The following is a 55,865-nucleotide window of genomic DNA, read 5'->3' on the forward strand; positions in this document are numbered from 1 at the left end:
CTGGCGTGGGCCACCCCCTCCACGACACTGGCGGTCATGGACGCCTTCTATCGCGCCGGTGCACTGGTGTTCGGCGGTGGGCATGTGGTGCTGCCGCTTCTCGAGGCCGAGGTAGTGCAATCCGGGTGGGTCGGTGCGGACGAGTTCCTTGCCGGCTATGGCGCTGCCCAGGCCGTACCGGGGCCGCTATTCACCTTTGCCTCCTATCTGGGGGCAGTGATGGGACCGCTCGGCGGCAGCGTCTTCGGCGCCACCCTGGCCCTGGTGATGATCTTCCTGCCGGAATGCTGCTGTTGGTGGCAGTGTTGCCGCATTGGAACCGCTTTCGTCGCTGGGACAGCGCCCAGGCGCTGATGCGCGGCGCCAATGCGGCAGTCGTGGGCATCCTGGGTGCTGCCCTCTACCAGCCGGTCTGGACTAGCGCCATTCTCGGTCCCCGGGAGTTCGCCCTGGCGCTGACCGGTTTTCTTCTGCTCAGCGTCTGGAAACTGCCCGCCTGGGCGGTGGTCATCCTCCTCGCCAGCGGCGGCATACTCATCACCATATAGCGGGCGTCCCCACCGGTCGGCGCGAGGCGATAGCCGGTCCCCGGCCGCGTCGGATCAGGGCTAGACGGGACGGGACATCGCGCGACGGCTACCACGACGCAGCCATAGCGTGGCCAGGGCCACCGCCAAAATCGCCGGCAGCATGGCCAGATTGAGGGTCTCCCAGCCCAGGCGGTGCAGCAGCGCCCCCGACATCAGCGACCCCATGGCCACCAGCGCGAAGATGATGAGGTCATTGATGCCCTGCACCTTGCCGCGTTCGGCCTCGCTATGTACCGAAGACAGCAGCGCGCTGCCCCCACGAAGAGGAAATTCCAGCCGATGCCGAGGAGCACGAGGGCCACCCAGAAGTGCCCGAGACTGGCACCGAGGTTGGCGACCAGGACCGCGGCGGCCAGCAAGGCGGTACCGGCCAGCAGAATGGCCGACACACCGAAACGGGCGATCAGGCTACCCGTCACGAATGAGGGGGCGAACATGCCCAGCACATGCCACTGCATGATAAAGGCGACCTGGGCCATCTCGAAGCCGCGGGCCCGCATGGCCAGCGGCGTGGCGGTCATCACCAGCACCATGATGGCGTAGCCCACCGCCCCGGCCAGTACCGCCACCAGGAAGCCGGGCCGGGCGGCGATGGTGGCCATGGAGCGTGACGTCTCGCCGGGCTGGGGCTCGCCGCTGGGCGGTACCCGCAGCTGCGTCAGCAGGCCAATGGCCAGCAGGGCGAGAAGGGCGATGACCAGATAGGGGCCACCGCCGGGCACGCCAGCCACCAGGTCGGTGGCCACGCTGGCATTCCAGGGGCCGAGGAAGGCGGCGACCACCCCGCCGGCCATCACGAAGGAGATCGCCCGGCTGCGAAAGGCGGCACTGGCCACGTCGGCAGCCGCGAAGCGATAGTACATGGCGAACCCCTGATAGAGGCCCAGCAGCAGGTTGCCGGCACAGAACAACCAGAAGGTGCCCCCGCAACGGCGCCGAAGCTGATCAGCCCCCCGAGCACGCCGCCCAGGCTCGCTCCCGTGATGAACCCGCGGCGCCGCCCCACCCGCTTCATGTACAGCGAGGCCGGCAGGGTCGAGATCACCGTGCCCAGCATCATCATGGCAATCGGCAGCGTCGCCAGGCTCGGGTCGGGGCTGAGCTGCTGACCGATGACCCCGCTCAGCGTCATCACGGTGATCGAAGCCACCATGAATAGCGTCTGGCTGATGACCAGAATGGCCACGTTGCATTTTTCCAAGCGTGCGGGGGTCATGTGAGCCTCTCTCCTTCGCGGCTGAATCCGTTCACAGGGTGCCTAAGGACTGCACCCAGCAGTACGCGTCAAAAAATCAACACCTTGTCGGCCTGCTCGGTGGCCTCGGCCAGGGCTTCCATGGTGCTGCGCTGCGCGCCCGACACCAGCTCGTCGACGGCGATTCCCCGAGCATCCATGCAGGTGCCGCACAGCAACACGCGGCCCTTGGCGGTGACGCGCTTGATCATGCGCTCGGCGTTGTAGAAGCCGTCCGGAGTTTGCTGGCCGCGCTTGGCGCCCGACACGGCATCGCCCATCAGAAACACGGTCACCTCGCTCTCGCGCTTGAGCAGCGCATGGGCGAGGCGCAGGCCATTGTAGAGTCGTTCAGTGCCGTAGGGAGGATCGTTGATGACGATGAGGGTCTGCATGGCGTCGCTCCTTTTTCATCATTCCATGAATCGATAGAATGATGGTTCTATGCATGACCCTCTGTCAACCGGCACAATGGGGGTATCCGCTTTCCATCGAGAGATGCAACGATGACGTCGCAACAGCAACTGCTCGACACCCTGGCCCTGGTTGCCCGCGCCCTGGGCAACGGTCACCGCCTGGCCCTGCTGGAGCGCCTGGCCCAGGGCGAGGCGCCGGTTGAGACGCTCGCGAGCACCGCCGATCTCACGGTAGGGAACGCCTCCCAGCATCTTCAGCAGCTGCGGCGAGCGGGCCTGGTGACTGCCAGGCGCGCCGGCAAGCAGATGATCTATCGCCTGACCGATGAGCGCGTCGTCACCCTGATGGGCCTGCTGCGCCAGGTGGCCGAGACCAACCTGGCCGAAATGGAGCGCCTGGTCGGCCGGCTATTTGCCGACGACGATGCCCAGGGGGCTCTGGAAGCGGTCTCCCGAGGTGAGCTGCTGGCCAAGCTGGAAAGCGGGCAGGTGGCACTGCTGGATGTTCGACCCGAGGAGGAGTACGAGGCCGGGCATCTGCCCGAGGCGATCAACATCCCCCTGGCCCAGCTCGAGGTGATGCTGGAGAGGCTGCCCCGGGACAAGGAGATCGTCGCCTACTGCCGGGGGCCGTATTGCGCCCTCTCCCACGAGGCCGTGCAGCGCCTGCGCCAGCTCGGCTATCGCGTCCGGCGCTTCGAGGAGGGCTATCCGGAGTGGAAGGCCGCCGGACTGCCGGTGGCCTGAGTCCTGGCAGCCTGTCGGATTTGACCAATGACAGGCTGCTAGGCCAGCCGCTCGGCCAGGGCGTCCAGGTCGGGCACCGTCATATCGGGTTCGACGCCCCAGGGGTCGAAGGGGGCCTCGGGGGTGCGGCGCACCCAGGCGGCGTGCAGGCCGGCGTGACGGGCGCCGATCACGTCGAAGGGGTTGCTGGAGATCAGCCAGGTATCGCCGGGGGCAACATCGAGGCGGTGGCGCAGGTGGGCGTAGACCGCCGGATCGGGCTTGAAGCGCTTGACCTCGTCGACGCTGACCACGGTCTCGAAGTGCTCGCCGAGGCCCGCCCGGTCGAGCAGCGCCTCCACCGCCTCCCGGGTGCCGTTGGAGAAGGCCGCGCAGCGCACGCCGGCCCGGGTCAGCCGCGCCAGGGTTTCGGCCGCCTCGGCAAAGGCCGGCAGCTCGCCGTAGACGCCCATCAGGTGGGCCTTGTCGCTGTCCGAAAGCGCCGTCTGCAAGGCGCGATCGGTGAAGGCCAGCGCCTCCTCGGTGCATTGGGAAAACGGCACATAGGCGCCCATCAGGCCGCGGCGGAAGCTGTACTCCAGCTGCTTGTCCCGCCAGCGTCGTGAGAACTCGGCGGCCAGCCCCTGCCTGCCCGACTTGCCAAGCCGGGTTTCCAGCTCCGCCACCACGCCGTGGGTATCGATCAGGGTGCCGTAGACATCGAAGGCCAGTACCGTTGCCATCGTCGCGCTCCTCGGTTGGGTCTCGATGACAGAGCATGAGGCCACGGGGTGGCAGGCTCAAGCCCCGGCTACTCAAGCCAAGCACATGAGAGCGCCGCGGGGTCTCCCCGCGGCGCTCTCATCGGCTGACTGGTGGCGCTGGGGCGCCGTCAGGCGCGCACCGCCTGGAGGGCGCCCTCGCGCACCAGGGCATCGGTGACCCCATCCACCGCGCGGCGGACCCGGGCAACGATCTCGTCGACCTCGGCACGAGTGGTGACCAGCGGCGGCGCAAAACCCAGGATGTCGCCCTGGGGCATGGCGCGGGCGATCAGGTTCTCGTCGAGCGCCGCGGCGGCGATACGCGGGCCCACCTTGAGGGCCGGGTCGAAGGCCGCCCGCTGCTCGGGGGCGACCGAAAACTCCAGCGCCGCCAGCATGCCCACGCCGCGCACGTTGCCGACGATGGGATGGTCGCCGAAGGCGGCCTGCATCTGCTGCTGCAGGTAGGCGCCGGTCTCGGCGGCGTTGGCGGTGAGGCCCTCGCGCTCGATGATCGCCAGGTTGGCCAGGCCGGCGGCGCAGCCCAGGGCGTGGCCGGAGTAGGTCCAGCCGTGGCCGATGGGGCCGTACTCGCCGGTGCCGGCTTCCAGCACCTGCCAGACACGGTCGCCGACGATGACGCCGGATAGCGGCTGGTAGGCGCTGGTCAGCCCCTTGGCGACGGTGATCAGGTCGGGCTTGATGCCGTAGTAATGACTGCCGAAGTCGGCGCCGATCCGCCCGAAGCCGCACACCACTTCGTCGGCGATCAGCAGCACGTCATACTTCGCCAGCACCGCCTGGATGGCTTCCCAGTAGCCCTCCGGCGGCGGCACGATGCCGCCGGTGCCGAGCACCGGCTCGCCGATGAAGGCGGCCACGGTGTCGGGCCCTTCGGCCAGGATCATCTCCTCGAGCTTGCCGGCGCAATGCTGCGAGAACTCGCGCTCGGTCATGCCCTCCAGCTCGGCGGCGCGCTGGTAGTAGAACGGCGCCTCGGTGTGCAGGATGCCGGCCATGGGCAGGTCGAACTGGTCGTGGAACGCCTTGAGCCCGGTGAGCGAGCCGGTGGCGAGCCCCGAGCCGTGGTAGCCGCGCATGCGCGAGATGACCTTCTTCTTCTGCGGCAGGCCGCGCACGTTGTTGTAGTAGCGCACGATCTTGAGCTGGGTCTCGTTGGCATCAGAGCCGCCCAGGCCGTAGTAGACCTTGGACATGCCGGGGCCGGCGAGTTCGAGGATCTTCTCGGACAGCGCGATCTGGGGCTCGTTGGCGTGGCCCACGTAGGTGTGATAGTAGGAGAGCTCCAGGGCCTGCTGATAGATCGCCTCGGCCACCTCGGTGCGCCCGTAGCCGATATTGACGCAGTAGAGGCCCGCGAAGGCGTCGATGAACTCGCGGCCGTCCTTGTCGCGGATATGGATGCCCTTGCCGCCGGTGATCACCCGGCCCGGCGCATCGCCATGGGCGAAGTCGCGCAGGTGGGTGGAGGCGTGAAAGGTCACCTTGCGGTCGCGGTCGATCAGTTCCCTGTGCTGCTGGTTCATTTCGCTCTCTCTTTCTCAAGGCTCCCCGGCGTCCCGCCGGGGAGGTTTCAGTAAAGTTACTCGGGGGCACCAATCGTCCGGCAGAACCGGCCTCCCACAATTGGTTTCCCTACCTTCGGTGGCCCATCCGGTGGGAGGGCGATTTATCGCGCGAAGCAGTGCGCAGCACTGCCGGAAGGAACCCGGGCGCCTGCGGCGCCGATCGCCCGGCAGAGCCGGCCTCCCACCTTGGTTTCCCTACCTTCGGAGGCCCATCCGGTGGGAGGGCGATTTATCGCGCGAAGCAGTGCGCAGCACTGCCGGAAGGCACCCGGGCGCCTGCGGCGACGATCGCCCGGCAGAGCCGGCCTCCCACAATTGGTTCCCTACCTTCGGCGGCCCATCCGGTGGGAGGACGCTTCAGCGCGCGAAGCAGTGCGCAGCACTGCCGGAAGGCACCCGGGCGCCTGCGGCGCCAATCGCCCGGCAGAGCCGGCCTCCCACAGGGACAGGAATCAACTACCAGAGACGGAGCCCAGGCCGCCCAGACAGTAATACTTCGTCTCCAGATACTCATCGATGCCGGTGATGCCGCCCTCGCGGCCCAGGCCCGACTGCTTGACGCCGCCGAAGGGCACGGGGGACCGGTCATCTTCACCGAGTTGACGCTGACCATGCCGTACTCCAGCGCCCGCAGCAGCTTCCAGATGCGGCGGATGTCGTGGGTGTAGACGTAGGCGGCGAGACCATACTCGGTATCGTTGGCCATGGCGATCACTTCCTCGTCGTCCCGGTAGGGGGTCACCCCCGCCACCGGCGCGAAGTTCTCCTCGCGCCACACCTTCATCTCCGCCGTCACCCCGGTGAGCAGCACCGGCATGAAGAAGTTCTCGCCGGGTGCCGCGCTCTGGTCGCCGGCCACCAGGGTCGCCCCGCGGGAGAGGGCGTCGTCGACGATGGCCGCGGCCTTCTCCACCGCCTGGCGGTGAATCAGCGGCCCCAGGTCGACCTCGCCTTCCAGGCCGTTGCCCACGGTCAGCGCCGCCATGCGCTCGGCGAAGTGGGCGACGAAGTCGTCATGGATCGACTCGTGCACGAGGATGCGGTTGGCGGCCAGGCAGTCCTGCCCCGCGGTCTGGAACTGGCGGCCACCGCCGCATAGGCGGCCTCCTTGGGGTCCATGTCCGGGCCGACGATAAAGGGGCGTTGCCGCCCAGTTCCAGGGAGACGCGCTTCACCGTCTGGGCGCTCTGCTCCAGCAGCAGCCGTCCGACCCGGGTGGAGCCGGTGAACGACAGCGCCTTGACCCGCTCTTCCGCACACAGCAGCTTGGAGACTTCCGCGGGCTCGCCCAGCACCACGTTGAAGACCCCGGCGGGAATGCCCGCGCGCTCGGCCAGCTCCGCCAGCGCCAGCGCCGAGAAGGGGGTCTCGCCGGCCGGCTTGACGATCACCGAGCAGCCAGCGGCCAAGGCCGCGGCGGCCTTGCGGGTGATCATCGCCAGCGGGAAGTTCCAGGGCGTGATCAGCGCCGCGATTCCCAGCGGCTCCTTGATCGTGCCCAGCGCCGCGCTGGGAATGTGGCTGGGAATGGTCTCGCCGAAGGTGCGCTTGCCCTCCTCGGCGAACCAGCGCACGAAGCTGGCGCCATACTCCACCTCACCGCGGGCGTCCGGCAGTGGCTTGCCCTGCTCCAGGGTCATGATGATGGCCAGGTCCTCGCGGTTGGCGAGGATCAGGTCGTGCCAGGCCAGCAGCCGCTCGCAGCGCTCGTCGGCGCGCAGCGCCCGCCAGTGCACGAAGGCGGCATCGGCGGCGTCCACGGCAGCCTGGATCTGGTGTGCCTCGAGCCAGGGGATATGGCCCAGCGCCTCGCCGGTGGCCGGATCGAAGACGGCCTCTTCGCGACCGCCCTCGCCGTGGGTCCACTTGCCGTCGACATAGGCGTACTGACGGAAAAGACGCGGATCGTCGAGCATGGTGGACAGCGTCCTGGCCAGCTTCATGTTCATGCGGCACCTCCCCTGAATGCACCGGCCCGCGGATCGTGGAGATGGCCGGTGATGGTCAAAATGGTCGAGCGGCCGTCTGGCCGCTCGATGACCATAGGGTAAAGGCTTTGAAGGGGAAGGACTTTTCGATCGAGCGCCTGGCGAGTTGCGATATTTTTCGTCCTGACGCGTTAAGTCGTCGATTTCTTCTGCGGCCTGGCCGCGCCCCTTGGGCGCGACCGCAGCGGCCGACTCAGCCCGCCGGTGGATCGGCCAGGGCCGCCTCGGTGAACACGATCAGGCCGAGCTCGGGGCGGTAGCCGTGGATCTCGGTGACGTCCAGGGCCTGCAGGAAATAGAGGATCTCCTCGCTGATCACCTGGCCCGGCACCAGTACCGGGAACCCCGGCGGATAGGGAATCACGAAGCTCGCCGAGACCACGTCGCGCCCGGCCCGCATCTCGCCCTGCAGCTCGCCGTTGTCGAAGCGCAGGTACTCGGTGTTCTCCTCGTCATAGCTCAGGAAATAGGCGCGCCGGATATCGCCCTCGGGGGTGTCGCCGGCGGGATTGGGCCGGAAGGCGTCATGGAAGCGACTGAAGTCGGGCAGCGGCGGCAGCTCCTGGGTCAGCGAGCGCACGTGATGCTCGATGATCTTGCGCTCGGGGCGGCTGCTCTCCTCCCAGCGGTACTCGAACTCCTTGGCCAGCTTGATCAGCACGTCGAGCAGGTAGGCGATAGAGCCCCGGGTGGTACCGATGTTGGTCATGAACAGCACGGTGTTGCGCGAGGTCTTGTTGATCTGGATACCGTACTTGTTCATCAGGTAGTCGTTCTTGAAGGCATCGCCGTCGACGCCGGTGGCGCCGATGGCGATGGTCACCCGGCTGGGGTCGACCACGAACTCGTCCCGGGCCCAGGCCTCCTCCATGGCGTTCCAGCCGGTGACCGGGTCGTAGTAGGACTCGACCCCGGACTCGCGATACTCCGCCGGCACCAGGTCGGCGTTCTTGAGCACCCGGAAATACTTCTGCAGCAGCGGGTGGCTGTAGAGCTGCTCGCGCAGTGAGAGCGCCGCCTCCACCTGGGCGTGGACCAGCTCGAAGCCCTCCATCTCGGCCTGCATGCGCCCCACGTCCAGCGAGGCGAGGATCTGGTAGTTGGGCGAGGTGGAGGTGTGGGTCATGTAGGCCTCGTGGAACGGCGCCTCGACCTTCTGGCGGAAGTCCTGGTCCCATACATGGATCATCGAGCCCTGGCGCAGCGAGGTCAGGGTCTTGTGGGTGGAGTGGGTGGCGTAGGCACGGATGCGCACCGCCTCGGGGTCGGGCAGCAGGCGGTTGTCGAGCCAGGTGGCGTCATCGTCCGGGTCGAGGGCATCGAACTCGGCCTTCCAGGCCGCGTACTCCTCCCGATAGCTGTCGCTGCGGTAGCGGTAGCGCAGGGTGCGGGCGGTGTGCATGGCGGTGCGGGGGCGATAGGTGGGGTTGAAGCCGGCGAAGGCGAACCACGCCTCGTCCCACAGGAACACCAGGTCGGGCTTGATCGCCAGGCACTCCTCCATGACCCGGCGCACGTTGTAGACCACGCCGTCGAAGGTGCAGTTGGTGAGCAGCAGCATCTTCACCTTGTCGAGCTGCCCGGCGCGCTTGTACTTGAGCAGGGTCTTCTTGATCTCCCGCAGCGGCACCGCCCCGTACATGGAGTAGTCGTGAAGCGGATAGGAGTCCAGGTAGCTGACGTGGGCGCCGGCCAGCACCATGCCGTAGTGGTGCGACTTGTGGCAGTCGCGGTCGATCAGCACGATGTCGCGGGGTTTGATCAGCGCCTGAACGACGATCTTGTTGGCCGTCGAGGTGCCGTTGGTGACGAAGAAGCTCTGGCGGGCGCCGAAGGCCCTAGCGGCATACTCCTGGGCCTTCTTGATCGGCCCGTAGGGCTGCAGCAGCGAATCGAGCCCGCCGGAGGTGGCCGAGGTCTCGGCCAGGAAGATATTGATGCCGTAGAAGTCGATCATCTGCCCCGCCCAGTGAGAGCGGGTCACCGACTTGCCCCGGGAGATGGGCATGGCGTGGAAGACGCCGGTGGGCTTGCGACTGTACTCGCGCAGGGCATCGAAGAAGGGGGTGCGGTAGCGGCTGTCGATGGCGCGCAGGATGGTGTGATGCTGCTCGATGTAGTCGGTTTCGCGATAGAAGATGCGATTGAAATAGCGGATGTCGCGGCTCGCGGTGGCCTCCACGTCGCCGCTGGTGACCAGGAACTGGTCGATCTCCGGGCGCAGCTCGTGGATCATCGAGCTGAGCAGGATGCTGCGCTCGGCCTCGGTCTGGCTCTCCAGTGCCTTCTCGGAGAGCCCCTCCAGGTAGTTGCGCAGGGCGCTGAGGTTGTACTTGGACTTGTAGGGAAACTCGTAGCGGATCAGGCAGGCCTGGATATTGGGATTGACCAGCACCGCGATCAGCGCGTCCTCGAAGCTTCTCACCGTGACCACGTCGTAGACGAAGCGGTCCTCGGGGCGGCGCATGTTGCGGAAGGCCTCGCGGACCACCTCCTCTTCCTGGGCGGAGAGGTTGTCGACGACCAGCAGCTCGAAGTAGGGCTGCGCCGAGCTGTTGGAGGCCGGGTGGCCGTGGCGCAGCTGGGCCAGGGCGTCCAGGGTCTCGAGATCCTCGGCATCGGCATCGGTCTCGGAGAGGTCCACGTGGCGGCGCCGGTAGGACTCGCTGATCAGCGCTCGCACCAGCCGCTTGACCACCTTCTCCAGCAGCGTGTACTCCTCGCGGTCGAACAGCGACCAGAGATGGCGAAAGTCCTCCTTGGAGGGAAAGGCGTGGTAGTCCTCGATGATCTCGAGCCGCGTCAGCTTGACGTCGATGGCCTTGATCAGGTTCTTGGCGCGGCTCTCGTCGTCGAGCCGCACCAGGATGCCAAGATCGCGCTTCAGTGCATTCCAGGTGTCGGCACGCAGGTGGGAGATCTTGTGATAGAAGCCCAGCGCCGAGTAGGACGTATCGGAATGGTTGGTCTCTTGCATGACGCCACCTTCGTATGTTGATTATTGTCGGCCGCTGTCGTCGACGCTCCGGAAACGCCTAGCCGGCGGTAAGATTGCGCGCGCCATAGCGCACCGTCAGTCGCTCCTCCGGAAAGTCGTCGAACGTGAGATCCCACCAGCGACCGGGCCAGTGGAACTGGGCGCGCCCCTCCCCGGGGCGGTAGACGGCGGTGTACACCGTGCCCAGGCCGCGGGCGTAGTCGTGGCGAAACAGCGGCGGTGAGAAGAAGGCCGAGATCAGCCGCTCCTCGGTGGTGGCCTCATCGTCCACCAGGATGAGAGCTGGCGCTCGCGGATCAGGGTCTCGGAGGCCAGCGCATGGGCGTACCACTCGATCTTCTTCTGATGGTTGGTGGCCACCGGCACGCGGCGGATGCTGGCCCGGCGATCGGGGCCGATCATCGCCGTGACGTAGCGCCCGGCGCTGTCGGCCACGGTGATGTTGTAGGCCATATGGGTCGGCACTCGTGCCAGCACCTCGGCCGCCTCGGGCACGCTGTGGCAGAACTCCAGGATATAGCGCAGGATGATCGGCGCCCCGAAGCCCTCCCCCACCGCCTTGCGCCCGCCGAAGGCCAGCGAGACGGCGAGCCCCCGGTCGTTCATGCCGTCGAGCACTCCCCACAGGCAGTCGGTCATGGCGATCACGCCGCGCCCGTTCCAGCGGGTGTAGAGCACGCTCCCTTCGCAGAGCTCCGGCGGATAGTCGTAGTTGCGCGCCAGCAGGGTGGCACCGGGACGCGCCAGCACCGCCTGGGAGCAGCCGGTGATATAGGGCGGCGGCTGGTAGAGACTCAGGAAGCGCGCCGCCAGATCGCCGCCCCGGCCAGCTCGCAGAGCGCCCGGTAGCTCGGCAACAGCTCCGGCATGTGCCGGCGCAGCGCGTTGAGGCAGGCCAGATAGCCCGGCCGCTCGCGCTCGCCCTCGCTGAGGTACCAGGCCTCGTAGGCCGGCCAGTGGGTGTCGAACAGCCCACGCCACTTGGGCCCCGGCATCGCCTCATGCACACTCTGGAACACCAGCGTCTTGTCCATATCGGCCGGCGGCGCGCCGCGAGAGGCAGCGCCGCGCTCCCCGCTCACAGGATCTTGAAGTTGCCGCCACCCACGGCGTGGTTGACCGCGACCTGCTCCACCACCGGGTCCTGCAGCGACTGGCCCAGGTACTGGTCGCGAATGCCGTCGATCCACGCCTTGGCGCGCTCGGTGAGCTGGAAATCGTCGTCCATCAGGCGCCCGCGGGTGATCAGGATGCCCAGGTCCGCCCCCTCGTAGCGGAAATCGCCGGCCCCGCTGATGCGCAGGAAGAAGCCTTCCTGCTCGTTCTCGGCGGCGTGGGGGTGGTAGCTGTAGTGGTCATAGGCGATGCTGCCGTCCTCGGCCATCTTCCACACCCCGGTGCGCGGGGCGGAAGTGAGCAGGTCGACGCTCTCGTCGGTATGCTTGATCACCAGCTGGCTCCAGCTGTCGACGCTGTCGGGGTGGGACCAGCGCTCGTTGATCTCCTCGATGTCGAGCTCGAAGTCGAGATCGGAGAACTCCAGCAGGTGGAAGAGGAACAGCGGGATATCGGAGTGGGCGAAGGCCGCCACGTTGGTGAGCGAGCTGGCGCCGGTCACCCGCGGATTGAGCTCGCCGAGATAGACGTCGCCGCTGTCCATGTCGATCAGGAAGTCGAGCTCGAAGTAGCCGCGGTAGCCCTCCTCGCGCAGCGCCTCGCCGAACTGGAAGGTGTACTCCCGGGCCTTGTCGCGGATCTCCTGGGAGAAGGCCCCGGCGAACATCTCGTTGCCGCACCAGCCGCCCTTGTAGGGGGTCAGGGTCTTGAAGCCGACCAGCTCGGTCATCAGCGGGCCCACCACCGTGCCGCAGCGGGTGGCACAGGCCTCGATGGCCGAGCCGCGGCAGTTGATGCGCTTCATGATCTTGACCTCGGGCTCGGCCTCGATCTCCTCGGCGTGCTTGTCGTAGTCGTCCTCGCTGGCAATGAAGAAGGTGGTGTGGCCGGAGTCGCCGAAGGCGGTCTGCACCACCAGGTCGGTGCCCAGCTCCTGGCTCACCTCGCAGAGCTCCTGGTAGCTGCCCACCCTGGCCAGCACGTTGGGCACGCTGGGCACGCCGGCCTTGTTGCCGATGCGCACCGTCTCGATCTTGTTGTCCATGCGCGAGCGCAGCGCCGCCGGCGGGAAGGCCACCTTGAGCCCCAGCTGCTGGCACACCTCCTCGGTGTGCTCGTCGAACATCAGGAAGGCGGCGGTGCCGGCATTCTCACCGTCGGCCCGCGACTGGATGAAGTCGATGACCTCCTTGTGCTCGAGCAGGTAGTTGTTGATGTCCTCGATGCTCTCGAAGTCGCGGGGAAACTTCTCCTTGGGGACGAAGACGTTGCGCTGCTGACCGTCGAAGCAGTCGATGTAGTTGATGTGGCGAAAATTCCCACCCAGTCGCCGATCCCCAGCAGGTTGAAGTTGGTGGCGGAGATAAAGTAGATGGGCTCCTTGTTGTTGCGGAAGTGGCGGCGAACATCGGCAATGCTTGTTATTTTGCTCATCGTTGTCGCTCCATCGGTGGCGGGAGAGCTCCCGGTGTCCGGCCCGCCGGACGACGCCGGGCCGGGGAAGACGGGTCCTCGGCAGCGCTATCGGACGCCGAGGCGCGACCCAGCAGGCGACGCAGCGCTCGAATCAGGTTTTCCAGCATGTGGGGTGCCTCCTTTATCGCGCTTGGTATCGCATCGCTGGACCGCCCGGTGCTCAGTACTCCTCGATATCGGCGCGCAGGGGCTTGGCCAGCGGGCCCAGGGTATCGAGGAACGCCGACGAGCCGGTCTCGCTGCGGTAGAGCGAGAAGTCGACCCGACGGTCGCGGAAGCTCTTCAACGGCTGGCCAAGCCCGCGCAGGCCGGTCTCCCGCTCGCGGCGCACCCGGTTCATGTCCACCTCGATGGGCATGACCTCCTCGCCGGTGCCCGCCTGGTGAATGACGTCGCCGGAGGGCCCCACCACGATGGAGCGGCCGTTGCCGATGGCCCCGGCGCCGTTGATGTCGAAGAAGTAGCACTGGTTGACCGCGGCGTTGGTGCGGGCGATGGAAAGCTCGATGTCGCGGTCGATGGTGTCGGTCATGGTGGGATGCAGGATCACCTCGGCACCCATGGCGGCCAGGGTCCGGGTGGTCTCGGGGAACCACATGTCATAGCAGATCGACACCCCGAAGCGCCCCACGTTGGGCACGTCGAAGGTGACGAACTCACTGCCGCTCTCCACCCCGGCCTCGTAGGGACGGAAGGGAAACTGCTTGCGGTAGCGCGCCACCACCTGGCCGTGGGGGTTGATGACCGACAGGGTGTTGTAGACCTGGCCCTCGGCCTGCTCGAACATCGAGCCGGGAATCAGCCAGATGCGATGCTGCTCGGCAAGCTGGCAGAACAGCCCCTCGGTGGAACTGGGCAGCGGCTGGGCGTGGTGCGGCGATGCGCCCATGGGCATCAGCTCGCTGAACAGCACCATCTGCACCTGGGGAAAACGGCTCATCAGCACGTCGACCCGGTGGCGCATGGCCTCGGTATTGTCGCCGTGGTGCAGGGCATGCATCTGCACCCCGGCAATGGTGAAATAGGTCATGATGGTTCTCTCTGCCTCAGGCGATCTCGAAACATTCGGCTACGCGGGTCTGGCACTGCCCGGTTGCCTTCGCAATTTCATGAAAATAGGCACCAGCGGGATCGCCCGTCACGGGTGAGCAGTGGCTCACCTGCTCCCTGAAGCTTAAGTCAATTGGCGACGACATGACATCAACGCTGAATTAGCGTTAGCCATCGAGGGCCTGCCCCGGGCCTCAGGCCGGCTCCCGGGGCAGCTGATCCGGCCGGGTCTGCTTGACCGTCTTGGTGACGATATAGGTGAAGTAGCGCTCGATGCCGGCCTCACCGGTGAGCCAGGCGTCGATGAGCCGCTGGTAGGCGTCGATGGAGTCGGTCTCCACCTTGATCAGGTAGTCCATGCCGCCGCCCACCGCCACGCACTCGGTGACCTCGGGGGTGGCGTGAACCAGCGCCTCGAAGCGGGCAAAGCTCTCGGCATTATGGGCCTTGAGCTCGATCTGCACCCACACCGGCGTGCGCTTGACCAGCGCCGCGGCATTGATCCGCGCGCTGTAGCCCTCGATGATGCCGGCCCGCTCCAGGCGCCGAACCCGCTCCCAGCAGGGGCTGACCGAGAGATTGATCGCCTCGGCCAGCTTGGACTTGGTGATCCGCCCGTCTCGGGAGAGGATCTCGAGGATCTTCAGGTCGTAACGATCCAGTTTCATGGCGATTCCGGCACCCTCAGCCCAGGGAGTCGACGACATCGGCGATCACCGCGACGGTATCGCCCATGTTGACCAGCGCCGGGTGACGCCGCGCTGCCAGCACGCCGCTGCGGCTGGCGCGGTACTCCACGGGGGCGCTGCCGCTGCGGGTCATGTCGTAGACCCGGGCCACCACCTCGCCTTTTTCGACCCGCTCGCCCAGGGCGTGGCAGAGTTCCAGCACGCCCGAGTGTTCACTCTGCACGTAGCAGCTGGCGTCGGGCATATCGAGGTAGACCTGGGGCTCGCTCGGCATGGCCACTTCGCCGGCCATCAGGCCGTAGTGGATGAGGAAATTGCGCACGCCGCGCTCGGTGATCGCCATGCTCTCGGGGGTGGAGGTGCCGCCCCCGCCGAGCTCGGTGGCCACGAAGACCTTGCCCTGGCTCTCCACGGCGGTGTCGAAGAGAGCCGCGGCGTCGAGTTCGAACATCATCATGGCGTAGGGGGCGCCGAAGGCCTTGGCGCCCTCGAGCGCCTGGCGCTGCTGCTCGGGGTCGTCCAGCACATGGGAGGCGCCGAAGGGGATGATGTCCAGGGTGCGCCCGCCGGAGTGCAGGTCGAGCACCACGTCGCATATGGGCACCATCACCCGGGTGAAGTAGTCGGCGATCTTCTCGGTAACGTTGCCGTCCGGGTCGCCGGGAAAGCTGCGGTTGAGATTGCCGCCGTCGAGGCCTGAGGTGCGCTTGCCGGCCGTCACCGCCGGGGTGTTCATGCAGGGCACGATGATCACCCGGCCGCTGACCTCCTCGGCCTTGAGCTGGCTCGATAGCTTGAGCAGCGAGGTGATGCCCTCGTACTCGTCGCCGTGGTTGCCGCCGGTGAGCAGCGCGGTGGGGCCCTCGCCGTTCTTGACCACGGTGATCGGAATCATCACCGCCCCCCAGGCCGACTCGTCGGTGGAGCTCGGCAGCTTGAGGAAGCCGTGCTGGACGCCGTCGGCATCGAAATCGACGGTGGCGCTGATGGGGCTGGGACGCTTGGTCATAGTCAGGGTCTCCTTGTAAGCTCTTCGCAAACTAGCGTGAAATGCCTGTGTGGGAGGGACGGCTCGACGCCTCGACTTCAGCTCCGGTTCGACGCTTCGTTTCCCTACCTTCGGTGGCCCATCCGGTGGGAGGGCGCTTCAGCGCGCGAAGCAGTGCGCAGCACTGCCGGAAGGAACCCAGGCGCCTACTTCGCAGCATCGAACCGCCGACCTCCCACCATACAGCCTGCAGATTAGATTCACGCCAAAGTGAAAAGCAGCCTCCTTTAGCGCACAAAAAGCTGGCGCGGGAAGTTGGCCAGGGTCTCGCAGCCGGTCTCGGTGATCAGGATGCTCTCGGTGATCTCGAGCCCCCAGTCGTCCTGCCACATGCCGGGCATGAAGTGAAACGTCATGCCCGGCTGCAGGACCGTCTCGTCGGAGGGGCGCAGGCTCATGGTGCGCTCGCCCCAGTCCGGCGGATAGCTGATGCCGATGGGGTAGCCGCAGCGCGCACCGCCGCGGTCGAAGCCGTACTTGTCCATGGCCGTCCCCAGCGCCATGGCAATGTCCGCCGTGCGATTGCCGGGTTTGGCCACCGCGAGGCCGAGCTCGATGCCCTCCAGCAGCGCCGACTCGGCGCGCACGAAGTCCTGGGGCGGCTTGCCCAGGTAGACGGTGCGCGACATCGGCGCATGGTAGCGCTTGAACACCCCGGCGATCTCGAAGAAGGTCCCCTCGCCCTCGCGAAAGGGGGTGTCGTCCCAGGTGAGATGGGGCGCGGCGGCGTCCTTGCCGGTGGGCAGCATCGGCACGATGGCCGGGTAGTCGCCGCCGAAGACCTTGCCGCTGTCGTCCACCCAGCCTTCGATCCCCACCCGGTAGATCTCCGAGACCAGCTTGCTCTTGGGCAGGCCGGGCTCGATCACCTCGAGGATGCGCGAGTGCATGCCCTCGACGATCTTGCCGGCCACGCGCATGTAGTCGATCTCCTGGGCGACTTGATCGCCCGGCACCAGTTGACCAGCGAGTTGGCGTCCAGGAAGCGGGCGTGGGGCAGCTCCCTCAGCAGGCTCTGGTAGGCCTTCGCCGAGAAGTAGTAGTTGTCCATCTCCAGCCCCACCACGCCCTGGTGCCAGCCGCGATCGGGCATGATCGACTGGGCCAGATAGTCCATGGGGTGCATGTCCGGGTTCTGGACGTAGTAGTCCGGGTAGTAGGTGATGTTCTCCGGATCGATCCAGCAGGTGCGCAGTGCCCCGTTGGCGTCCATGCGCCGGCCGTACCACACCGGCTGCCCCTCGAGCCCCACCAGCACGCACTGATGCACGTAGAAGGACCAGCCGTCATAGCCGGTGAGCCAGGCCATGTTGGAGGGGTCGCTGATGACCAGCACATCGATGCCTCGACCGGCCATCTCGGCACGCACCTTCCACAGGCGGCTGGCATACTCCTCGCGGGTGAAGGGCAGGGTTACCTCAGTCATAGGGCCACTCGCCATCGCAGCATCAAGAAAATCGGCCCTCTCGCGGTGGGGAGAAGGCCGGGCCAGGGTGACGACTCACTGACGAAGTGCCGGACCGGGGAGCCACACCGGTCAATGCGCCAGGCAGTGGGGCAAGCCCCCTTGGGTGGAGGTTACTGCCAACCCCTGGTAGCCGGTCAAGCATTTCCTGATGTCCCGATTCACCGGGCCCGGGGCTTGCTCCCGGCCCCCGCCTTCCAAGATGAAGCGGGCCAGTTCCAAGGAGATCGTTATGAAAGTGGTAGTCCACATCGACGACGCCGACCAGTGGCGCGATGCCCTGGCCAGCCGGCTGCCGGAAGCCGAGGTGGTAACCAGCGAGGCGCCCGAGGCCCAGCGCCGCGACGCCGACTACCTGGCGGTCTGGAAGCCGCCGGCGGCGCTGCTGCGCGAGCCGCGCCGGCTCAAGGGCATCGTCAACCTGGGGGCCGGGGTCGACGCCCTGCTGGGCAACCCGGGGCTGCCCGCGGGGGTCCCCATCGTCAAGCTGCGCGACGCCGGCATGGCGGGGCTGATCGGCGACTATGTGCGCTACGGCATCCTGCACTTCCAGCGCGACTTCGACCGCTACCGCCGCCAGCAGCAGGCCCGGCAGTGGCACGAGCATGCGGTGGTCGACAAGGCCGACTGGGCGGTGGGCGTGCTGGGGCTGGGCGCCATCGGCGCCCGGGTGGCGGCCATGGTGGCCGCCGACGGTTTCCCGGTGCACGGCTGGAGCCGCTCGCCGAAGCGCCTCGATGGCATCGTCTGCCATCACGGCGATGAGGGGCTCAAGGCGCTGCTCTCCCAGGTGCGCACCCTGGTACTGCTGCTTCCGGACACCCCGGCGACGCGCCATGTCATCGACGCAAAGGCCCTGGCGCGGCTGCCCGAGGGAGCCAGCCTGATCAATCCGGGGCGCGGCACCCTGATCGACGAGGCCGCGCTGCTGGACGCCCTGGGCGATGGTGACACCGAGGGGCGGCTGCGCGGCGCGCTGCTCGACGCCTTCCCCGAGGAGCCGCTGCCCGAGGCGAGCCCGCTATGGCGCCATCCGCGCGTCTGGGTCACCCCGCACATGGCCGGCCCCACCCCGCTGAGCACGGCGCTGGACCAGGTGGCCGAGGCGCTGCGCGCCTTCGAGGCCGGCGAGCCCCAGGCCACGGTGAACCCCGCCGACGGCTACTAGGCTCAGCCTGGCTGCGGCAGCAGTCCGTCGACCTGCCGTCCAGCCGCCGCCTCGCCGACCTTGAAGCGCGCGATCAGCTGCGCCATCTCGCCGGCCTGGCCGTCCAGCGAACGGCTGGCCGCCGCCACCTGCTCGACCAGGGCGGCGTTCTCCTGGGTGGTCTGCTCGAGCTGCGATACCGCCTGGTTGATCTGCTCGATGCCCGCCGACTGCTCACTGGTCGCTGCCGACATCTCCGCCACCAGGCCGGCCACCTGGCGCACCTCGCTGGCAATCTCGCTCAGCGCCCCGTGGGTTTCGTTGACCAGACCGTCGCCGGTCTGCACCCGCTTGGCGTTGTCGGCGATCAGCCGGCGGATTCGCTCGGCCTCCTCGGCGCTGCGGCTGGCTAGCTGGCGCACCTCCCCGGCCACCACCGCGAAGCCGCGGCCATGCTCGCCAGCCCGGGCCGCTTCCACCGAAGCGTTGAGCGCCAGCAGGTTGGTCTGGAAGGCGATACCGTCGATCGCCTCGACGATGGCGGTGACCTGGCGGTTGGCCTCGAAGATCGCCTGCATGGCGTCGCGGGCCTCGCCGGCCACCCGGCTGGCCTGCTCCGAACGCTCGGCCACCTGGTCGGTCTTGCCCCGGGCCTCCTGGGCGCTGTCCGCCGACTGACGCACCGTGGCGGTCATCTGCTCCATGCTGGTGGCGGTTTCCACCAGGGAGGAGGACTGCTCCTCGGTGCGACTGGCCAGGTCCTCGTTGCCCTGGGCGATCTCACCGCTGGCCGAGCCCACCCCCTGAGCCCCCTGCTGGATACTGGCGACCAGTGCTTCCATGCTGGCGGTGGCGTCGTTGAAGGCGGCATAGAGTCGGGAGAGCTCGTCGCTGCCCGGCACCGCCAGGCGCTGGGTCAGGTCGCCGCCGCGGGCTTGGATATCGGCCAGGGCCTGGCGCAGCGGCCCCAGGATGCTGCGCACGATCAGTACCGACAGCACGATGGCGACCAGCGCCGAGAGCCCTGACAGCAGGGCGTACAGCAGCAGGGCACCGCGGGCCTGGGCGGCGAGCCCGGCGACCCGCTCGCCGATCTCGGCGGCCATGGCGTCCTCCACCTCCTTGAGCCGCTCGACCTTGCGCGTCTGCATGTCGAACCAGCGCTGGGCGCCGATGCTGTAGCCGCCCTCGATGCCGCGAGTGAGGGCGATCTGGCGCATCATCCCCAGCTGGCTCGCCTCGTCATGGTCCATCGCCGCCTCCAGACGCTCACGCAGCGCCGGGGTGGCCAGGGCATAGAAGCTCTCCTCGAAGGCCGACTCCTCGCCCAGCAGCAGCACGAACTGCCGGTAGACGGCCGACGACATGCCATCCTGGGCGAAGGCCCCGGTCAGCACCGCGCGCTCGATGCCGGCGGTCTCTTTCATTTCCATCAGCGCATAGTAGGCGGCCAGGCGCCGGGACACCGGCCCCTGGTCGGTCAGTGAGGACATCCGCCCCACCGCTGCGACCAGATCGTCGATCAGCATGGTGAGGGTCTCGATCACCTCGTCACGGTCGGCCTGCAGGGCGTCGACTCGGCTCCGCAGGTCGTCCAGCGATGCCAGATGCGACTCGGCGGAGGTGAGACGCTCGGCGACGATCGCGTCCCCTGCCTCCAGGTTCAGCTGCGCCTGGCGCGAGGCGAAGGCCTCGATGTGCCGGTCCACCTTGCGGCGCTGCTCCCCGAGCTGGCCGGCGAAGGTATCGCCACCGCTGCCCAGGTAGCCCACCGACATGCCGCGCTCGACCTGCAGCTCGTGGACGAGGTCGCCCATTTGGGTGGCCAGGGCGGTCATGCGCTCGACCTCGGCCATGTTGCCGACCAGCTGCTGGCGCTCGACGATGCCGGTGCCGGCCAGCCAGGCAATCACCAGCAGGGGCAACGCCAGGGCCAGCGCAAACTTGCGCGACATGGGAATACGATGAAGAAGGTGTTTCATGAGGGTCTTCCTGCCTAACCGGGTGTGATATCCAAGAGTGGCGTGTAAGGCGCGTGGCATGAGCTGTTGTGCTTGTGATGTGATCGCAATGTCGGCATCTCGGGCGCCTGCTTGAGGCCCGCGGCTGATCCGCGTCGGCAAGATTGATCCGCATCAGCTCCTTATTCGATTCCCGATCTTCCGGTCTGCGCGGCTTGACCCATGCGTCACGGCGTGCCTGCCCTACACGAAGGGCGCTTCAGGGGATACGCTGAGGAGTACATACGCCAACCGCCATGGAGGTCACCCATGACACGGCAACTGGATTACGGCCCGCACGATGTCCTGCTGGTGGTCGATATGCAGAACGACTTCTGCGAAGGGGGCGCCCTGGCCGTCGAGGGCGGCAGCGCCCTGGTGCCGGGCATCAACGCCCAGATGGAGGCGGCCCGCCAGGCGGGCGCCCTGGTGGTCGCCTCCCGGGACTGGCATCCCATCGACCATGTGAGCTTCGCGCACCGCGGCGGCCCCTGGCCGGTGCACTGCGTGCAGGACACACCCGGGGCCGCCTACCATCCCGACCTGGCGCTGACCGAGACCACCGTGCGCGTCAGCAAGGCCACCGCCTTCGACGCCGACGCCTACTCCGCCTTCGACGGCACCGGCCTTGGCGGCTACCTGCGCGACCGCGGCATCGAGCGGGTGATCGTCTGCGGCCTGGCCATGGACGTCTGCGTCAAGGCCACCGCCCTGGCGGCTCGCCAGGAGGGCTTCACCACCCTGCTGCTCGCCACGCTGACCGAGCCGGTCACGCCCGAGGGCCGCGAGGACTGCGCCCGGGAACTGGAAGCCGCCGGCATCGAGGTGCTTTCATGAGCGCCCCGATCCCCGTCCAGGTGGCCGACAGCGACCTGATCCTGCTCACCGACCTCTACCAGCTGACCATGGTCCAGGCCTACTGGCGCGAGGCCATGAGCGAGTCGGCCACCTTCAGCCTGTTCTTTCGCAAGCTGCGGCCGGGGCGTCGCTTCATGCTGGCCTGCGGCCAGCAGCATGCCGCCGCCCTGGTCAGCCGGCTGCGCTTCGAGGCGCACCATCTGGAGCAGCTGGCCGGCACCGGCACTTTCGACGACGACTTCCTCGACTGGCTGGCCGGGTTTCGCTTCAGCGGCGATATCTGGACCCTCGCCGAGGGCACCCCGGTGTTCGCCAACGAGCCGCTGATGGAGGTGGATGCGCCGATCGCCGAGGCTCAGCTGCTGGAGAGTTTGATCATGAACCTGGTGCAGCTGGAAACCGTGCTCGCCTCCAAGGCGGTGCGCCTCGTCATGGCGGCCCGGGGGCGCCCGGTGGTCGACTTCGGCCTGCGGCGCATGCACGGGGTAGATGCCGCGGTGCGCGGCGTACGCGCCTATCGCACCGCCGGCCTGGCGGGCACCAGCAACGTGCTCGGTGGCCTGCGCCACGACCTGCCGCTCTCCGGCACCATGGCCCACAGCTATATCCTCGCCCACGACGACGAGCGCGAGGCCCTGCGCGCCTTCGCCCGCACCTACCCGGGCACCACCCTGCTGGTGGACACCCACGACACCCTCGAGGGAGTGCGCAAGGTGATTGAGCTGATGGCGGAAGAGCCGGCACTGGACGTTGCCGCCATCCGGCTCGACTCCGGCGACCTGGGCGAGCTGGCCAAGGGCGCGCGACGGCTGCTCGACGAGGCGGGCCATACGACCCTCAAGATCATCGCCAGCAGCGGGCTCGACGAGCACCAGATTCAGGCGCTGCTCGACGACGGCGCCCCCATCGACGCCTTCGGCGTGGGCACCGAAATGGGCGTGGCGGCCGACGCTCCGGTGATCGACCTCTCCTACAAGCTGGTGGAGTACGCCGGCCGGCCCCGAGTCAAGCACTCCACCGGCAAGGTCAACCTGCCGGGGCGCAAGCAGCTCTATCGGCGCCGCGACGCCCAAGGCCGCCTGGCCGGCGACGTCATCGCCCGCCGCGACGAAAGCCTCGACGCCGGCGAGGCGCTGCTGCTGCCACTGGTGCGCGGTGGCGCCGTGGACCGGGAGACCCTGGCCATGGCCGAAGGCGCCCGGGAGCGGGTAGCCGCCGCCCTGGCCAGCATGCCCGACTCGCTCACCCGGCTCGACCCCGGCGAGGCCGACTACCCGGTGGTCCTGAGCGAGGCCCTCGAGCGCCTGCAGCGCGAGATCGGCTGAAGGAATCGACGGGTAATGTTGCAACAAGGATGCAAGCCCCGGGCACGGGGAACCCACCGCGCCAGCGTGCACTCTGATAGCAGGCCGACTCGACACGGATGACCGCCATGATCGCCCGACACCGCCTGCTCTCGACCCTGCTGCTGGGCGCGCTGCTGACCCTGCCCCTGGCGGCGAAGGCCGCCGCCTCGGCCGCCGCCACCCCCTTCACCGCCAGCTACCGGCTGGAGGTGCGCGGCTGGCCCAACGCCACCATCGACCACCGGCTGAGCCGCGACGGCGCCTCCTGGTACAGCGAAATGCGCGGCGCCATCGCCGTGGCCCGCGGCCAGGAGCGCAGCCGCTTCATGATCAATGAAAACGGCGTGAATGCGCTGCAGTACGCCAGCGGCTACTCGCTGCTCGGCTTCGGCGGCGACTATCGCCTCGCCCCCGGCGACCTGACCGAGCTGCCCGACCGCCAGGCGGCGCTGTTCGAGCTGTCGCGTCGCGCGGTAAGCCAGGACTGCGAATCGAGCTGCGAGCTGCGCTACCTGGACCACCGCGGACGCGAGGAGCGCCTGGCGTTTCGCCCCCTCGCCCGGGAGACGCTGCGCCTGCCCGCCGGGGAGTTCGAGGCGGTCAGGGTCGAGGTGACCGAGCCCGACAGCCCCGAGCGGCGCCTGGAGTTCAGCTTTCACCCCGAGCTGCCCGGCCTGCTGCTGGCGGTGGACTACCACCGGGACGGCCAGCGCCGCAGCCGCCTGTCGCTGACCTCGCTGAACGTGGACACACCCTGACCCCCGGTGTTAAGTGCTGCAAGCTGCAGATCAGCCCGATACCCATCGCAGGTCGCCATGATGATCCGCTTGGTCTTGATACTTCCCTTGCATTAATGGCTCAGATGCAGAATGGCGCCCCTATCCCTCCACCACCGGTTCTACCATCTTGTAGGAGAAGCTTTAGCTCCGGTCCGACGCTTCGGCGACGGGAGGCGACAGCCTCCCGGCGGGGTTGCCTGCGCTGGCGACAACCCCAACGCTGGCGCCTCCGCCAGGGCGCCTATCGGCGCCAGTCGCGACGGGAACCGGCGCTCCTACAGACGAAACTTTCTAATGTAGGAGCATCTTCAGCTCCGGTCCGACGCTTCGGCGACGGGAGGCGACAGCCTCCCGGCGGGGTTGCCTGCGCTGGCGATAACCCCAACGCTGGCGCCTCCGCCAGGGCACCTATCGGCGCCAGTCGCGACGGGAACCGGCGCTCCTACAGACGAAACTTTCTAATGTAGGAGCATCTTCAGCTCCGGTCCGACGCTTCGGCGACGGGAGGCGACAGCCTCCCGGCGGGGTTGCCTGCGCTGGCGATAACCCCAACGCTGGCGCCTCCGCCAGGGCACCTATCGGCGCCAGTCGCGACGGGAACCGGCGCTCCTACAGACGAAACTTTCTAATGTAGGAGCATATTCAGCTCCGGTCCGACGCTTCGGCGACGGGAGGCGACAGCCTCCCGGCGGGGTTGCCTGCGCTGGCGACAACCCCAACGCTGGCGCCTCCGCCAGGGCGCCTATCGGCGCCAGTCGCGATGCGGAGTCGGGGCGCCGAACCGAGCGCTCCTACAGACGCAAGCCTCTGATGTAGGAGCATCTTTAGATCGCGACTGGAGGCGACAGCCTCCCGGCGGGGTTGCCTGCGCTGGCGATAACCCCAACGCTGGCGCCTCCGCCAGGGCACCTATCGGCGCCAGTCGCGATGCGGCGTCGGGGCGCCGAACCGAGCGCTCCTACAGACGCAAGCCTCTGATGTAGGAGCATCTTTAGATCGCGACTGGAGGCGACAGCCTCCCGGCGGGGTTGCCTGCGCTGGCGACAACCCCAACGCTGGCGCCTCCGCCAGGGCGCCTATCGGCGCCAGTCGCGATGCGGCGTCGGGGCGCCGAACCGAGCGCTCCTACAGACGCAAGCCTCTGATGTAGGAAATGGGATGGACCCGTCCCTCCCTGTGCCAAGATGAGTTTGCAACGCCATCTTGGGTGCACGGGGCACCACACGGCATCTCGAAGAGAGGGTCCATCCATGAATCACATTAGCATCGTCGGGATCGATCTCGCCAAGCATGTCTTTCAACTTCACGCCGTCGATTCCAAAGGGCGGCAGGTGTTCAGCAAAACGGTGTCACGCTCGGCATTTCCCACCACGCTAGCCCAACTGCCTCGCTGCGTTGTCGCCATGGAGGCCTGCGGTGGGGCCCATTACTGGGCCAGGGAGATCCAGGCGCTGGGGCATGAGGTCCAGTTGATTCCGCCCCAGTACGTGAAGCCCTTCGTCCTCGGGCACAAGAGCGACGCCCGGGATGCCCGCGCGATTGCCGAGGCAGCGGCCCGGGATGCCACGCCACGGGTGGCGCCCAAGACACTGGAACAGCAAGCGCTGCAGGCGATGCATCGCGTGCGCTCACGGGCCATCACCAGCCGGACGGCGCTGGGTAATGAGCTGCATGGCTTGCTCGCCGAAATGGGGATCATCGTGGCCAAGGGGCACTCGGTGTTTCGCCAGGGGGAGGTCAGGCGCGTGCTCGCCGAGCATCGAGCCCAGCTGGGCGACGACCTCTTCGTGGTACTGGATGATGTCCTGGACCAGTGGCTGGCGCTGGATGCCCGCATCCGTGCCTATGATCAGCGCCTGGCACGGCTGGCCAAGACGACGCCGGTTTGTCAGCGCTTGATGAGCGTGCCCGGCATCGGGCCGGTCAATGCCACCTTGCTGGTCAGCCATATCGGCGATCCGAAACGGTTTGCCAATGGCCGCGCCTTCAGCGCCTCGATTGGCTTGGTGCCCCGCCAGCACTCGAGTGGCGGCAAGGAGCGATTGATGGGCATCTCCAGACGGGGCAACGGCGAGGTGCGTCGACAGCTCGTGCATGGTGCCCGAGCGGCCTTGCGTGCCTTGCAGCGCCAGCAACAGCCGGATCGGTTGGCACGTTGGGCATGCTCCTTGGCCGCGCGACGCGGCGCTGCCAAGGCCACTGTCGCCCTGGCGAACAAGCTCGGCAGAATCTGCTGGGCGGTGATGGCGCGTGACACGCGCTACACAGCCATGCCGTGAAGCACGAAGATGGCATGAAATAACTTAGATTCCCCCGGAGGTTGCGCAGGTACGTACGTAGATGGCAGGACAGGTCAGACCGGCTCTCCGCCACTCTGTGAAGCTGTATGGCCACTCGTGAGGCCGAGTAGGAGATCAGATCGGAGAGCGCGCATCCCATCATGGCCAGGTACCGACGAAGTGCCACTGACAGGCCGGATATAAGCGTGCAGTCTCACCCCCGCCGATACGTGTCGGGCTTGCACAACGGGACGGGTCCATATAAGCATCTTTAGATCGCGACTGGAGGCGACAGCCTCCCGGCGGGGTTGCCTGCGCTGGCGATAACCCCAACGCTGGCGCCTCCGCCAGGGCACCTATCGGCGCCAGTCGCGATGCAGAGCGGCGCTCCAACAGTTCCTGATGGTGCTGGCCTCCTGCAGCTGCCATCGCGATAGCTCGAAATCTTCATCTTCGGATATTCGACTCCTCCCACCCCGACATCGCGGCCATTCCCCCCCAGCAGCGAACTGGCTAAAATGGCGGGTTTTGCGCCGCCCCTTCGGCGGCGCAGCGCGTAGAAGGGACTCTCATGCTGACCGGGCTGGCGATCGTGCTGCTGCCGCTGCTGCTGGGCTATCTGGTGCCGGTGCGCCATGCCGGCCTGCTGGCGCTGATCAACCACGGCGTACACGCCTCGGTGTACGTCATCCTGCTGCTGATGGGGATCGGCCTGGCGGGCCTGGAGGAGCTGACCCGGGAGCTGTCGCGGATGGGCGGCCAGGCCCTGCAGCTCTTCACGGTGATCACCGCCCTCAACCTGGCGGCGCTGTGGTGGCTGTCCCGGCGCCTCGGCCTGCACGGCGGCGACTCGCCGGTGGTGGCCGGCGCTCCGACCACCAAGCTGGCCGCCATGCTCGGCTCGCTGTCGCTGGTGGCGGTAGTGGTCCTCGGCGTGCTGCTCGGCCTGGGGCTCGGCTGGCTGGGCGGCCAGGCGATCTACGACGGCGCCGAGCGGCTCGCCGAGTGGGTGCTTTACGCCCTGCTGGCGCTGATCGGCTGCCAGCTGCGCAACTCCGGCATGCCGCTGCGCCAGATCCTGCTCAATCGCCACGGCCTGGCCATCGCCGCCACCCTGGCGGTGAGCTCGCTGATCGGCGGCCTGCTGGCCGCGCCGCTGCTCGAGCTGCGCTGGAACGAGGGGCTGGCCATGGCCGCCGGCTTTGGCTGGTACTCGCTCTCCGCCATCCTGATCGGCGACCAGCTCGGCCCGGTGCTCGGCGGCGTCGCCTTCTTCAACGACCTGACCCGCGAACTGCTGGCCTTCGTGCTGATTCCGCTGCTGATCCGCCGCCACGCCCCGCTGGCCATCGGCTACGGCGGCGCCACCTCCATGGACTTCACCCTGCCGGTGATTCAGCAGCACGGCGGCGTGGCCTGCGTACCGGTGGCCGTGGTCTCGGGCTTTATCCTCTCGCTGCTGTCGCCGCCGCTGATACTGCTGCTGCTGTCGCTCTGAGCAGCCTGTCGCCGGGCGGGAACGGCGGGGCACCCCGCCTTGCACACTGCTTGCAAGATTCATGACCATTGGCTGCATTCCCAGGGCCGATGCTGGGAGCCTCACGCCTGTCTGCCGCGAGCCGCCCATGTCACCCTCATCGTCGCCTCCCCGGGCCCTGCCGCCCCGCCAGCAGGGCCGCGTCCACCTTGGCTCCCTGGCCGCCCTGCTGGTGCTGGCCGCGGGGCTCGCCGCCGCCTGGTGGCTGCTCACCCAGCCGCCGCGCATCGAGCGGCGACCGCCGACCGCCGCGCCGCCGCCGCTGGTCGAGGTGGTGGTCGCCCAGCACCGCGCGGCCGCCCCGGCGCTGCACGGCTTCGGCCGGGTGGTCGCCGAACGCGAGGCGCGGCTGGCCAGCCGCGTGGGCGGCCAGCTGCTCGACTTCCCCTCCCAGGCGCTGCCCGGCCGGGTGGTCGAAGCCGGCACCCCCCTGGCGCACATCGACGACGCCGACCTGCGGCTCGCCCTGCGCGAGGCCGAGGCCGCCCTGGCCCAGGCCGAAGCCGCCCTGGCCATGGAACGGGGCGAGCAGCAGCGCGCCCAGTCGGAGTATCAGAGCTTCGGACGCGAGCTGCCCGCCGAGCGCCGCGCCCTGGTGCTTCGCGACCCCCAGCGGCGCAGCGCCGAGGCCGAGGTGGAGCGGGCCCGGGCGCTGCGCGACCGCGCCCGGCTCGACCTGCAGCGCGCCACCGTCACCGCCCCCTGGCGCGGCATGATCCAGGCCCGGCTGCTGGGCAGCGGCAGCGAAGTGGCCAGCGGCACCGAGCTCGTGCACCTGGTGGACGTCTCGCGCTTCTGGGTCAGGGTCACCCTGCCCGGCGAGGCCCTCGACTGGCTGCGTGCCGCTAGCGAGGAAGGGCCCGGCAGCGAAGCGGTGCTCAGCAGCCGCGGCTGGCCGGCCGGGCAGCAGCGCCACGGAGAGCTGATCGCCGTGCTGCCCGCGCTGGAGGAGAATGGCCTGCAGGCCCAGCTGCTGGTGGCCGTCGAGGACCCCCTGGCCTTGTCAGACGAGGGCCCGGCCCTGCGCCTGGGCGACCTGGTGCGACTCGACTTCGCCGCCACGCCACGCGACGGGGTCATCGAGCTGCCGGCCCGGGCGCTGCGCCCCGGCGACGAGGTGTGGGTGCTGGACGACGAGGACCGGCTGCGCTACCGCAGCGTCAGCGTGCTGCATCGCGGCGACGCGCAGGTGCTGATCGGCACCGGGCTCGCCGACGACGAGCGGGTGGTGGTCTCCCAGCTCGGCCAGCCGCGCCCCGGCATGGCGCTGCGCCCGCGACCGCCGGCCGACGAGCGCCCGGTCTCAGCTGCCGCTGCCGCTGCCGCCGATACCGCGGAGCCCGAGGCATGATGCGCCGCGGCCCCATCGCCTGGATGGTCCACCACGGCGTGGCCCCCAACCTGCTGATGCTGCTGCTGATCGTCGGTGGGCTAATGGCGTCCAGCGCCATCAAGAAAGAGGTCTTTCCCGACTTCGAGCTGGAGATCATCACCGTCGCCATCGGCTATCCCGGCGCCACCCCAGAGGAGGTCGAACGCAGCCTGCTGCTGCCCCTGGAGGCGGCGCTGGCCGGGGTCGACGGCATCGACGAGATGACCGCCACCGCCAACGAGAGCGCCGGCCGAGTCTCGGTCAGCCTGGTGGAGGGCGTCGAGGTGATGCGCGTCTACCAGGACATTCAGCAGGCGGTGGGCGCCATCACCACCCTCCCGGCGGCCGCCGACCCACCGCGCTTCGGGCTGGCCGGCCGCTCGCGCAGCGTGATGAGCCTGCAGCTGCACGGCTGGGTCGACGAGCACCTGCTGCATGCCGTGGCCGAAGAGCTACGCGCCGAGCTGCAGGCCGGGCCGGGGATCTCCCGCGTCGAGCTCAATGGCCACCGCGAGCGCGAGATCCAGGTGCTGCTCGACGCCGAGGCGATGCAGCGCCACGGCCTGGACCACCGCACCCTGGCCGGGCGCATCGGCGACGAGGCCCAGGACCTGGCCGGCGGCCGCTTGGCCACCGCCGAGGGCGAGTGGCTGATCCGCTACCAGGGGCGACGCGATCAGGCGCGCGAGTTCGCCGAGCTGCCCATCCTCGGCACCCCCGACGGCGGCCAGCTGCGCCTGGGCGATATCGCCCGGATCACGGAGGGCTTCACCGAGACCGACCGCGAGGTGCTGTTCAACGGCACGCCAGCGCTGAGCCTGGAGGTCTACCAGATCGGCGACCAGACCCCGATCGGGGTCTCCGACGCCGTCCACGCCCAGCTCGAGCGGCTGCGCGCCGAGCTCCCCGAGGGGCTGAGCCTCTCGGTCTCCCGCGACACCTCGGAGGTCTACCGCGACCGCCTGGACCTGCTGCTCAAGAACGCCTTCCTGGGCCTGGCCCTGGTGCTGGTGCTGATGGGGCTCTTCCTGGAGGCGCGCCTGGCCTTCTGGGTGACCCTGGGCATCCCCACCGCCTTCCTCGGCGCCCTGCTGTTTCTGCCCTGGCTCGGGGTATCGATCAACATGATGTCGATGTTCGCCTTCCTGATCGCGCTGGGCATCGTGGTCGATGACGCCATCATGGTGGGCGAGAACATCCACAGCTACCGGGAGCAGGGCCACTCGCTGCGCGAGGCGGCGGTGCGCGGCGCCCGGGAGATGGCGGTGCCGATCACCTTCGCCATCCTCTCCAACATCGTCGCCTTCCTGCCGCTGCTGTTCCTGCCCGGCTTTCTGGGCATGATCTTCGCCGTGGTGCCGCTGGTGGTGATCACGGTGTTCCTGGTCTCCTGGCTGGAGGCGCTGTTCATCCTGCCCGCCCACCTGGCCCACGGCGCGGCCCGGCGCCCCACCCCGGCCTGGCAGCGCCCCCTGGAGCGCCTGCGCCGGGGGCTCCAGGGGTGGCTCGCGCATGTCACCCAGCACCGCTTCGCCCCCTTCCTGGAGCGCTGCCTGGACCAGCGGCTGCTCACCGTCAGCCTGGCCATCGCCGTGCTGGCGGTGGCCCTGGCCTGGGCCATGAGCGGGCGGCTGGGCTTCTCGCTGATGCCGCGGGTGGAGTCCGACCAGGTGCAGGCCTCGGTGACCCTGCCGGTGGGCAGCCCCGTCGAGGAGGACCGACGCAACCGCGACCAGCTGCTGGGTGCCGCTGAGGCGCTGGCCGAGCGCGACGACGGGCCGCGCTTCGCCGCCACCCGCGCCCAGCTCGACGGCGACCGCCTGACGGTGCGCCTGACCCTGGAGCGCGACAGTCTCGACGCCTGGCCACCGTCGCGGGTCGCACGGGCCTGGCGAGACCAGGCCGGCGACTTCACCGGCGTGCAGGCGGTGCGCTTCGAGGCCGACGTGGGCGGCCCCGGCGCCGGGGCCGGCCTGACCCTGCGCCTGTCGCATCCCGACAGCGGTGCCCTGGAAGCCGCCGCGAGCCGTCTCGCCGACGAACTGGGCACGCTGGAGGGCATCACCGACATCGACACCGGGCTTGCCGACGGCAAGCCGCAGCTGGAGATTCGCCTCTCCGCCGAGGGCCGCGCCCTGGGGCTGACCGGCGGCGACCTGGCCGGCCAGCTGCGCGGGCCGCTGCAGGGCGTCACCGCCGTCGAGCAGTTCGTCGGCCGCCACGAGATCCGCGTCGAGGTGCGCCTGCCCGGCGAGGCCCGCGACAGCCTCGCCGATCTCTACCAGCTGCCCGTGCGCACCCCCGAGGGCCTCGAGGTTCCGCTGGCCCGGGTCGCCGAGATTCGCCTGGGCCGGGCCGCCGCCACCCTGCAGCGCGTCGACGGCCGACGCCTGATCAGCGTCACCGCCGACGCCGCCTCCGACCAGCGCATCAACCAGGTGCTGGGCACCCTGGAGGCCGATGTCTTCCCCACCCTGCGGGCCGGCTGGCCCGGGCTTGAGATCACGCCCGGCGGACGCCAGCAGGAGACCGCCGACAACGTCTCGACGCTGACCCAGGCCAGCTGGCTGACGCTGCTCGCCCTCTACGCCCTGCTGGCCATCCCCTTTCGCAGCTATCTGCAGCCGCTGCTGGTCCTTGCGGCCATCCCCTTCGGGGTGATCGGCGCCATGATCGGCCACCTGATCATGGGCTACGGCCTCTCGGTGATCAGCCTGATGGGCATGCTGGCGCTCTCCGGGGTGGTGATCAACGACGCCCTGGTGCTGATCGACTACGCCAACCGCCGGCGCCGCGAGGGCTTCGGCGCCCGCGAGGCGATCGTCGCCGCCGCCACCCGGCGGCTGCGGCCGATCATGATGACCACCCTGACCACCTTCCTGGGACTGGCACCGATGATCTTCGAGACCTCCCGCCAGGCCCGCTTCATCATTCCCATGGCCATTTCCCTGGGCTTCGGCATGCTCTTCGCCACCCTCATCCTGCTGGTGCTGGTACCCTGCCTCTATCTGATGATGGAGCGACTGCGCGAGCGCCTCACCGGCCACGGCATCCCGCAACAGGAGTCCGCCCCATGACCTTTCGCCTGCCCCGCCCCGCCATCTCGCGCCTGGGGATCAAGCTGTTCGTGATCATCCTGGTGGTCAACGTGGTGATCGCCGTGCTGGTGTTCATGGCGGTGTCGCGCAGCCTGGATCGCGGTTTCATCGACTACCTGGAGACCACCCAGGCGAGCCGCGCCGAGACCCTGGCCGAGGGGCTCGGCCAGGAGTGGGCGCGCCGTGGCGACTGGCAGTGGCTGCGCGACTCGCCGCCGGCCTGGCAGCGGCTGGTGCGCCAGCAGGTATGGCCCGGTGAGGGGCCGCCGGCCCACGGCATCGAGCGCCGCCTCGGCGACGCCCGCGACTTCGTGCTCCACGACGCCGAGGGGCTGCCGGTGATCGGCCTGCCCCGACGACGAGACCATGGCCGCCGAACTGCACTGGCTGCCCATCGAGCACGCCGGCGAGCGGGTCGGCACCCTGGGCTACCGTCCGCCCCAGCAGCTGATGGCGCGCATGGACCGCATCTTCCTCGCCCGCCAGCAGCGCAACCTGGGCATCATCATTGCCGCCCTGGGGGTCGCCTCGCTGCTGCTGGCCGGCGGGCTCGCCTGGTGGCTGGGCCGACGCACCCGCAGCATGGCGCTGGCCACCCGCCGCCTCACCGAGGGCGACTACAGCATCCGCCTACCCGAGCGCGGTCGCGACGAGCTGGCCCGCCTGGCCCGCGACTTCAACGTGCTGGCCGCCACCCTGGAGGCGAGCCGCGAGGCCCGGGCGCGCTGGGTCTCGGACATCGCCCACGAGCTGCGCACCCCCCTGGCGGTGCTGCATGGCGAGATCGAGGCGATGCAGGACGGCATCCGCCCGCTCAACCAGGACAACCTGCACTCGCTCTCCCAGGAGGTCGGCCAGCTGGAGCGGCTGGTCACCGACCTGCGGCTGCTCTCCCAGAGCGACGCCGGCGCCCTGGAGGTGCAGCTGGCGCCGCTGGACCTGGCGGCCAGCCTGCGTTCGCGCCTCGACGAGGCCCGCGGCTGGCTCGACGACAGCGGTCTGGCGCTTGCCACCGATCTCCCGGGGCCGGCGTGGATCCGCGGCGACGCCCGCCGCCTGCGCCAGCTGTGGACCAACCTGCTCGACAACAGCTGCGCCTACACCACCCCGCCGGGCCGACTGGCGGTGGCCCTGACCCGTGACGGCGAGCGGGTGCGAGTCACCTGGGAAGACAGCGCCCCCGGGGTGCCCGAGACAGCGCTGGGCAAGCTCACCGACCGGCTCTATCGCGTCGAGGGCTCGCGCAGCCGGGCCAGCGGCGGCAGCGGCCTGGGCCTCTCCATCGCCAGCGCCCTGGTCAAGACCCACGGCGGCAGCCTCTCGCCCTCCCCCTCGCCGCTGGGTGGGTTATGCTGGACGCTGACGTTTCCCGCTCTGGATGACGACGGTCGAAGCCGATAAGGAAGGGACCCCATGCACGACACCGACACTCCCCGCGACAGCGTGCTGATCGTCGAGGACGAACCCAAGATCGCGCGGCTGGTGGCCGACTACCTGGAGGGCAGCGGCTTTGCCACCCGCCATATCGACCATGGCGACAGCGTCCTGCCATGGCTCAAGGAGGCCCAAAGCCGCCCGGCGCTGGTGCTCCTCGACCTGATGCTGCCCGGCACCGACGGCCTGACGCTATGCCGCGAGATTCGCCAGCGCTGGCCGGGCATCGCGGTGATCATGCTCACCGCCCGGGTCGAGGAGGTGGACCGCCTGCTGGGCCTGGAGCTGGGCGCCGACGACTATATCTGCAAGCCCTTCAGCCCGCGGGAGGTGGTGGCCCGGGTCAAGGCGGTGCTGCGCCGCAGCCGGGCGGCCCGTGACCCACACCATGACGACCCCCACCGGCTGGTGCTGGACGACGACGGCTGGCGCGCCTTGGCCGAAGGCCAGGACCTGGGACTGACCGCCGTGGAGTTCCAGCTGCTTAAGGTGATGATGCAGGCCCCGGGGCGGATCTTCTCCCGGGATCAGCTGATGGATCACATGTACCGCGATCACCGCATCGTCTCCGAGCGCACCGTGGACAGCCACGTCAAGAAGCTGCGGCGCAAGATCGCCGACGTCTGGCCGGAACGCGAGATCATCCGCTCGGTCTATGGGGTGGGCTACAAGTACCAGCCCGAGGAGTGAGGCCCCTGCACGCGCTTTGCACACTTCCTGCATGGCCGCTGCACGCCGCCCGAGGAGACTGGCACCGTCAACTCACCACGCAAGGAATCGCCATCATGAAAGCATCGCTGTCCCACAAGCTGCTGCTGCCCGCCCTGCTCGCCGTGGCCATCGCGCCGCTGGCGCTGTCCGCCACCGCGGGCGACAAGGACGCCAAGGGCTGGCACGAACAGCGCCAGGCGCAGTTCCAAGCGCATCGCCAGGCGCTCTTCGAGCGCGCCGGCCTCGACGACGAGACCCGCAGCGCCCTGGAAGACGCCCACGCCGAGCACCACGAGGCCATGCGCGAGCTGCACGACCAGCACCGCCAGCGCCTGGACGAGATCCTCGACGACGACCAGCGCGAGGCGCTGAAGGCCGCCAAGCGGGAGATGCGTCAGGAGCAGCGCGGCGCCTACCGTGCCGACCGGCGCGGCAGTCTACAGCAGCGGCTGACCGCCCTGGTCGACTCCTGGGAGCTCTCCGACGAGGAGCGCGAGGCGCTGCGCGAGACCCGCGAGGCCCTCTACGCCGACATGGCCGAACTGCGCGGCCAGAGCTTCGACTCCCGGGACGAGCGCCGCGAGGCGTGGCTGGGGCTGCGCGACACGCACCGCGAGGCGCTGGCCGAGCTGCTCACCGACGAGCAGATCGCGGCGCTGGAAGCCGCCATGCCGAGCCGCGGCTACAAGGGCCAGGGCAAGGCCCCGTACCGTGGCGGCCAGCCGCAAGGCGACTGATCCATCCACGATGTTCCCCGCCTCCCCTGCCCGGCCCGGCCTCTCTGGCCGGGCTTTTTTGGCTCATCGCAGACTGGCGTGAACTTGCCCTGTGGGAGGGACGGTTCGACGCCTCGACTTCAGCTCGCGAAGTAGCGCGCAGCGCTACCCATGGGGCGCCTGCGGCGCCTTCGTCGAAGCGTCGAACCGCCGGCAGAGCCGGCCTCCCACCATAAAACTTGCCAAACATGTTCACGCTAAAGTGCGAAGAACCTTTTTTGGCGCTTCGCCTCTCGCCTCCCTGCCCGCCCCCAAGCATCAGCCATGACCGATATGCCCCCAAGGGTTGAACCTCCGTCGAGACCTGCGTATTTTATTTGAACGTTCATTCAAAAAAGAGTGGCCGTTCGCCCCGGCGTCGAGCGGGCGTGCTTTCGATTGTGCGGAACAATCCACAGCGCGTCGTGACGGCGAGACAGGCAGCGGCCGAGGTTCCACCAACTGGAGTTCGTCTGCATGGCGCATGACACCCCGCTTCCCGAGCGACGCGACCGGCTCAATCCCGTGGTCTTCCACGGCTCCGTGGCCGGCATCCTGGTGTTCCTGGTGATCACCATGACCTTCACCGAACAGGCCGGCGCCTTCTTCGACGCCGGCCTGGCCTGGGTCAGCGAGACCTTCGGCTGGTACTACATGCTGGCGATCGTCGCCTACCTGGTCTTCGTGGTGCTGATTGGCTGCTCGCGCTTCGGCAGCGTACGACTCGGCCCCGACCACTCGCGGCCGGAGTTTTCGCTGCTCTCCTGGGCGGCGATGCTGTTCGCCGCCGGCATCGGCATCGACCTGCTGTTCTTCAGCGTCGCCGAGCCGGTGGCCCACTACCTGGCACCGCCGGACATGCCCCCGGAGAGCCAGGAGGCGATGCGCGCCGCGGTGGTCCAGACCTTCTTGCACTGGGGGCTGTCCGGCTGGGGGCTCTACGTGCTAATGGGCATGGCGCTGGCCTACTTCAGCTACCGCCATCGCCTGCCCCTGGCGATCCGCAGCGCCCTCTACCCGCTGCTGGGCAAGCGCATCTACGGCCCCATCGGCCACGCGGTGGACATCACCGCGGTGATCTCCACGGTGTTCGGCATCGCCACCAGCCTCGGCATCGGGGTGATGCAGCTCAACTACGGGCTCAGCTACATGTTCGACGTGCCCGAGAGCCTCTCGGTGCAGATGATCCTGATCGCCCTGGTGGTGGTGCTGGCGACCATCTCGGTGGTCAGCGGCGTGGAGAAGGGCATCCGCCGCCTCTCCGAATTCAACATGCTGCTGGCGCTGGCCCTGCTGCTGTTCGTGCTCTTCCAGGGCCATACCCTGAAGCTGCTCGACATGGCGGTGAACAACGCCGGCGACTACCTCTCCGGCTTCATCGCCAAGAGCTTCGACACCTACGCCTTCGCCGGCGAGGAGGCCAACGAGTGGAAGATGTGGTGGACCATCTTCTTCTGGGGCTGGTGGATCGCCTGGACACCCTTCGTGGGGCTCTTCCTGGCGCGCATCTCCCGCGGGCGCACCATTCGCGAGTTCGTCGCCGGCGCGCTGGGCATCCCGCTGGCCTTCATGATGGTGTGGATGTCGGTGTTCGGTAACAGCGGCATCGAGCTGGTGGCCAACCAGGGCGTGGTCGAGCTCGGCGAGCAGGCGCTCAGCTCGCCCCAGACCACCATGTACACCCTGCTGGAGCACTACCCCTGGATCGGTCTCACCGCGGGCGTGGTGACGGTGCTCGGCATCGTCTTCTTCATCACCTCGGCGGACTCCGGCGCCCTGGTACTGGCCAACTTCACCTCGATCCTCAGCGACGTGAACCACGACGCCCCGGTGGGCCTGCGTATCTTCTGGTCGGCGGTGATCGGCCTGGTCACCGTGGCGCTGCTGATGGCCGGGGGGCTGGCCGCCCTGCAGAGCGCGGTGGTGATCACCGCCCTGCCCTTCTCGCTGGTGATCTTCGCCATCATGTGGGGCATGTTCAAGGCGCTGAAGCTGGAGGGCAGCAAGGCCGACGCCCGCCGTCAGATCGCCGGAACCGCCCCGGGCGGCGACTGGCGCGAGCGCCTCGACCGGGCCCTGGACACCTCCACCCGCGCCGGCGCGGCGGCCTCCATCGAGCACGCCATTCGCCCGGCACTGGCCCAGTTCGCCCAGGAGCTGGAGAGCCGCGGGCAGAGCGCCACGGTGACCGAGGAGGCCATCGAGGGCGAGCCGCTGCCGCGCCTCACCCTGCAGGTGGACCTCGAGGACGCCGCCAGCTTCGTCTACCAGGTGTGCCCACACCGCATGCGCACGCCGAGCTTCCTGCCGGCGGACGACGACTACTACGTGCGGCTCGACGTCTACCTGGCCGAGGGCGGCCTGGACAAGGACCTCAACGGCTACACCCGCGGTCAGGTGATCGGCGACGTGCTCTGTGAGTACGAACGCCACCTGCACTTCCTGACCCTGGCCGGCCAGGGCGGCAGCGTCCAGGCCATGCCGGGGGCGGTGGGCGAGCTGCCGGACGGCGCCACCCAGGCCTGATCGCTCAGCTCGACCTCGCTAAGGCGGCACCTTCGGGAGCCGCCTTTTTGATTGAAGAGCAATTCCACTCCACACGTCACAGCGGTGCGGTTCACCAAGGCTGCTTATCGGTCGTACTCCCAAGGAGGCTCGAACAAGAACCGGTGAGGATCACCCACGGTTTCGGCGGCCTCGGTCGCCGGCTCCGTCAAGTGTCCCTCTTTGTGCAGCTTCCTAGAGATAGCATCCGGTTGATGGGCAGAGGCTGGCGCCTGCTGCGGCCGAAGCCGCTCGGAATCAGCGCCCAGGTTGCCCGGCCCCGCATCGAGATCGTGCCCTAAGGTAGCGTTTTCACCGGCGAAGAGCGTAACAGTCAGCGACAGCCACGTGGCGATGCCGACCCACCCCCACAGCCAAACACGCTTCATGGAAGACCCTCTGCTTGCCCGACAAGCTTGCCGGTCGTGTTACATCACGCGCAGACTGACAACGCTTCCCTTGCCCTGGGTACGGGAGCGCGAAACATTGCCGTTCTTGCGCACCTCTACCTGAAGATAGCCCTGTTCGCTGGCCTGTTGTAGCCGGCAGGAGAGCGCACTGCCGTGCAGACGGCGCTCCAGCGGTACGGTGCCGCCAAGCACAACCGTCTCTTCTCTGCCATCATCGAGGATCACGACGCACTCGCCGCTAAAGCGGGTCCGCTCATCGCCGCTGATGGTGAGATGAATGTTGCCCTGCGCATCCGCGACAGCAGGCCCCGCCGTCATGGCACAGAGACCAGCCAACACCGCGATCCGGGTGAACCCTTGCTTGGCGTCACTCATGGTGCGGCACTCTGGGTAAGGCGAGCCGATTGCCCCCCGTTTGAGTCACGTTGAGATCAGGCAGATTATCGCCATTCTGCGTCCAGTCCAGGCTGTTGCCTCCATTCAGCTGCGTCACGGTCATCCGGTTACCTTCGCCGTTCTGGTGCAGTTTGGCCGTGTTGTCATCACCATACTGCGTCAGCGTCATCTGATTTTCCATGCCCTGCTGACTGGCATACACAAGGTTGTTGATGCCCTGCTGATCAATAAAGATGCCGTTATCCTGGCCGTCTTGTAAGGCACCTTCCCCTGACTCCCCGCGAACGATGTTCAGGCTCCCTGCTTGGCGAAATCTGGCACTATTTCCATAATTTCTCTGAAGCAATTTCAGTTCATTTCCTATGCCCTCCTGCCCCACTTCCGCACGACTTCCCTCACCGGATTGAACAACTTTGCTAACATGATAACTTCCTTGCTGATCAATCGTGGCCGAGGCGTTGCGAGAACTGGCTTGCTCGATGTAGGCTAGATTGTTATTTGACCAAGCCTCCGAAGAGAAAAGCAGAGCCATTAACAGTCCAGAAACCACTAAACCAAAGCTTAACAGTCTATTCATACCCCCTCCCACCTGAACAGTGAAAAAAGGGCGCGGGGATGCTCACCCCGCACCCTAAACCGGTTCAGTTCTGGGTAATAGCGGCATTTGCATTCATGGCGCCATTTTGATTTATATCAGCAACATCTCCATTCCCGCCTTGAAAAACAGTCGCAACAGAGTCCTCTGCACCGAACTGGTTCACAGTGGCATCGTTACTGTTGCCAAACTGCTCGACCAGTGCATCGTTATTCTGTGCCGCACCATCCTGACGCACGTCAACCCAGTTATTATTTCCCCATTGATCCGTCCGTGCAAAATTCTCATCGCCACTGACATTTACAAAGGAGTAATTTCCGTTTCCATCTTGCCTCTGCTGAGTTTCATTACCCACAGCACCACCACTGGATGTCACATTAGCAGTGGCTTCGTTATCGTTTCCAATCTGCGTTTGATAGGAAACATTATTTGTTGAACCAGTAGGCGGCGATGCTGGCTGACGAATGGTTGCCAGGTTGCGGCTTCCCGTCTGGTCCTGCTGCGCATAGTTATTTTGGCTCCCACCATCAACTTGCTCGATGAAAGCTTCGTTAGCATTACCCCCTGCTGACTCTGCACGGCCTCGTTATCAGACGAGTCAGTCTGATCAATGTCCGCCATATTATTGACACCACCGGTCTGGTTTTGCGTGGCCAAGCTATTCGTCGAGCCAGATTGGTCGGTGATTGCTGTATTAGTTGCAAGTGCTGAACCGGCAGCCAAGCAGAAAGCTGCTGCGACGCTTGCGGCAATTAGGGTCTTGTCAAGTTTCATGGTACACCTCATTATTGCAGTGTCCCTATGGGACGTGGGTTTGGTTACGGCCCTATGCCGCAACCAGCTTGGGCGTGGCGGCAGTTCACCCTGCCAAGGTTGTCGTCACGCCCAATTCTTTGATTTGGCGCCCATTGGGGGGGGCATCACTGCCAAGCGACCCACCGGCACCAACCATGTCAAAATGCCTCCCCGGCAACGCCTGGGATAGCGGGCTTCGGCGTGAAGCTCGCGCTGGAGCGCTCCATGGGTGCATCCGGTTCACTATTCCGGCCGGCACGATCGCCCCTCTCCGCTTCGGGAATCTCCGCCATCTCGATATCCATCGAGATATCCGATTCCACCGCCCTGCCCTGCACCGGCTCCCCATGACCGCCGACCGCTGCGAGCCGCTCAGCCTGCTGGGTCATTGGCGTTGTTGGTGGTTGCCGCCCGGATGTCGCCATGCCAGCGGATTGAGCATCACGCACGGCCGGCCCTGAGGATTCCGCCGATTGACGGCTTTCTTTTCATCCAGGCCGCGATAGGCCGAGAGTGCCCTCGCCCCTTCTTCCGGGTTGGCAAACTCCCAAAGGCCTCGCTCTGCCCCCTCCATGACCATGGCGTGCACCGCCTGCTCCACAGCTTCACGCAGCGCTACCAACCGAGGCTCATTGCGCGTGAAGCCGGCTTCCAGCTCGAGGATTTCGTCGGCATCAACGAAGCGGAAGACATCCCCCTGCACCTGGACCGAATAGATACGCTTGGACGCAACCACGCTGGTCCACACTTCACCGGTTTGGGTACTGATAGCGCGCAGGAAGACAGTGACCACATCCTCGCGGTACTGCGAACTGGCCCCGATGCCCAGGAAGCGCGCCCCGGCTCCACCGGTCAGAGTATTGGTGTCGTAGCCAATAATACCGCCCTCAAAGATTACCCCGGCATACAGCAGAGGAGCAGGTGGTGGAAGACGATTACCATTGGCATCGACATAGTTCTGGCGCTGGTCGCGAATAATCTGGCGCTCGGTCAACACGCTGTTGAGCCGGTTACGTTCGAGCACCTTGAACCACTGTCCACGACCAGCGTCCTGCAGAGCGCGAATCAGCACGGCCGCCCCACCTTGCGTGACGGCTTTTGAGTAGTGCGGCTGACCGCCCTGAGTCTCACGATGCTGCCCGGTCATATCGGGAAAGTCATACACCGCAGCAACGATCGGCTGAGGCGGAAGCGGAAGTGACGCAAGGTCTGGGGTAGTTTGCGTATCTGAATCGTAGGGTTGGGCATTCGGTGTAGCACACCCCGCAACCGCCAGACCAAGAAATAAGGTCAGCACGGCCCCCGACCGTAAACGAGATCGTAACATAGCTCCACCCTGTTCCCTTGAATTTATATAATAAAAAAACTACCGATATTGGCATTTATTATATTCTACTCGACTTGCAGCGTCGGAACGGTCACTTCGGTCTGGCTGCCATCCGAAGTATTCTCGATCACCAGGTGCACGCCTTCCAGCCCACGGTTAAAGCTAATAACCTGGTCACCAAACACAATCCTTCCCGATTCGGCGGCATCCTCACCAAAAATAGCTTCGTTAACCTGATTTGCAAGACTGCTCAGCATTCGACTCTGCAGTTGGCGAACAAACTGGTCTGCCGGAGTGTTTCTAAATCCCGATGCCCTTGAAGAAGATCCGTCGTCCTTATATTGATTCTGCCTATCAGCAAGCCCAAGAAGATGTGCTGAATTGAATGGATTCCCACCAAAAGAGGGATTATTGGGCTGATACACCAGATCGCCACTTACTGCTGACGCTCCTGATAAAAACAGTATCACTGAACCAGCAATGGCAAAAATTCTGCCAGCCCTTTTCTCACCTCCTTTTCTCATAAATCCTCCCAAGCAACCAGCCAATTTCATGCCAAAACTAATATCTTCCATGTAACTGAATGCAGCATAGCCGATTACAAAAAACAAACAATACCAGATGCCTAGAAAGTGCAGTACTAGTTTTCTAATATTAAAAAATTAGCTGCATCTAGCGCTTCATCCAAGACACGCGGCAGCGAGGGTTAATTTAAATTTTTCTTAACTAGACTACGCTATCGCTGGGAGAGCATAGTCGCCCAGGCGCGCCGCTCGGCAACGGCAAGTGATGCCATGGGCGAGTCGTAAGTGCCGCACTTCACGCCGAAGCGCGGCATTGAAACGACTCTCGGCAAGCTTCAGCCGCGCGGGTCGTCGGCCGGGTCGAGGTACTCGATGCCCCAGGGGCCGGTGCCGTGGAGCTGGATGATGGTCTCGCCCTCGGCGTAGCCGAACATGGGATCGCCCGGCGCCATGATGGCGAAGCCACCCACCGGCAGGGTCTTGGTGGCATCGGGGTCGAAGGTCTCGCCGTGGGCGAAGTGCAGAGTGCCCTGGAGCACCGTGACCCGCTCGTAGGCCGGGTGGACATGGGGCTTGATCTCGTAGCCATCCGCTAGGCGCAGGCGGAAGGTGAAGGGGGCCTCCTCGCTGAGATCCCCCTCGATGATGGCGATCTCCGCCCCTTCGCCCATGGAGCCCACCGGCCCCCAGGTGAGATCGTCGGGGGTACCCAGCAGGTGGCCGTCGCCGTGATAGGGCGAGGCCTGCAGGCCGGCGGCGGCCATGGCCAGGGTCAGGGCGGCACCGGTCAGGATGGCGGTCTGAGTCTTCATGGTGTTGGCTCCTCTTGGTCGTCAGGGTCGTGACGCGGCATCGAGGCCGCTCGACCCCAAGGACGCAGCCCCCTCGCCCAGGGTTCCCGACCCGCCACAGGACGGCCCCCGTCGCCGGGAACCCCTGGTGAGACCGGCGCGTCCCTGCCGATAACGGCCTTGCCCCGATCCCGGGGGCGATCCATGCTCAGAGGTGGCCCATGTCTCTTGCCAGCCCGTCCACCAGCGCCCCGACCGCGCGCCCGCAGCGCCGGTGTCGGAGCGAATCGGGGGCCACCATGAAGTTCCACGATAGCGCCCAGCGGCGACAGTGGTTCGAGCAGCGTCTGGAGCCCCTGCTGGACCGGCTCTACGGCAACGCCCTGCGCCTGACCCGCGACCCGGACGACGCCGAGGACATCGTCGCCGAGGCGGTAAGCAAGGCCTGGGCCCGACTCGACGAGCTGCGAGACCCCCGGCGATTCGAGGGCTGGCTGTTCCATATCTCACCAACGCCTTCATCAGCGAGTGGCGCCGGCGCCAGAGCCGCCCCAAGCCGGCCGCCGGCGGCGAACCGCCCTCGCCGGACGACCTCGACATCACCCGTTTCACCCTCTTCCAGCAGCTGCATCAGCCCTTCCTGCTCTGGTGGGGTAGCCTGGAAGAGCAGTTCTTCAACGGGCTTCTCCATGAAGACCTGCAGCGTGCCCTGGACAGCCTTCCCGACCCCTTCCGGCTGGCGATTGTGCTGGTGGAGGTGCAGGGCTATACGTATCTCGAGGCATCGCAACTGCTGGGGATCCCGCTGGGCACCGTGCGCTCCCGACTGAGCCGGGCACGCGGGATCCTGCAGAAACAGCTCTGGGAGCAGGCCAGGGAGGCTGGGGTCATCGGTGGCGAACGCCCGGGACCACCAGGACAGGGAGGGTCACCGTCATGAGCGAGCGTGAGCTGAGCTGTGAAGAGGTCATCGAACGCCTCTTCGACTATCTTGACCAGGAGATGGCATCGCAGCAGGCGGCCGACATCGAGCGGCACCTGCACCGCTGTCATGACTGCTTCACGCGCGCCGAATTCGAAAAACGACTACGGGCCAGGGTGGAGGCCGCCGGAACCGCCAGCGCCCCCCCGCGACTACAGCGGCGCATCCGGCATCTACTCGACCGCTACCCCGACCCGCCCGGCGGCGAGGGCCCACCCGGCGACCCGTGAGGAGCAATGCTCATGGTGGCCATACTCGGATACTCCCGGCAGCAGATCGCCGCCGCCGTTCAGGAGATGTACACGGCCGTGGCCGAGACCCCGGACGGCCCTTTCCACTTTCCGGTGGGGCGCGCTGCCTGCCGGCGGCTCGGCTATCCCGATTCGCTCACCGCCGCAATGCCCGACGCCCTGCAGGCCTCCTTCGCCGGGGTCGGCTACCCCTTTCGCGCCGAGGCCGTTCGTCCCGGCGACCGGGTGCTGGACATCGGTGCCGGCGCCGGCAACGACAGCCTGATCGCCAGCCGACTCGCCGGCCCCGAGGGGCGGGTGATCGCCCTGGACCTGACGGCCGCCATGACCCGCAAGCTCAAGCGCACGGCGGACCAGGCGGGAGACAGCCAGCTGGCGGTCATCCAGGCCTCGGCGGAGGCGCTGCCGCTGGCCGATGCCAGCGTCGACGCCATCACCAGCAACGGCGCGCTCAACCTGGTGCCGGACAAGCGCCGCGCGGTGACCGAGATGTTCCGCGTGCTCAAGCCCCACGGCCGCGTGCAGCTGGCCGACGTGGTGATTCACCGGCCGGTGTCGGTGGACTGCCACGAGGACCCGCGTCTGTGGGTGGAGTGCGTGGTGGGCGCCACGGTCAAGGAGGAGCTGCTGGCGCTGTTCGCCGAAGCCGGCTTCGAGGAGATCGAGGTGGTGGCCAGTCACGACTACTTCGAGCTGAGCCCCAGCCAGCAGACCCGCGAGGTGGCGGAAAGCTTCGGCGCCCACTCCATCGAGGTGGGCATGCGGCGCGGTGAGGCGTCGCCTTCGGCCTTCCAGCGGTGGCGGCGCCGGCTCGAACCACGACGCGCCTGGCGCCGCCTCCAGCGCCGCGGCATGCTGGGGGTGGCGGCGCTGGTCATGGCGCTCGTCAGCTGCTATGGCACCCTGGCGCTGGTCGGCCTGCTGCCGCTGCTGGGCCTGGGACTGACGCTCAATGAGGGGGTCTGGGCCGCCGCCATTGCGCTGTTCGTGCTGCTGACGCTGCTGACCCTGGCCGCCGGCTTTCACTACCACCGCGCCATCGGCCCCACGCTGCTGGCGACAGCGGGCAGCGGCACCATTCTCTATGCGCTGTTCATCGACTATCACGCCCTGGTGGAGCTGGTCGGCTTCGCGCTGCTGGCCGCCGCCGCGCTCTGGGACCTGCGTCGACGACGCCAGATGGAAGCCGAGGTGCTGGGCCTGGAGAGCCACCGAGGATGAGCCCACGCCGTTAGGCGAGGCAGAAAAGGGGGCGCCGAAGCGCCCCCGACGCCGCCATACCGACGTTGTCAATCGGCCATGTCGAGCACGATGCGCCCCTCGATCTTGCCATCGATCATGCGCTGGAAGACGTCGTTGATGTTCTCCAGCTTGTCGGTGGCGACGGTGGCCTTCACCTTGCCCTCGCCGGCGAAATCCAGCGCCTCCTGCAGGTCCTGGCGCGTGCCGACGATGGAGCCGCGCACGGTGATGCCGTTGAGCACGGTATCGAAGATCGGCAGCGGGAAGTCCCCCGGTGGCAAGCCGTTGAGCACCAGGGTGCCGCCGCGACGCAGCATGCGCTGCCCCTGATCGAACGCCTTGGGCGACACCGCGGTGACCAGCGCCCCATGGGCGCCACCGATCTCGCGCTTCAGGTAGTCGGTGGGATCGGTCTTCATGGCGTTGACGGTGACCGTGGCGCCCAGGCGTTCCGCTAGCGTCAGCTTGCCATCGTCAATATCCACCGCGGCCACGTTGAGGCCCATGGCACGCGCATACTGCACGGCCATGTGGCCGAGCCCGCCGATACCCGAGATCACCACCCACTGCCCCGGGCGAGTGTCGGTCATCTTGAGTCCCTTGTAGACGGTCACGCCGGCACACAGTACCGGGGCGATCTCCAGGAAATCGACGTTATCGGGCAGTCGGCCCACGAAGCCGGCATCCGCCAGGGTGTAGTCGGCGAAGCCCCCGTTCACCGAATAGCCGGTATTCTGCTGCGACTCGCACAGCGTCTCCCAGCCACCCAAGCAGTGCTCGCAGTGGCCGCAGGCCGAATAGAGCCAGGGCACGCCGACACGATCGCCCTCCTTGACGTGGCTGACGCCCTCGCCCACTGCCACGATATGGCCAACACCCTCATGGCCAGGAATGAACGGCGGGCTGGGCTTCACCGGCCAGTCGCCGTGGGCCGCGTGGAGATCGGTGTGGCAGACGCCGGAGGCAGCCACCTTGACCAGGATCTCCCCCTTTCGGGGGCGCGGCGTGTCTACCTCCTCAATAGCCAAGGGCTCACCGAACTTGCGTACCACGGCAGCCTTCATCGTCTTGTCCATTGTTTGCACTCCTGCTGATGATCGGTTCATGAGTCCCGGTCGGGCTCAAGGGTCGTCGCCCGGGGAAGCGAGGAAGTGCCGCCCGGCGGTCCCGGGCGGCAGGGAGCTCAGAAGAACCCCAGCGGGTTGGTGTCGTAGCTCACCAGCAGGTTTTTGGTCTGCTGGTAGTGCGCGAGCGCCACCTTGTGGGTCTCGCGGCCGACGCCGGACTTCTCTGTAGCCGCCGAAGGCGGCGTGGGCCGGGTACTGGTGATAGCAGTTGGTCCAGACGCGGCCAGCCTGGATACCGCGGCCCATGCGGAAGGCGACGTTGATGTCGCGGCTCCACACCCCGGCGCCCAGCCCGAACTCGGTGTCGTTGGCAATCGCCAGTGCCTCGGCCTCGTCCTTGAAGGTGGTCACGGCCACCACCGGCCCGAAGATCTCCTCCTGGAACACGCGCATCTTGTTGTGGCCCTTGAGCAGGGTCGGCTCGATGTAGTAGCCGCTGGCATAGGCCGGGTCGACGCTCGCCTTGTCACCACCGGTGAGGAACTCGGCGCCCTCTTCACGGGCGACCTCCATGTAGGAGAGGATCTTGTCGAACTGCTCCTGGGACGCCTGGGCCCCCACCTGGACCTCGGTGTCCAGCGGATTTCCACGGGTGATCTTGCCCACCTTCTCCATGACCTTGGCCATGAAGGCGTCGTACATGGACTCCTGGATCAGCGCCCGGGACGGGCAGGTGCAGACCTCGCCCTGGTTGAAGAAGGCCAGCACCAGGCCCTCGGCCGCCTTGTCGATGAACTCCGGCTCGGCATCCATGATGTCGGCGAAGTAGATGTTGGGGGACTTTCCGCCCAGCTCCACGGTGGAGGGAATGATGTTGTCGGCGGCGCACTTGAGGATATGCGCGCCCACCGGGGTGGAGCCGGTGAAGGCGATCTTGGCGATGCGCTTGCTTGTGGCCAGCGCCTGGCCGGCCTCGGCGCCGTAGCCGTTGACCACGTTGACCACCCCCGGCGGCAGCAGGTCGCCGACCAGCTTCATGAGCTCGAGAATCGAGGCCGGGGTCTGCTCGGCGGGCTTAAGCACCACGCAGTTGCCGGCGGCCAGCGCCGGGGCCAGCTTCCAGGTGGCCATCAGCAGCGGGAAGTTCCAGGGGATGATTTGGCCGACCACGCCCAGCGGCTCATGGAAATGGTAGGCCACGGTGTTGGCGTCGATATCGGCGGCGGTGCCCTCCTGGGCGCGGATACAGCCGGCGAAGTAGCGGAAGTGGTCCACGGCGAGCGGCAGGTCGGCATTCAGCGTCTCGCGCACCGCCTTGCCGTTGTCCCAGGTCTCGGCCACGGCCAGCATCTCCAGGTTCTGCTCGATGCGATCGGCGATCTTAAGCAGGATGTTGGAGCGCTCGGCGGCGGAGGTCTTGCCCCAGGCCGGGGCGGCGGCATGGGCCGCGTCCAGGGCCAGCTCGATATCCTCGGCGGTGGAGCGCGGGATCTGGCAGAACCCTTCACCGTTGACCGGACTGACGTTGTCGAAGTACTGCCCCTGCACCGGCGGGACGAACTCACCGCCGATGTAGTTGCCGTAGCGCGCCTCGAAGGCGATGAGAGAACCGGACTGGCCAGGATTGGCGTAGATCATGGCGTGACTCCTGTGTCTTGTCGTTGTTCGGGTGACAAGGCACAGTCTTGGTCAATCCGGCGAAGTGCGACATACTCCCGTGGCAGGAGACCCCCTCCTTCCTTGGTAGGAGAGCCCCATGTATACCCTGATGGTCGCCGACGACCATCCGCTGTTCCGTGACGCCATCGGCGCGGTGATCGCCAACGGGCTGCCGGGCTGTCGGCTGCTGGAAGCCGACAGCCTGGCCCGCGCCCTGCAGCAGGCCGAGCCCCTCGAGGAGCTCGACCTGCTGCTGCTCGACCTTGGCCTGCCCGACGCCGAGGGCCTAGCCGGGCTGGCCCAGCTGCGCGAGGCGCTGCCGCGGCTGCCGGTGGCGATCCTCTCCGCCGAGCAGGACCGCCGCATCGTTCTCGAGGCCATCGACATGGGCGCGGTGGGCTACATCCCCAAGTCGACCCCGCGGGACGACCTGCTGGCGGCGCTGAACCGCATCCTCGAAGGACAGGTCTACCTGCCGCCCGACATCATGCGCCGCCCGCCCGCGGCGGCCACGCCCGCCGATGCCGCGTCGGGTGCACCGCCGGCCGACGACGCCCGCTTCGCCCGGCTCACCGACAAGCAGCTCGAGGTGCTGATCCACATGACCCGTGGCGAATCCAACAAGTGGATCGCCTGGGAGCTCGACATCGCCGAGACCACGGTCAAGACCCACGTCTCGGCGATCCTGCGCAAGCTCGGCGTGACCAGCCGGGTCCAGGCGATTCTCGCCGCCGGCAGCGTCGATGTGGAGGGGCTGCTAGCCCAGCGACGCCAGCCGCTTTAGTTGGGTTCATCACAGACTGGCGTGAACTTGCCCTGTGGGAGGGACGGTTCGACGCCTCGACTTCAGCTCGCGAAGTAGCGCGCAGCGCTACCCATGGGCGCCTGCGGCGCCTTCGTCGAAGCGTCGAACCGCCGGCAGAGCCGGCCTCCCACCATAAAACCTGCGAAACATGTTCACGCGAAAGTGCGAAGAGCCTTTAGTCGGCGCCGTCGCCGGCTTCCAGCAGCGTCGTCAGCAGCATTCGCAGCCGCAGCGGCTTCAAGGGCTTGAGCAGGCAGTCGTGGCCCGCACGCCGGGCGCGCGCCTTGAGGCCGGCGTCGTGGTTGGCGGTAATCACCACCACCGGCAGCCCGGGGTAGCGGCGACGCAGCTCGGCCGCCACCGCCAGGCCGTCCGGCCCGCCCTCCTCCAGGTGATAGTCCACCAGCAGCACGTCCGCTGGCCGGCCGTCGAGCGCCGACTCCAGCTTGTCCAGCGAGGCCGCGGTGAGCACCCGACAGCCCCAGCCGCCCAGCAGCGCCCGCATGCCCTCGCGAATCGCCGCGTCGTTGTCGATCACCCAGACACTGGCACCCGCCAGCCGCTGCTGGCCCTCCCCGGACTCTCCCACGGCGCGCCCCCGTCCCGCAGCAGCGGGCAGGTGCGCATAGGGCACTCGCACCGAGAACAGCGCCCCCTGGCCGGGGCGGGAATCCAGCCGCAGCGGGTGGCCCAGCATGCCGCAGATGCGATCGACGATGGCAAGCCCCAGCCCCAGTCCCCGGTCGCGATCATGGGGCCCGCTGCCGCCGCGGCGAAACTCCTGGAAGATCGCCTCGCGCTGGCTCTCGGGAATGCCGGGGCCGGTATCGCCCACCAGGATCTCCAGGCCCTCGGGACGGCGCCGACAGCCCAGCAGCACGCGCCCGCGCTCGGTATAGCGCAGCGCGTTGCTGAGGAAGTTGCGCACCACCCGGGCCAGCAGGGCCAGGTCGGAAGCGACCACCGCGCCGCTCGGCACATAGTCGAGCCGAAGCCCCCGGGCGGCGGCCAGCTGGCGATGCTCCTCGGCCAGCACGTCGAGCAGCTCACCCACGCGGAAGGGGGCGATGTCCGGCTTGAGCACGCCGGCATCCAGGCGGGAGATGTCCACCAGGGTGCCGAGCAGGGATTCGACATCCTTGAGCGAGCGGCCGATATGCCCCACCAGCCGCTGCGACGGCTCGGGCAGGGGATGCTCCTCCAGGGCGCTGGCGAACAGCCGGGCGGCGTTGAGCGGCTGCAGCAGGTCGTGGCTGACCGCAGCCAGGAACTTGGTCTTGGAGAGGTTCGCGGCTTCCGCCTCGGCCTTGGCATGATCCAGTTCGACGAGGGTATGCTGCAGGGTCTCGGTGCGCTCGCGGACCTGCTCGGCCAGCAGCACCGAGTGCTCGAAGGCGGCATAGGGGGCGCTGCCGGCGACGCCGCCGGCCTCGACCCGCTCGATCAGCGCCGCGCAGATCCGCCGCAGCCGAGCGTTCTCCTCCTGCAGCGCGCGCTCCCGCTCGCTGGCCGCGGCGACCGGCTCAGGGGAGCGGCCGAGATCCAATGGCGACCCCGGTGAAGGTCTGGTTGACGTGCATGCCATGGTGCTGCTCCCCGTAGGTGTTGAAGCCGACCACCCGCTCGCGCCCCAGCAGGCCGGATGCCGCCGTCACCTGGCCCAGCGCCTCCAGCTCCAGACGCCGCAGGAAGCAGTCGCAGCCGATGATCAGCGCCGGTTCGCCGAGACGCTCATGCAGGCCCTCGAACACCGCCTGGAGGTCATCGAGCAGCGGGGTGGGCTGCATGGCGGTGAGCACGATGCCATTCTCCACCGCGCAGTAGAAGCTCAAGCTGCCATCGGCGTTGGCACGCTGGATGGAACGCACGTAGTGCCGCTCGCCGATCCGCACCGCCAGCGGGTGGCGGGCGAACACCGCGGGCGCCAGGTCGGCCACCGCCACCCCCACCAGGCGAGCATACTCCTCGGCGGCAGGCGCGGCATTGAGTTCCAGCACCCGACGGCGCTCACGGTCGGCGGCGGTCACCACCAGCTTCTCCCGCCGCGGGCGCAGGTGGTGAGTGGTGAAGACCTCGAAGGGCAGGCGGGTATGGATCATCACCACCACCGCCGCCTCGCTGTGAAAGCGCCCGGCGCTGTAGACATGGGTATGGGCCAGGCGGTTGTCGTCCCCGGCGGAGCCGCCGAAGCTGGGAATGCGGCCCAGGGCGGTATCCAGGGTCGCCAGCACCTGCTCTTCGCTGCTGGAGAGGCCGTCGAGCAGGGTCAGGGCGAAATGGCGCCCACCCTCCAGCGCCGGCGACACCCGCCGGCAGGCGTCGAGCAGCTCGCCGGTCAGCCGCTGGGCCTGAAGCAGGTCGAAGCCCTCCAGGTCGGCGATCAGCGCATGGGCCACGGCGAAGGCGCGGCGGTCGAAGCCGATGGCCACGATGCAGCCGCGGCAGTAGCCGGCCGGGGTGATCTCGCCGGCGGTGGTACAGCCGGACACCGGCACATCCGCGAAGACCGACTGCAGGGCCGCCCCCAGCGTGGCCAGCGGGTATTCGGCGCTGCAGAAGAACAGCACGAAGCCGAGCTCGGGATGATGGAGCGACTCGGCCAGCTCGCGGGCGGCGTCAGCGGGGCTGCGCTGGCGGCTGCAGGCGGTACGCAGCGGCGGCGCTTCGAGCCGCCCCGGCGGGCGGCTGGTCAGGAATTCCGGGTCAGGCATGGCGGCACTCGCGGGCTGGCGGTAGCGCCAGTGTAGGCCGCCGCTGCCCGGGGCCACAATGCCCTCGCTCCCCCGGAAACCGCCGCCGGCCGAGCGCTCAGCGACGCGCGGTCCAGGCCGCCACCGCCTCGAGGGTCTCCTCCTCGCAGCCACGCAGCGCGTCCAGCAGGTCCCTGACCCAATCGTCGCCTTGGCCGGATGCCGCCGCCTCCAGCCGGGCCGCCAGGTCGGCCATTCGGACCGCCCCGAGGCTGGCGGATTCGCCCTTGAGCTGATGGGCCAGCCGCCTCAGCGCCTCCGCGTCCGGGCTCTCCACCGCCCGCTCCAGCTCGTCGAGCCGCTCGGCCAGCTGACGCCGATAGAGCGCCGTCAGCGCCTCCAGCCCTGGCTTGCCAATGCTCTGCTCGAGCTCGCCCAGCGCTGCCTCATCGAGCAGGCCATCGCCATCGCACCCACCGGCAGTTGGCTCGGCCTGGCCCGGCGGCGACTGGGGCAGCACCCGCCGCAGGCAGCTGGCCAGCGCCTCCCGGCTCAGCGGCTTGGTCAGGTAGTCACTCATGCCGGCCTCCAGGCAGCGCGCCTGCTCGGCCCCCGGCCCACCGGCGGTCATCGCCACCACCGGCACCGTGGCCCGCCAGCCCTCGCCTTCACGCAGCCGTCGCACCGTTTCCAGCCCGTCCATGTCGGGCATCTGCACGTCCATGAAGATGGCGTCATAGGCCTTCTCCGCAACGGCCACCAGGGCGCGCTGCCCGCTATCGACCAGCTGCACCCGACACCCCAGGCGTTCGAGCATCGCCGAGGCCACCTGCTGGTTGACGGGATTGTCTTCCACCACCAGCACGCTGGCACCGGGCGCCGGCGGCGGGGCAGCCGGCAGCGTCGCCTCATCCTCCGAGGCGGCATCGACCGGCTCCAGCGGCAGTTCGACCCAGAAACGACAGCCCTCACCGGGAACGCTGTCGACGCCGATCTCGCCGCCCATGGCGTCGGTGAGCCGCCGGCAGATGGCCAACCCCAGCCCGGTGCCGCCGTAGCGCCTGGCGGTGGAGGCGTCGCCCTGGCGGAACGGTTCGAAGAGCCGCTCCTGCTGGTCAGCGGGAATCCCTGGGCCGGTATCCGTCACGGCCAGGCGTAATCGCCTCGCCGCGCTCACGCCGGCCTCGATGCGCACCTCGCCGCGCTCGGTGAACTTGATGGCGTTGGCAAGCAGATTGAGCAGCACCTGGCGCAGTCGGGCCGGATCGCCCATCACCCTGGCCGGAAGCTCGGGCGACAGCCGGACTTCCAGGGCCAGGCCCTTGGCATCGGCGCGCGGGCGAAAGAGCTGACAGGCGTCCTCGATCAGCGCCGCCAGGCGGATGGGGCGCCGCTCCAGCTCGAGCCGCCCCGACTCGATCTTGGAGAAATCCAGGATATCGTTGATTAGCTCCAGAAGGCGCCCGGCGCTGGCGTGCAGGGTGCGGGCATAGTCCCGGGAGCGCTGATCCAGCGGCTGATCCATGAGCAGGTCGCTCATGCCGATGACGCCGTTGAGCGGCGTGCGAATCTCGTGGCTCACGGTGGCCAGGAACTCGGACTTGGACTGGCTGGCCGACTCGGCGCGCCGGGCCGTGGTCTGCAGCTCCCGGCTGAGGCTCTCCAGCGAGCGCCGGGCCGCCGCATTGTCCCGGGCCTCTCGCACCAGGAACACCACCACCAACAGCCCCGACAGACTCATGGCCAACAGCAGCGCCAGCAGCAGCGCATAGAGCGACTGCAGCACCTCCCGCTCGCGGGTCGTCAGCTCGGCGAGATTACCATTGATGGCGATGACCAGCCGCTCGGTGAGCTGGCCCAGGCGTTCCAGGCGCCGGTCGAGAGCGAAGCGCTCGCTCTCCCCCAGCTCTTCGAGCGCCTGGAGCTTGGTATCCAGGGCGTCGAACTGCTTAACCAGCTCGGGCAGCTGCCGAGTCCCAGTGTCGATCTTGGCCAGCAGCTCGGCGATATCACCTCGCTCCAACAGATTGAGGCGGCTGTAGGTCAGCTCGAAGCGAAGCCGCAGCCCCGAGAGGGAGAGAACGCTCTCATCGGCCAGCGCCAGATCGCTGCGCAGCTGGATAATATCGCGGTCAAGCTTGTAGGCATGCCAGGCGGCATCGCCCCCCACACTTTGATAAACGCTCTCCTGACGCCAGGCTACCAGCCCCACCACCACCAGGGCCGCGGTGAAGAACAGCAGGGCGGCAATGGCGCCCAGCTTCAACCGGAGCGGATAGTGCAGCACATCGGGCCTCCAGTAAGGTGCATCAGGCTGGACGCTGGTCGAATGGACAGGGCAATGACTCAGGGCACATGGATGCGATTCGCATGCCATACCGACCGAAAGCGGACGGTCTCGTTGAGCAGCTCCGGGTGGTCATCGAAGGGGTAGAGCACGAACACCGGCCCGAAGTCGCGCACGGCGATGGGTTCACCGTCACGCTTGATGGCGAGGATGACATCGTAGTCGCGGAAATCCGAGACGGGGATCTCCGCCTCGAAGTCGTTGAGGGCGCGCACCTGTACCCGCTCGCCCCGGGCCCCGGCGGCATCGAGCACCGCCCGCGCCAGGGGGCCTTCGAAACGCCCCGCGCCTTCCGTCCAGGGGGTGTGGGTCTCGACGACCGTGGTGGGGAGGGTCATCATCATGGCGCGGTCCAGGTGCAGCTCATCGCCCACGTTGGGGTGGGCCAGGTCACCGCTGATGCGCAGGATCACCTCGCCCTTGGGCGGCGGCAGATGCCCGGCCTGCGCCTTGAGGGGAAAATAGCCCAGCAGCAGCAACCACAGAATCAACGCAAGGGGGAATCGCCTGTCTCGAAGCATCACGGCCATCCGGAAAGTCACGGGAACAGCCGTCAAGGTTACGCGATCAGACGCGCGAGGTCAGGCGTCAAAAAGACGCAAGGGAGGCAAAGCCCCCCTTGCATTACAGGGGAATCAAGCGCTGTGCGTGTCGCCGCCTTCCGGCGCGATCGGTTCGCAGCGCACCAGCTCCTCGTAGGCGTGCCAGCTGGCGTGGCCCAGCACCGGCAGGATCAACGCCAGGCCGATGTAGAAGGTCAGGATGCCGACCAGCACGCAGCCGGTGAGAATGACCGCCCACAGCAGCATGGGACGGAAGTTGCGGGCCACCGAGCGCACGCTGGCCTCGATGCCCTCCATGAAGGTCAGGTCCTGGTCCATCAGGGTCGGGATCGCCACCACGCTGATGGCAAAGGCGCCGAAGGCGAGCACCGCGCCCACCGCCGTGCCCACCGCGATCATGCCCAGCCCCTGGGGAGTGGTCAGCAGCGAGGCATAGAGGGCGGAGGGTCCGGGCGCCTCGAAGCCGTAGAACAGCGCGAACAGCAGGGTCGCCAGGCGAATCCAGGCGAGAAAGAAGATCATCAGCATCACGCCCATCATCGCCAGCTGCCCAGCATGCGGCCGCCAGGCGCTGAAGGCATCGCCCAGGTGGGGCGCCCGCCCCGCCTCCAGCGCACGGCTGATGCCGTAGGAGCCCACGGTGACCAGCGGCCCGATGAACATGAAGCCGGCCGCCATGGGCAGCAGCCAGTGCCAAAGCCCCAGCATGATGGCGCCCACGGTGACGGCGATGCTCAGCCCCACCCAGAACATGCCATAGGCCAGACTGACCACCGTGGCCTGTCGAAAGTCCTCCAGACCGGCCGCCAGCCAGGCCCGGGGCCTGTCCATACCGATCGGATTGATGGTGATCTTCACCGTGGGGACCGATGACTGGCCGGTAGATTTGGTGGTTGCATTCATCTTGTTACCCCGTCTAGTCGCCGTGGGAGGGACAAAGGTGAGCGACATTCCGGCTAGGCTCTCGTCTGAAAACTGGCTGCGCTCGCCGACTTTTCGAACAAGGCCTAAGCCCGGATGGCATCTTGTTGTGATGGTACACGATTAACAATGTAGTTGACCTGGCACAAGGTTGCCGGCCGGGCCTATCAACGCTAGCGCGCCCGATATAGACAAAAGTGCATAACGGATTAACCAGAGAGGTCATATTGGCATAACGGAATGCAAAAGCGTTCCTTCCGACCTCCGCTCAGGCCCATTAGCATGCCAAGTCTATCCCTCCTTCCTAGGACACCCCCATCGCAAGGGAGCCTGATGATGAAACGGGTCTTTCACCGCCTCTCTGCAGGGCTACTGGGCGCCCTGCTGCTGACCGGCGTGGTGCCGGCGACGCTTGCCGACGATGGCTTTTCCGCCGCCCAGCTCGAGGTGATGGCCGGCGGCTGTGCCAGCTGTCACGGCACCGATGGCCGGCTCACCGGCAATGTGCCCGCCCTCGCCGGGCGCCCCGCCGAGCTGCTGGCCTCGCGCCTGCTCGCCTTCAAGCACGAGTCGGTGCCGGAAACCACCATCATGGACCGTATTGCCAAGGGCTTCAGCGACGAGGAACTCAGCGCCCTGGCCCAGCACTTCGCCGACATCGAACCGGAATAAGGGAGCCTGAGATGAGCCAGCAGCATAGCCGCACCGGCCTGAGCCGCCGCCAGTTGATCCAGGGCCTTGGGGCCGCTTCCCTGCTGCCCCTGGTGGGCGGGGTCGGCAGCTTCGCCATCGGTGGCCAGCACGCCGGCCGGGTGGTGGTGGTCGGCGGGGGTTCGGCGGTGCCACCGCCGCCAAATACCTCAAGCGCGCCAATCCCGCTGTCGAGGTGACCCTGGTCGAGCCCGCCGAGGTCTTCTACACCTGCCCGTTCAGCAACCTCTACCTGGGGGGGCTGCGCGGCCTGGACAAGATCTCCCACGGCTACGACGAGCTGCGCGACCGCTACGGCGTTCGGGTCGTGCACGCCATGGCCGAGGACGTGGATGCCGAGGCCCATCGCGTCACGCTCTCCAGCGGCGAGTCGCTGGCCTACGACCGCCTGGTGCTGTCGCCGGGGATCGATATCCGTTGGAACGCCCTGGAGGGCTACGACGAGACCGCCGCCGAGAAGGCTCCCCATGCCTGGAAGGCCGGCGCCCAGACCGAGCTGCTGCGCCGCCAGCTGGAAGCCATGGAGGATGGCGGCAGCGTGGTGATGGTGGCGCCCGAGAATCCCTTCCGCTGCCCCCGGGGCCCTATGAGCGCGCCAGCCTGATCGCCCACTACCTGGCGCAGCACAAGCCGAAATCCAAGGTGCTGATCCTCGACGCCAAGGACAACTTCTCCAAGCAGGGGCTGTTCACCGCCGGCTGGGAGCGTCTCTACGGCGATCGCATCGAGTGGGTGGGACTCTCCAACGACGGCCGGGTGACCCGCGTCGACGCCGACCGC

The 55,865-nt window shown here is 67.5% G+C and carries 49 protein-coding genes and 6 pseudogenes (2 of these 55 running past the window's edge); 22 read left to right on the forward strand and 33 right to left on the reverse strand.

Going from position 1 to position 55,865, the window contains the following annotated elements; translation table 11 throughout:
• Positions 1-548, forward strand: a pseudogene (gene chrA, locus ACSJDS_RS18500) (chromate efflux transporter) (it extends 651 nt beyond the left edge of the window).
• A 60-nt stretch (positions 549-608) separates the two neighbouring features.
• Here chrA and ACSJDS_RS18505 read toward each other — a convergent pair.
• From ACSJDS_RS18505 to ACSJDS_RS18520, 4 genes are all read right to left on the reverse strand, one after another.
• The gene (locus ACSJDS_RS18505; protein ID WP_473034518.1) at positions 609-755 is read right to left on the reverse strand and encodes a hypothetical protein; all 147 of its coding nucleotides are present in this window, start codon (positions 753-755) and stop codon (positions 609-611) included.
• The gene (locus ACSJDS_RS18510) at positions 743-1,453 is read right to left on the reverse strand and encodes an MFS transporter (RefSeq protein ID WP_473034519.1); all 711 of its coding nucleotides are present in this window, start codon (positions 1,451-1,453) and stop codon (positions 743-745) included. Before ACSJDS_RS18510 ends, ACSJDS_RS18505 begins: the two co-directional genes overlap by 13 nt.
• Positions 1,384-1,806, reverse strand: coding sequence for a hypothetical protein (locus ACSJDS_RS18515; RefSeq protein WP_473034520.1), 423 nt, complete (start codon positions 1,804-1,806; stop codon positions 1,384-1,386). The genes ACSJDS_RS18510 and ACSJDS_RS18515 overlap by 70 nt, the downstream gene beginning before the upstream one ends.
• A gap of 68 nt (positions 1,807-1,874) precedes the next feature.
• A complete protein-coding gene (locus ACSJDS_RS18520) occupies positions 1,875-2,219 on the reverse strand; it encodes a DsrE/DsrF/TusD sulfur relay family protein (RefSeq protein WP_473034521.1) in 345 nt (114 codons plus the stop codon).
• 111 nt (positions 2,220-2,330) lie between these two features.
• Here ACSJDS_RS18520 and ACSJDS_RS18525 point away from each other — a divergent pair, with 111 nt between their 5' ends.
• Complete coding sequence (locus tag ACSJDS_RS18525; RefSeq protein WP_473034522.1) at positions 2,331-2,987, forward strand: ArsR/SmtB family transcription factor; 657 nt, start codon at positions 2,331-2,333, stop codon at positions 2,985-2,987.
• Between the two features lie 38 nt (positions 2,988-3,025).
• On the opposite strand, the gene ACSJDS_RS18530 is transcribed toward ACSJDS_RS18525, so the two are convergent.
• From ACSJDS_RS18530 to doeA, 12 genes and pseudogenes are all read right to left on the reverse strand, one after another.
• Positions 3,026-3,709: a haloacid dehalogenase type II gene (locus tag ACSJDS_RS18530; RefSeq protein ID WP_473034523.1), complete on the reverse strand. Its 684-nt coding sequence runs from the start codon at positions 3,707-3,709 to the stop codon at positions 3,026-3,028.
• A gap of 149 nt (positions 3,710-3,858) precedes the next feature.
• Complete coding sequence (locus ACSJDS_RS18535) at positions 3,859-5,277, reverse strand: aminotransferase (RefSeq protein ID WP_473034524.1); 1,419 nt, start codon at positions 5,275-5,277, stop codon at positions 3,859-3,861.
• Positions 5,278-5,771: 494 nt separating this feature from the next.
• Positions 5,772-7,268, reverse strand: a pseudogene (locus tag ACSJDS_RS18540) (NAD-dependent succinate-semialdehyde dehydrogenase).
• A 232-nt stretch (positions 7,269-7,500) separates the two neighbouring features.
• Positions 7,501-10,284, reverse strand: coding sequence for an aminotransferase class I/II-fold pyridoxal phosphate-dependent enzyme (locus ACSJDS_RS18545; protein WP_473034525.1), 2,784 nt, complete (start codon positions 10,282-10,284; stop codon positions 7,501-7,503).
• A gap of 58 nt (positions 10,285-10,342) precedes the next feature.
• The gene (locus tag ACSJDS_RS18550) at positions 10,343-10,576 is read right to left on the reverse strand and encodes a hypothetical protein (RefSeq protein ID WP_473034526.1); all 234 of its coding nucleotides are present in this window, start codon (positions 10,574-10,576) and stop codon (positions 10,343-10,345) included.
• The gene (locus ACSJDS_RS18555; protein WP_473035073.1) at positions 10,543-11,199 is read right to left on the reverse strand and encodes a C45 family autoproteolytic acyltransferase/hydolase; all 657 of its coding nucleotides are present in this window, start codon (positions 11,197-11,199) and stop codon (positions 10,543-10,545) included. Before ACSJDS_RS18555 ends, ACSJDS_RS18550 begins: the two co-directional genes overlap by 34 nt.
• Positions 11,100-11,339, reverse strand: a complete 240-nt coding sequence (locus tag ACSJDS_RS18560; RefSeq protein ID WP_473035115.1) for a hypothetical protein — start codon at positions 11,337-11,339, stop codon at positions 11,100-11,102. The genes ACSJDS_RS18555 and ACSJDS_RS18560 overlap by 100 nt, the downstream gene beginning before the upstream one ends.
• Positions 11,340-11,383: 44 nt before the next feature.
• Positions 11,384-12,946 (reverse strand): biotin carboxylase, encoded by a 1,563-nt coding sequence (locus ACSJDS_RS18565; protein ID WP_473035074.1) that lies wholly within the window; start codon positions 12,944-12,946, stop codon positions 11,384-11,386.
• Between the two features lie 111 nt (positions 12,947-13,057).
• Entirely contained in the window at positions 13,058-13,927 is an 870-nt protein-coding gene (locus ACSJDS_RS18570; RefSeq protein WP_473034527.1) for a carbon-nitrogen hydrolase family protein, read from the reverse strand.
• Positions 13,928-14,141: 214 nt separating this feature from the next.
• Entirely contained in the window at positions 14,142-14,615 is a 474-nt protein-coding gene (locus tag ACSJDS_RS18575) for an Lrp/AsnC family transcriptional regulator (protein WP_473034528.1), read from the reverse strand.
• Between the two features lie 16 nt (positions 14,616-14,631).
• Positions 14,632-15,645: a N(2)-acetyl-L-2,4-diaminobutanoate deacetylase DoeB gene (gene doeB, locus ACSJDS_RS18580; RefSeq protein ID WP_473034529.1), complete on the reverse strand. Its 1,014-nt coding sequence runs from the start codon at positions 15,643-15,645 to the stop codon at positions 14,632-14,634.
• A gap of 266 nt (positions 15,646-15,911) precedes the next feature.
• A pseudogene (gene doeA, locus ACSJDS_RS18585) lies at positions 15,912-17,110 on the reverse strand (ectoine hydrolase DoeA).
• 271 nt (positions 17,111-17,381) lie between these two features.
• Here doeA and ACSJDS_RS18590 point away from each other — a divergent pair.
• Positions 17,382-18,317: a 2-hydroxyacid dehydrogenase gene (locus tag ACSJDS_RS18590; protein WP_473034530.1), complete on the forward strand. Its 936-nt coding sequence runs from the start codon at positions 17,382-17,384 to the stop codon at positions 18,315-18,317.
• A 2-nt stretch (positions 18,318-18,319) separates the two neighbouring features.
• On the opposite strand, the gene ACSJDS_RS18595 is transcribed toward ACSJDS_RS18590, so the two are convergent.
• Complete coding sequence (locus tag ACSJDS_RS18595; protein ID WP_473034531.1) at positions 18,320-20,278, reverse strand: methyl-accepting chemotaxis protein; 1,959 nt, start codon at positions 20,276-20,278, stop codon at positions 18,320-18,322.
• Positions 20,279-20,566: 288 nt separating this feature from the next.
• Here ACSJDS_RS18595 and ACSJDS_RS18600 point away from each other — a divergent pair, with 288 nt between their 5' ends.
• The 7 genes from ACSJDS_RS18600 (at position 20,567) to ACSJDS_RS18630 (ending at position 31,544) form a co-directional block, all read left to right on the forward strand.
• Entirely contained in the window at positions 20,567-21,133 is a 567-nt protein-coding gene (locus ACSJDS_RS18600; protein WP_473034532.1) for an isochorismatase family protein, read from the forward strand.
• Positions 21,130-22,479 (forward strand): nicotinate phosphoribosyltransferase, encoded by a 1,350-nt coding sequence (locus tag ACSJDS_RS18605; protein ID WP_473034533.1) that lies wholly within the window; start codon positions 21,130-21,132, stop codon positions 22,477-22,479. Before ACSJDS_RS18600 ends, ACSJDS_RS18605 begins: the two co-directional genes overlap by 4 nt.
• 107 nt (positions 22,480-22,586) lie before the next feature.
• Positions 22,587-23,258: a hypothetical protein gene (locus ACSJDS_RS18610; RefSeq protein WP_473034534.1), complete on the forward strand. Its 672-nt coding sequence runs from the start codon at positions 22,587-22,589 to the stop codon at positions 23,256-23,258.
• 1,271 nt (positions 23,259-24,529) lie between these two features.
• Positions 24,530-25,558, forward strand: a complete 1,029-nt coding sequence (locus ACSJDS_RS18615) for an IS110 family RNA-guided transposase (RefSeq protein ID WP_473033380.1) — start codon at positions 24,530-24,532, stop codon at positions 25,556-25,558.
• 571 nt (positions 25,559-26,129) lie between these two features.
• Positions 26,130-27,056, forward strand: a complete 927-nt coding sequence (locus tag ACSJDS_RS18620) for a LysO family transporter (RefSeq protein WP_473034535.1) — start codon at positions 26,130-26,132, stop codon at positions 27,054-27,056.
• 127 nt (positions 27,057-27,183) lie between these two features.
• On the forward strand, positions 27,184-28,446 hold the full coding sequence (locus ACSJDS_RS18625; protein WP_473034536.1) for an efflux RND transporter periplasmic adaptor subunit: 1,263 nt from the start codon (positions 27,184-27,186) through the stop codon (positions 28,444-28,446).
• Complete coding sequence (locus ACSJDS_RS18630; RefSeq protein WP_473034537.1) at positions 28,443-31,544, forward strand: efflux RND transporter permease subunit; 3,102 nt, start codon at positions 28,443-28,445, stop codon at positions 31,542-31,544. The genes ACSJDS_RS18625 and ACSJDS_RS18630 overlap by 4 nt, the downstream gene beginning before the upstream one ends.
• A gap of 133 nt (positions 31,545-31,677) precedes the next feature.
• Here the strand turns inward: ACSJDS_RS18630 and ACSJDS_RS18635 are convergent, their stop codons facing one another.
• Complete coding sequence (locus ACSJDS_RS18635; protein ID WP_473034538.1) at positions 31,678-31,845, reverse strand: hypothetical protein; 168 nt, start codon at positions 31,843-31,845, stop codon at positions 31,678-31,680.
• Between the two features lie 86 nt (positions 31,846-31,931).
• Here ACSJDS_RS18635 and ACSJDS_RS18640 point away from each other — a divergent pair, with 86 nt between their 5' ends.
• From ACSJDS_RS18640 to betT, 4 genes are all read left to right on the forward strand, one after another.
• On the forward strand, positions 31,932-32,966 hold the full coding sequence (locus ACSJDS_RS18640; protein ID WP_473034539.1) for an ATP-binding protein: 1,035 nt from the start codon (positions 31,932-31,934) through the stop codon (positions 32,964-32,966).
• 12 nt (positions 32,967-32,978) lie between these two features.
• Positions 32,979-33,689 carry a response regulator gene (locus ACSJDS_RS18645; RefSeq protein WP_473034541.1) on the forward strand — a complete coding sequence of 237 codons (711 nt, stop codon included), beginning with the start codon at positions 32,979-32,981 and terminating at the stop codon, positions 33,687-33,689.
• 95 nt (positions 33,690-33,784) lie between these two features.
• On the forward strand, positions 33,785-34,447 hold the full coding sequence (locus ACSJDS_RS18650; protein WP_473034542.1) for a hypothetical protein: 663 nt from the start codon (positions 33,785-33,787) through the stop codon (positions 34,445-34,447).
• 495 nt (positions 34,448-34,942) lie between these two features.
• Positions 34,943-36,991 carry a choline BCCT transporter BetT gene (gene betT, locus ACSJDS_RS18655; RefSeq protein WP_473034543.1) on the forward strand — a complete coding sequence of 683 codons (2,049 nt, stop codon included), beginning with the start codon at positions 34,943-34,945 and terminating at the stop codon, positions 36,989-36,991.
• A gap of 446 nt (positions 36,992-37,437) precedes the next feature.
• On the opposite strand, the gene ACSJDS_RS18660 is transcribed toward betT, so the two are convergent.
• From ACSJDS_RS18660 to ACSJDS_RS18695, 8 genes are all read right to left on the reverse strand, one after another.
• On the reverse strand, positions 37,438-37,794 hold the full coding sequence (locus ACSJDS_RS18660) for a hypothetical protein (protein WP_473034544.1): 357 nt from the start codon (positions 37,792-37,794) through the stop codon (positions 37,438-37,440).
• Entirely contained in the window at positions 37,787-38,392 is a 606-nt protein-coding gene (locus tag ACSJDS_RS18665; protein ID WP_473034545.1) for a hypothetical protein, read from the reverse strand. The genes ACSJDS_RS18660 and ACSJDS_RS18665 overlap by 8 nt, the downstream gene beginning before the upstream one ends.
• A gap of 64 nt (positions 38,393-38,456) precedes the next feature.
• Positions 38,457-38,786: a hypothetical protein gene (locus ACSJDS_RS18670; protein ID WP_473034546.1), complete on the reverse strand. Its 330-nt coding sequence runs from the start codon at positions 38,784-38,786 to the stop codon at positions 38,457-38,459.
• Positions 38,783-39,184, reverse strand: a complete 402-nt coding sequence (locus ACSJDS_RS18675) for a curlin repeat-containing protein (RefSeq protein ID WP_473034547.1) — start codon at positions 39,182-39,184, stop codon at positions 38,783-38,785. The genes ACSJDS_RS18670 and ACSJDS_RS18675 overlap by 4 nt, the downstream gene beginning before the upstream one ends.
• Before the next feature lie 179 nt (positions 39,185-39,363).
• Positions 39,364-39,594, reverse strand: a complete 231-nt coding sequence (locus ACSJDS_RS18680; protein ID WP_473034548.1) for a hypothetical protein — start codon at positions 39,592-39,594, stop codon at positions 39,364-39,366.
• Complete coding sequence (locus ACSJDS_RS18685) at positions 39,591-40,502, reverse strand: CsgG/HfaB family protein (protein WP_473034549.1); 912 nt, start codon at positions 40,500-40,502, stop codon at positions 39,591-39,593. Before ACSJDS_RS18685 ends, ACSJDS_RS18680 begins: the two co-directional genes overlap by 4 nt.
• A 95-nt stretch (positions 40,503-40,597) precedes the next feature.
• A complete protein-coding gene (locus ACSJDS_RS18690; protein WP_473034550.1) occupies positions 40,598-41,107 on the reverse strand; it encodes a curli assembly protein CsgF in 510 nt (169 codons plus the stop codon).
• A 284-nt stretch (positions 41,108-41,391) separates the two neighbouring features.
• A complete protein-coding gene (locus ACSJDS_RS18695; RefSeq protein WP_473034551.1) occupies positions 41,392-41,868 on the reverse strand; it encodes a cupin domain-containing protein in 477 nt (158 codons plus the stop codon).
• A gap of 278 nt (positions 41,869-42,146) precedes the next feature.
• Between ACSJDS_RS18695 and ACSJDS_RS18700 the strand changes: the two are divergent.
• The 4 genes and pseudogenes from ACSJDS_RS18700 to ACSJDS_RS18715 form a co-directional block, all read left to right on the forward strand.
• Positions 42,147-42,341 (forward strand): annotated as a pseudogene (locus ACSJDS_RS18700) (RNA polymerase sigma factor); the annotation flags it as partial.
• A gap of 26 nt (positions 42,342-42,367) precedes the next feature.
• The gene (locus ACSJDS_RS18705; protein WP_473035075.1) at positions 42,368-42,787 is read left to right on the forward strand and encodes a sigma factor-like helix-turn-helix DNA-binding protein; all 420 of its coding nucleotides are present in this window, start codon (positions 42,368-42,370) and stop codon (positions 42,785-42,787) included.
• Entirely contained in the window at positions 42,784-43,059 is a 276-nt protein-coding gene (locus tag ACSJDS_RS18710) for an anti-sigma factor family protein (protein ID WP_473034553.1), read from the forward strand. The genes ACSJDS_RS18705 and ACSJDS_RS18710 overlap by 4 nt, the downstream gene beginning before the upstream one ends.
• A 12-nt stretch (positions 43,060-43,071) precedes the next feature.
• Positions 43,072-44,301: a MerC family mercury resistance protein gene (locus ACSJDS_RS18715; RefSeq protein ID WP_473034554.1), complete on the forward strand. Its 1,230-nt coding sequence runs from the start codon at positions 43,072-43,074 to the stop codon at positions 44,299-44,301.
• A gap of 68 nt (positions 44,302-44,369) precedes the next feature.
• Here ACSJDS_RS18715 and adhP read toward each other — a convergent pair whose 3' ends face one another.
• Both adhP and exaC read right to left on the reverse strand, forming a co-directional pair.
• Positions 44,370-45,398 (reverse strand): alcohol dehydrogenase AdhP, encoded by a 1,029-nt coding sequence (gene adhP, locus ACSJDS_RS18720; RefSeq protein WP_473034555.1) that lies wholly within the window; start codon positions 45,396-45,398, stop codon positions 44,370-44,372.
• Positions 45,399-45,505: 107 nt separating this feature from the next.
• Positions 45,506-47,027 (reverse strand): annotated as a pseudogene (gene exaC, locus ACSJDS_RS18725) (acetaldehyde dehydrogenase ExaC).
• Positions 47,028-47,145: 118 nt separating this feature from the next.
• Here exaC and ACSJDS_RS18730 point away from each other — a divergent pair.
• The gene (locus tag ACSJDS_RS18730) at positions 47,146-47,832 is read left to right on the forward strand and encodes a response regulator (RefSeq protein ID WP_473034556.1); all 687 of its coding nucleotides are present in this window, start codon (positions 47,146-47,148) and stop codon (positions 47,830-47,832) included.
• Between the two features lie 196 nt (positions 47,833-48,028).
• Here the strand turns inward: ACSJDS_RS18730 and ACSJDS_RS18735 are convergent, their stop codons facing one another.
• The 5 genes from ACSJDS_RS18735 to ACSJDS_RS18755 all read right to left on the reverse strand — a co-directional run bounded on the left by ACSJDS_RS18735 (position 48,029) and on the right by ACSJDS_RS18755 (position 54,356).
• Positions 48,029-49,438, reverse strand: coding sequence for an ATP-binding response regulator (locus tag ACSJDS_RS18735; protein WP_473034557.1), 1,410 nt, complete (start codon positions 49,436-49,438; stop codon positions 48,029-48,031).
• Positions 49,377-50,564: a nitric oxide-sensing protein NosP gene (gene nosP, locus ACSJDS_RS18740; protein ID WP_473034558.1), complete on the reverse strand. Its 1,188-nt coding sequence runs from the start codon at positions 50,562-50,564 to the stop codon at positions 49,377-49,379. Before nosP ends, ACSJDS_RS18735 begins: the two co-directional genes overlap by 62 nt.
• 97 nt (positions 50,565-50,661) lie before the next feature.
• On the reverse strand, positions 50,662-52,830 hold the full coding sequence (locus tag ACSJDS_RS18745) for an ATP-binding protein (RefSeq protein WP_473034559.1): 2,169 nt from the start codon (positions 52,828-52,830) through the stop codon (positions 50,662-50,664).
• Positions 52,831-52,889: 59 nt separating this feature from the next.
• Complete coding sequence (locus ACSJDS_RS18750; RefSeq protein ID WP_473034560.1) at positions 52,890-53,381, reverse strand: putative pterin-binding protein; 492 nt, start codon at positions 53,379-53,381, stop codon at positions 52,890-52,892.
• Between the two features lie 144 nt (positions 53,382-53,525).
• On the reverse strand, positions 53,526-54,356 hold the full coding sequence (locus ACSJDS_RS18755) for a DUF2189 domain-containing protein (protein ID WP_473034561.1): 831 nt from the start codon (positions 54,354-54,356) through the stop codon (positions 53,526-53,528).
• A gap of 354 nt (positions 54,357-54,710) precedes the next feature.
• On the opposite strand from ACSJDS_RS18755, the gene ACSJDS_RS18760 reads away from it, so the two are divergent.
• From ACSJDS_RS18760 to ACSJDS_RS18770, 3 genes and pseudogenes are all read left to right on the forward strand, one after another.
• A complete protein-coding gene (locus ACSJDS_RS18760; protein ID WP_473034562.1) occupies positions 54,711-55,046 on the forward strand; it encodes a c-type cytochrome in 336 nt (111 codons plus the stop codon).
• Between the two features lie 11 nt (positions 55,047-55,057).
• Positions 55,058-55,264, forward strand: coding sequence for a hypothetical protein (locus tag ACSJDS_RS18765; RefSeq protein ID WP_473034563.1), 207 nt, complete (start codon positions 55,058-55,060; stop codon positions 55,262-55,264).
• A pseudogene (locus ACSJDS_RS18770) lies at positions 55,261-55,865 on the forward strand (hypothetical protein); it runs 126 nt beyond the window's last position. The gene ACSJDS_RS18765 and the pseudogene ACSJDS_RS18770 overlap by 4 nt, the downstream one beginning before the upstream one ends.

This window comes from Halomonas sp. SL18_1, from assembly GCF_055755715.1.

What these genes read in the sequence shown, in the direction of transcription:
- ACSJDS_RS18505 (WP_473034518.1), bottom strand. Translation starts at nt 755, where the DNA reads ATGGGGTCGCTGATGTCGGGGGCGCTGCTGCACCGCCTGGGCTGGGAG.
- ACSJDS_RS18510 (WP_473034519.1), bottom strand. Translation starts at nt 1,453, where the DNA reads ATGTACTATCGCTTCGCGGCTGCCGACGTGGCCAGTGCCGCCTTTCGC.
- ACSJDS_RS18515 (WP_473034520.1), bottom strand. Translation starts at nt 1,806, where the DNA reads ATGACCCCCGCACGCTTGGAAAAATGCAACGTGGCCATTCTGGTCATC.
- ACSJDS_RS18520 (WP_473034521.1), bottom strand. Translation starts at nt 2,219, where the DNA reads ATGCAGACCCTCATCGTCATCAACGATCCTCCCTACGGCACTGAACGA.
- ACSJDS_RS18525 (WP_473034522.1), top strand. Translation starts at nt 2,331, where the DNA reads ATGACGTCGCAACAGCAACTGCTCGACACCCTGGCCCTGGTTGCCCGC.
- ACSJDS_RS18530 (WP_473034523.1), bottom strand. Translation starts at nt 3,709, where the DNA reads ATGGCAACGGTACTGGCCTTCGATGTCTACGGCACCCTGATCGATACC.
- ACSJDS_RS18535 (WP_473034524.1), bottom strand. Translation starts at nt 5,277, where the DNA reads ATGAACCAGCAGCACAGGGAACTGATCGACCGCGACCGCAAGGTGACC.
- ACSJDS_RS18545 (WP_473034525.1), bottom strand. Translation starts at nt 10,284, where the DNA reads ATGCAAGAGACCAACCATTCCGATACGTCCTACTCGGCGCTGGGCTTC.
- ACSJDS_RS18560 (WP_473035115.1), bottom strand. Translation starts at nt 11,339, where the DNA reads ATGGACAAGACGCTGGTGTTCCAGAGTGTGCATGAGGCGATGCCGGGG.
- ACSJDS_RS18570 (WP_473034527.1), bottom strand. Translation starts at nt 13,927, where the DNA reads ATGACCTATTTCACCATTGCCGGGGTGCAGATGCATGCCCTGCACCAC.
- ACSJDS_RS18575 (WP_473034528.1), bottom strand. Translation starts at nt 14,615, where the DNA reads ATGAAACTGGATCGTTACGACCTGAAGATCCTCGAGATCCTCTCCCGA.
- doeB (WP_473034529.1), bottom strand. Translation starts at nt 15,645, where the DNA reads ATGACCAAGCGTCCCAGCCCCATCAGCGCCACCGTCGATTTCGATGCC.
- ACSJDS_RS18590 (WP_473034530.1), top strand. Translation starts at nt 17,382, where the DNA reads ATGAAAGTGGTAGTCCACATCGACGACGCCGACCAGTGGCGCGATGCC.
- ACSJDS_RS18595 (WP_473034531.1), bottom strand. Translation starts at nt 20,278, where the DNA reads ATGAAACACCTTCTTCATCGTATTCCCATGTCGCGCAAGTTTGCGCTG.
- ACSJDS_RS18600 (WP_473034532.1), top strand. Translation starts at nt 20,567, where the DNA reads ATGACACGGCAACTGGATTACGGCCCGCACGATGTCCTGCTGGTGGTC.
- ACSJDS_RS18605 (WP_473034533.1), top strand. Translation starts at nt 21,130, where the DNA reads ATGAGCGCCCCGATCCCCGTCCAGGTGGCCGACAGCGACCTGATCCTG.
- ACSJDS_RS18610 (WP_473034534.1), top strand. Translation starts at nt 22,587, where the DNA reads ATGATCGCCCGACACCGCCTGCTCTCGACCCTGCTGCTGGGCGCGCTG.
- ACSJDS_RS18615 (WP_473033380.1), top strand. Translation starts at nt 24,530, where the DNA reads ATGAATCACATTAGCATCGTCGGGATCGATCTCGCCAAGCATGTCTTT.
- ACSJDS_RS18620 (WP_473034535.1), top strand. Translation starts at nt 26,130, where the DNA reads ATGCTGACCGGGCTGGCGATCGTGCTGCTGCCGCTGCTGCTGGGCTAT.
- ACSJDS_RS18625 (WP_473034536.1), top strand. Translation starts at nt 27,184, where the DNA reads ATGTCACCCTCATCGTCGCCTCCCCGGGCCCTGCCGCCCCGCCAGCAG.
- ACSJDS_RS18630 (WP_473034537.1), top strand. Translation starts at nt 28,443, where the DNA reads ATGATGCGCCGCGGCCCCATCGCCTGGATGGTCCACCACGGCGTGGCC.
- ACSJDS_RS18635 (WP_473034538.1), bottom strand. Translation starts at nt 31,845, where the DNA reads ATGCCGTGGGCCGGCGGCCCCTCACCGGGCCATACCTGCTGGCGCACC.
- ACSJDS_RS18640 (WP_473034539.1), top strand. Translation starts at nt 31,932, where the DNA reads ATGGCCGCCGAACTGCACTGGCTGCCCATCGAGCACGCCGGCGAGCGG.
- ACSJDS_RS18645 (WP_473034541.1), top strand. Translation starts at nt 32,979, where the DNA reads ATGCACGACACCGACACTCCCCGCGACAGCGTGCTGATCGTCGAGGAC.
- ACSJDS_RS18650 (WP_473034542.1), top strand. Translation starts at nt 33,785, where the DNA reads ATGAAAGCATCGCTGTCCCACAAGCTGCTGCTGCCCGCCCTGCTCGCC.
- betT (WP_473034543.1), top strand. Translation starts at nt 34,943, where the DNA reads ATGGCGCATGACACCCCGCTTCCCGAGCGACGCGACCGGCTCAATCCC.
- ACSJDS_RS18660 (WP_473034544.1), bottom strand. Translation starts at nt 37,794, where the DNA reads ATGAGTGACGCCAAGCAAGGGTTCACCCGGATCGCGGTGTTGGCTGGT.
- ACSJDS_RS18665 (WP_473034545.1), bottom strand. Translation starts at nt 38,392, where the DNA reads ATGAATAGACTGTTAAGCTTTGGTTTAGTGGTTTCTGGACTGTTAATG.
- ACSJDS_RS18675 (WP_473034547.1), bottom strand. Translation starts at nt 39,184, where the DNA reads ATGAAACTTGACAAGACCCTAATTGCCGCAAGCGTCGCAGCAGCTTTC.
- ACSJDS_RS18680 (WP_473034548.1), bottom strand. Translation starts at nt 39,594, where the DNA reads ATGACCCAGCAGGCTGAGCGGCTCGCAGCGGTCGGCGGTCATGGGGAG.
- ACSJDS_RS18690 (WP_473034550.1), bottom strand. Translation starts at nt 41,107, where the DNA reads ATGGAAGATATTAGTTTTGGCATGAAATTGGCTGGTTGCTTGGGAGGA.
- ACSJDS_RS18695 (WP_473034551.1), bottom strand. Translation starts at nt 41,868, where the DNA reads ATGAAGACTCAGACCGCCATCCTGACCGGTGCCGCCCTGACCCTGGCC.
- ACSJDS_RS18710 (WP_473034553.1), top strand. Translation starts at nt 42,784, where the DNA reads ATGAGCGAGCGTGAGCTGAGCTGTGAAGAGGTCATCGAACGCCTCTTC.
- ACSJDS_RS18715 (WP_473034554.1), top strand. Translation starts at nt 43,072, where the DNA reads ATGGTGGCCATACTCGGATACTCCCGGCAGCAGATCGCCGCCGCCGTT.
- adhP (WP_473034555.1), bottom strand. Translation starts at nt 45,398, where the DNA reads ATGGACAAGACGATGAAGGCTGCCGTGGTACGCAAGTTCGGTGAGCCC.
- ACSJDS_RS18730 (WP_473034556.1), top strand. Translation starts at nt 47,146, where the DNA reads ATGTATACCCTGATGGTCGCCGACGACCATCCGCTGTTCCGTGACGCC.
- ACSJDS_RS18735 (WP_473034557.1), bottom strand. Translation starts at nt 49,438, where the DNA reads ATGGCATGCACGTCAACCAGACCTTCACCGGGGTCGCCATTGGATCTC.
- nosP (WP_473034558.1), bottom strand. Translation starts at nt 50,564, where the DNA reads ATGCCTGACCCGGAATTCCTGACCAGCCGCCCGCCGGGGCGGCTCGAA.
- ACSJDS_RS18755 (WP_473034561.1), bottom strand. Translation starts at nt 54,356, where the DNA reads ATGAATGCAACCACCAAATCTACCGGCCAGTCATCGGTCCCCACGGTG.
- ACSJDS_RS18760 (WP_473034562.1), top strand. Translation starts at nt 54,711, where the DNA reads ATGAAACGGGTCTTTCACCGCCTCTCTGCAGGGCTACTGGGCGCCCTG.
- ACSJDS_RS18765 (WP_473034563.1), top strand. Translation starts at nt 55,058, where the DNA reads ATGAGCCAGCAGCATAGCCGCACCGGCCTGAGCCGCCGCCAGTTGATC.